This window comes from Paenibacillus elgii NBRC 100335 (assembly GCF_004000865.1).
Taxonomy (GTDB): domain Bacteria; phylum Bacillota; class Bacilli; order Paenibacillales; family NBRC-103111; genus Paenibacillus_G; species Paenibacillus_G elgii.
Genome location: NZ_BIMB01000045.1, coordinates 1 through 57,671, shown reverse-complemented (window position 1 = coordinate 57,671; position 57,671 = coordinate 1). Strand labels below are relative to the sequence as shown.

Here is a 57,671-nt window from a genome sequence, read left to right as displayed (position 1 = left end):
CCGGATCCGCAATCCAAAACTTGGGAGGAGATTCCATGACAGACATCCGAGAGTCCGATCTTCCGGGAATCGGACGAAAATTTCAACTGCACGCACGCGGAGGCGATAAATTGGTCGTGGTCGTCCACGACGACGGAAGAAGAGAGCTGTATCATTTTGATCCGGACGATCCGGATGAGACCGTCTCCACGGTAACGCTGGACGACGACGAGGCGAGAATGATGGCCGGGATTATCGGCGGGATGAGCTATCGGCCCAAATCGCTCGAAACGATGGAAGTGGCGCTGGACGCCCTGGTCGTGGAATGGTTCAAAATCGAGGCCGGCGCAGGCAGCGTCGGGCAGACGATCGGCGGGCTGAACGTCCGCAAACAAACGGGAGCGACGATTATCGCCGTCGCCGAGAAAAATCATACGCACTGCATCAATCCGGGCCCGGAGTACCGGCTGAACGCGGAATCGACGCTCGTCGTCGCCGGAGAACGCAAGCAACTGAAGGCGCTGAAGGAGCTCCTTCAGCAAGGGAGCCTGTAGCCTATGGAGCACATCGTTCTAGAGATCGGGCTGGCGATTTGTCTCATTGCCGCTGCGGGCTGGCTTTCCACGAAGCTGCGATTTTCCGTCGTTCCGTTTTATATTTTGATCGGGATGGCGGTCGGCCCCCATGCGCCAAAGTTCGGGGCATTCGATTTTCGCTTCATCGACAGCGCTCCGCTGATCGAATTTATGGGCCGTCTCGGGGTGCTGTTCCTGCTCTTTTATCTCGGGCTGGAATTTTCGGTCGGCCGGCTGATCAAGTCCGGGCGTTCCATCGCGGTCGGGGGCACGATCTATATCGCGATCAACTTCACGCTCGGGCTATTGTTCGGCTGGCTCTCCGGTTTTCCGCTGAACGAAACGCTGGTCATTGCCGGCATTACGACGATTTCCTCCAGCGCCATCGTCGCCAAAGTGCTCGTCGATCTGAAACGAACGGCCAATGCCGAGACGGAAATGATTCTGGGCATCATCATGTTCGAAGACGTGTTCCTAGCCGTCTATATCTCCATTCTGTCCGGACTGCTGCTAAGCGGAGCCACATCGGTAGGAGGCATTATCCTGTCCGCGCTGCTCTCGCTCGGCTTCATGCTCGTCTTCCTGATCGCCGGGCGCAAAGCGGTGCCTTGGCTGAACCGCTTCCTGAATATCCGGTCCAACGAAGTGTTTCTGCTGTTCGTCTTCGGATTGTTGACGGTCGTTGCGGGCTTCTCCGAAACGATTCATGTGGCGGAAGCGATCGGAGCGCTGCTCGTCGGACTGGTACTGGCCGAGACCGAGCACAGACACCGGATCGAGAAGCTGATCCTTCCGTTCCGGGATTTCTTCGGGGCGCTGTTCTTCTTCAGCTTCGGCCTGACCATCGATCCGCTCACGCTCGGCGGCGCCGTCTGGCTTTCCTTGGGAGCGGTGCTGCTGACGCTCGCCGGCAATTACGTCGCGGGGATGCTGGCCGGGCGAAGCGCCGGACTATCCCCGAAAGCATCATCCAATATCGGGCTGACGATCGTCTCCCGGGGAGAGTTCTCCATCATTATGGCCAATCTCGGCAAAGCCGGCGGACTGATGACCGTCCTGCAGCCGTTCGCCGCGCTGTATGTGTTAATTTTGGCGATTCTCGGGCCGCTGCTGACGAAGGAATCGAAGCTCGTGTACGGCCTGCTGAATCGTTGGTTTAAATTTGATAAAACGGCAGCTGCGCCGCCGGACCGCTCCAAGGCGCAGGAAAACCATCCAGCCTGACAACGCAAACAAGCCTGACGGAAGGGATCGCTCCCTTTTCGTCAGGCTTATTCATGTTAGCTCAGATCAACAAATTAAATAAGTTCGGGTCCTTATTAATCTCGCTGAACCGCAGCCCGCGCTGCTCCATCCGCTCGATCAGCGGACCGTAATCGTCCTTGTGCTTGAGCTCGATGCCGACAAGCGCTGGACCGTTTTCTTTGCTTGTTTTCTTCGTATACTCGAAGCGCGTAATGTCGTCGGTCGGTCCGAGCACGTATTCGAGAAACTCCCGCAAAGCGCCTGCGCGCTGCGGAAAGTTGACGATGAAGTAATGCTTCAGGCCCTCGTAGATGAGCGAACGCTCCTTGATTTCCTGCATCCGGTCGATGTCGTTGTTGCCGCCGCTGATGACGCACACGACATTTTTCCCGGCGATCTGCTCACGGTAAAACTCCAGCGCCGCCACCGACAGCGCTCCCGCCGGCTCGGCCACGATGGCGTTCTCGTTGTACAGCTCAAGAATCGTCGTACACACTTTGCCTTCCGGCACGACGATGATATCGTCGAGAGACTCGCGGCAGATGTCGTACGTCAGCTCGCCGACCCGCTTGACCGCCGTGCCGTCGACGAATTTGTCGATCTCGCCGAGCGTGACGATCTCGCCCGAATCGACCGATTGCCGCATCGAAGGCGCTCCGGTCGTCTCCACACCGATGACTCGGGTGGACGGGCTGACACCCTTAATATACGTGCTCATGCCGGCAATGAGTCCGCCGCCGCCGATCCCGGCGAATACGTAGTCGACCGGTCCTTGCATGTCGTTCATCAGCTCCAGGCCAACGGTGCCCTGGCCGGCAATGACCTTCGGGTGATCGAACGGGTGAACGAACGATAAGCCTTCGCGCTCCCCGTACTCCAGCGCTTCCCGCAGCGAATCGTCGAAAGTGTCCCCGGTCAGCACAACGTCGACGTATGGGCCGCCGAACAGCTTGACCTGCGATATTTTTTGCCGCGGCGTTGTCGTCGGCATGAAGATTTTGCCGGGAATTTGCAGCGCTTTGCAAGAGTAGGCCACGCCTTGGGCATGGTTACCGGCGCTGGCGCAGACGACGCCTTTGCTTAGCTTGTCCTCCGGCAGGCTGCGAATCATATTGTAGGCGCCGCGAATTTTGAACGAGCGGACCACCTGCAAGTCCTCCCGTTTCAAGAACACGTTGCAGCCGTATTTTTCGGATAAAATGAAATTTTTTTGCAAGGGGGTCTGATATACGACATCCTTCAGCAGATGGCTGGCGACGAGAATATCCTCTAGTTTGATATGCAGTGCGGTCATAATTGCTTTTCCTCCAACCCGGTGTACGCAAGTCTCGCGCCCGGCAGTACGGGCTTGCTCGCAATTTCTCCTAATTATACACCGTTCGGCGCATCTGTCCATCCCCTGTGCCCAATTGCCAGGATAGCCCTCCCCCAATGTTGCAGAGGTATGCAGGATCAGGTACGATGACGGTTATTTTCATATCTTCGGTTTTAACAAAAATATCGGCATCGATAAAAAAATATTAAAAAACGGACCTTCCCCCGGCATCCCCTGTGCCTGGAAGAAGGTCCGTTTTCCGTTGCAACTCTAACCTTTTTTACTCTTTATCTCTTATTTATCGAATGATGATGGTGTTTACGAGTTGGTTTTTGCCTCTCAGCTCCAAGGTACGTCCTGCAGTCAGCTGGCTGACGTCGCCGGAAATGTAAACCTCGGGAGCGATCGAGTAGACCGCCGTTTGCACGCCGCCGCTGTTCACGTTTTGGTTAATCGAAACGGTGGCGAGCCCACCCTTGGAGTTCAGCGTGTAGCTGTTCAGCGTTCCCGTGACCGTGAAGTCCGTTTGCTGCTGCGGATCGCCCGTCGTGTTCAGCACTTCAACGTAGATCGCTTTTCCACCGTAAGTGCGGATCAGCACCTGATCGCCTGTGCGCAGGTCGCCGGGAGTTACGCGGGAGCCGTTGCGGAATACGAATACGTTCGAATCCATCTCGACGTTCAGAGCCTCGTTGTTTTGCGATTTCACCGGCAGCAGGTTGTTGTTCAGCGCGCCGGTTACCGTGCCTTTCACCGATGCGTGATCAGGCAGCTGGCTGCCCGTACGATCCAGCAGCGCGGCAAGCTCGGCGCGGGATACCGACTTGCTCGGGCGGAACGTGTTGTCCTCGTACCCGTCGATCAAGTTTTTCTCGATCGCCACGGCGACGTAGCCTACGGAACCGGCAGGAATTTTGTCGGCATCGCGGAACGGAAGCTTGGCGTTCATTTTCGCTTTGGCTGCGTCCTGCAGCTTCATCGCTTTAACAAGCAGCGTTGTCGCCCACAGGCGGTCCGCTTCTTTCTCCGGCTGAATCATGTCGTCCGTCTCGGAGAACAAGTCGTTTTGCAGCGCGACGGAAACGTAGCCGGTCGCCCACGGATATTTTTGCTTCAGTTTGTCCGCATCCTTGAAGTTCAGGTTAGCCGCTTTCGCATCGGCCGACTCGGCTTGATCGCGCAGCCCCATCAAACGGACCGCAGCGGTAATCGCCTCGATGCGGGAGATCGTTTTGCGCGGCTGGAACGTGCCGTCGTCGTAACCTTCGAATACGCGCTTGGAAGCGAGAGAAGCGATGTAACGCTGCGCCCACTCTACGTCCTTGCCCTTCAGATCGTCGAACGTCAGCTTAATATTGATATTGACATCTTTGCCGTTATCCACTTTTTTCACGATGGTATCGCGGTTGTCGCGATCTTTGTCATGACCTTTGCCTTTGTTGTCGGCAAAAGCCGCCGTCGATCCGCCCATCACCATCGCCAGGGTCAATCCGGAAATCACGGTCTTCTTGAAAGCTTTGCTCATCATTCATTCTCCTTTGCCAAGTGGGTTTAACCGCAGTCAGGCTTCTGACGAACCCACGGACAGCACGGGGCCCCGCCGCTCGAATAGCGGAGGAAATCCGTCGCCCGTCGATTCTCAAGCAAGTGCGATTGATGATATGTGTATGAAAAGAGGATGTTTCAGAACCTTCGCGAAGAGTTCCTGACTTTCACTTACATCGTTCGCCCTCCCGAAATTGTTTCGGGGGGTCCCTTTAGATCGCCTGCCAAAAATGTTAAACTTAACAACATACCCCCGGGATGGTTCTTTACCGGACCTCGCCCGGCTTCACCATAATTAGAGATAAGGAGAGAGAAATGAAACTTAGCGGCAAAAAGCTGACGGTTGTTCTGGCCCTGGTGGCCTTGGTTGTCCTGGCTGGGGTCTATACGCTCCTACAGCGGAGCGCGCCGGACAAGCCGTCTCCGAACTCAACGGCAACCGCAGGGAAAGACGATTCGAACGGCGGCAAAAATACAACCGCCTCCAAGACGGACAACAAACTACCTGATATCCCGACAGAGCAGACGGATATCGTCGTGATCGGCAGCGAGCTGGAAGGCCTCTATTTGGCCCGCGCCGCGGCGGACGAAGGATTAAAGGTCAAAATATTGGACCCGCGCAGTGCGTTCGGCGGCCAAGTGCTTCAGGGAGAGATGCTGTTCCTGGACGAAACCCGCGACGATCAGCACCGGCTGCTAGTCCAAGGCCGGGCGAAGGAGCTGTTCGACGGCTTCCGCAACGGCAAAATCCGCAAGCTGAAGGAATTCGAGCAATATTTTGACAAGCTGAAAAAAGACATCCCCGTCGAGCAAGGGATCAAGATCGAGAGCATCGAGCAAAACCCCGGCCAATTCGGCGGGCAGGCGTTAAACGGCATCGTCTACACGACCAAGGACGGCCAGAAGAAGCGGATCGCCGCCTCCTATTGGGTGGAGAACACCGATTACGCCGCGATGGTCAGCAAGCTTCAGGCGACCCGGATGCCGGGCCTGGAGAAGTTCTACGGGCAAAATAACATCGAGTATATGAGCTCCGGCATGATGATGAAGTTCAAAAACGTCGATTGGGCGAAATTCCAGCAAAGCTTCAACAATATGCCGAAGGAAGAGCGCAGCTCCAAATTCGGCTGGGGCTCGGTGGACAACAGCTTCGCCATCAGCCTCTCGGGCATGACGGACAAGTACAAGCCGACGAACGACCGCGTGTTTCTGCGCGGACTGAATGCGGTGAGCCAGCGGGACGGCGAAGTGATCATCAACGCCTTCTTGATCTATACGGTCGATCCGTCGGACGACAAATCAGTCGCTGATGCGATGGAGCTCGGGAAGAAGGAGATTCCTCTGATCCTGAACCATTTCCGCAAAAGCTTGCCCGGCTGGGAGAAAGCGGAGCTGAACGGGTTCCCGAACTACCTGTACATCCGCGAATACAACCACTACGAGACGGATTACGTCTTGAAGCCTTCAGATATGCTCGGGGCGAAAATGTTCTGGGACAACGTGAGCATCGGCGGCTACCCGCTCGACCTGCAGGGCACCAGCGCCAACAAATGGGGCATCGAGATGGGCCGCCCGGACAAATACGGGATGCCGCTGCGCAGCTTCCTGCTCAAAAATTACGACAACGTCATTATGGCCGGCAAAAACGTCGGCGCCTCCGCCATCGCTTACGGCAGCGCGCGCATTCAGCCGAATACGAGCATGGCGGCCGAATCGATCGGCGTCATTTTGGGGCAAATTCAAGGCAAGAAGAAGCTTCGCGAGCTGAAGGAAGCCGACATGCCGCAGCTTCAGCAGTATCTGGCCTCGAAGTACAACATCAAGCTGACCGGCGTCACCGGCAACAACAAGCTGGCCGGCTGGTCGGCGGACGAAATCGCCAAGCTCGATACCGGCGAGATCGTATATGCGTCTTATGTCAAAACGCGCAAAAAATAACAAGCAAGCCCTCCTGCGCCGGAAGCGTCCGGTTGCGGGAGGGCTTTTTCGTATCTCCAACTTTTGACACATCAGGCAAAACGGAGTACAATGATTTAGTTCAAAGTTTGAATTATTCATAGACAAAATTATTGAGAGCTAAAACTCAAAGGGGGAGCCGTCATGCGGGAGCAAGGGCTTCATGCGTCCACAGAGATTGAAAAATGGACCCGGCTGGCGATGCGCCGATGGATCTCCGAAATGACAGGCCGGTTGAAGCAAGGACTGCCCATTCAGCAGTACTATTTGCTGGAGAGCCTTCGGGCAAACGGGACGATGCGGTGTTCGGAGCTGGCGGACACGCTGCAAATCACGCTGCCGGCCGTAACGAACCTCGCCAATAAGCTGGTCGCCGGCGGGTATGCGGAGCGGGCGCATAACGAAACGGACCGACGGGTCGTCATGGTGACCGTCACGCCGAAAGGTCTGGACGCTTTGAGCGAGTTGGACGAGAAAGCGGCGGAATTGGTCGAGTGGTTCTGGCAAGGGCTGGAGCCGGGCGAAACCGCCGAATTGACCCGGCTGCTCCGCAAAGCGGTCGAGTATAGAACGGTTGTGGATCAAGACTAGAGAACGGCTTCCGCCTACCGGAGAGCCCGACAGCAGGGAGAAAAGGAGAGAATAGCATGGCTTCGCTTGAAAGCACCGAGAAACCCGTGCCGTTTTGGCCGGTCATGATCGGTATTTTTTTCGGCTCGTTTCTGGCCATTCTGGGAACCAGTTCCATTAATGTCGCCATTCCGATCTTAATGCAGGATTTTCATACCGACTTAAATACGGTGCAGTGGACGCTAACCGGCTTTATGCTGGCGACCGGGGTCATTGCGCCGATCACCGGCTACCTGGGGGACCGGTTCAGCACCAAATATTTGTATGTCGCGGCCCTGATCGGGTTTACGCTGATGTCGGGGCTGTGCGCCGTAGCCTGGAATATTCATTCGTTGATCGTATTCCGCATTTTGCAAGGGGCCTTCAGCGGCATGGTTATGCCTGCCACCATGACGATCATTTATCAAGTCATCCCCAGGGAACGGCAAGCGTTCGCCATCAGCATGTGGAGTTTGTCGGCGATGCTGGCTCCGGCACTAGGTCCGTCGCTGGCCGGCTGGCTGATTCAAACGTTCGACTGGACCTGGCTGTTCTTGATCAACCTGCCGTTCGGACTCATCGCCATCGCGCTTGCGATGAAGCTGATTCCGTATTACCGGCTGACGACGCCGAAGCCGTTCGACCTGTTCGGCTTTCTGGCCGTCATTCTCAGCAGTTCGTCGCTGCTCATCGCATTCAGCGAAGCGCACGCTTGGGGCTGGGGATCTTGGCAGACCATATCCCTGCTGACCTTCGGAGCGTTGACGCTGATTGCCTTCGTTCTTTACGAGCTGCGAAAAGCCGGGCCGCTGTTGAATCTAAGAGTATTCGCGTATTCCCGGTATACCTACAGCTTGATTCTTAGCTGTATCATCACGATCAGCTTGTATTCCGGGACGTTCCTGACGCCGGTGTTTCTGCAAAATATCCAGCATGTCTCCGCCTTCGATACGGGCTTGATCCTACTCATCCCGTCGCTGGCGATGGCGATCTGCATGCCGCTTACCGGCAAGCTGTATTCGCGGGTGGGACCGATGCCGCTTATTCTGTTCGGGATCTTGCTGATCGGCGTCGGAACGCTGGCTATGGCCCATCTTAGCGTCGATGTGACGCATGGCTATATCATCCTGTGGATGACCGTCCGCAACCTCGGCATCGCCTTCTCGACCATGCCCGCTTCCAATGCCGGCATGGAGGTCATTCCGCGCGAGCTGTCCGGGCACGCTTCCTCGGTGAACAACTGGATCCGCCAAGGGTTCGGCTCGTTCTCCATCGGCCTGTTCACCTCGATGCTCGCCTCCCGCGTTGCCGCGCACAGCATGGAGCTCGGCAAGGCCGGCGGGCTGAACGGCCAACAACTGCAACAGCAGGCGTTCACGCTGAGCGTCAACGACGTATACCTGGTCGCTACGGTTATCGTGCTCATCGGCTTGCCGCTGGCCTTGACGCTGGGAAGACGGCGCGACCAAAAGCAACCGGAAGCTGCCCCGGGCACGGGCTTGCAGCAAAAAACGTCGTAAGCGAGCCAACGCAAACTGCTTTTGTACTTACCCCACCTAAAAAGGGACGGTTTCCTTCGACTAGAAAGGAAACCGTCCCTTAAAATGTTGTTGTTGAGAAAAGTGGTTCGGATAAAAATAGAGAAAATACGGAGGTGGGGTATCTACTGGAGGAGCGATAGCGTTCGCCTTTGTCTGCGGGAAATACCCGCTGTTAAGCGGCTTAAATCAAAATTTCCTGCAGACAACAGCCGACCGGAAGTAGATACCCCCCCTCTCGTACACCTCTATTACCTGATTCATCACTTTCACAACAAGCTCAGGGACGGTTTCCTTCAATTGGAAGGAAACTGTCCCTTTTGCTTTCATCTATAAGCGCAGCCCGAAAGTCACCCGTACCGTGGACCCTTCAAAGGCTACGTCCCGAATCGCCACATGCCTCGGCATATAATCGTTCAGATCAACCTGGATCGGCTGGAGGCTCAGCCATTCGCCCGGTACGGTAACGTCCCGGATGACGGTGCCGGTATGGACGGCCGTCAAATTCGGCTCCTTCCAGGCAAGGTCGAAGTTGAGCCGGGCGCCAACCTTCCAGCGGTCCTGAAGCAGCAGCGTCACGTCCGCCGCGAGCCGGTCCCCCTCAAGGTAAAACCTCGCTCCCGTCAGCTTGACGCCGGGACGCAGCTCGGCCCGGCGGGAAAGCGCCTTTTTCAGCAAATCGCCCAACTCCTGCTCTGTCAGCACCGCCTCTGGCTTGCGGTTGATTACCATAGCGCCAAGCTTTTCGCGCACCGGAAGATCATTATACGACAAGTCCAGCTCCGCTTGCGGCTGCGCGTACCATAATGCCCCCGCGACCAGCAGCGCGCCCAGAATTACGATCGTGACGATCCCTTTGAAGAGCGATCTCATCTGACTTCCCCCTTACAAGGAGCCGGTCCTAACCTGAGTCCAATGCCCTCTCCCGGAGTTTGGCAGGCGGAATCTGCGGCTCCTTCGTTACTTTTTCGGTTTACCCGACGGATCGCGCTTTTCCTTAAGCCAGCGCGGCGCTCCTTTGTTTTTGCGGTCCCGTTCCCGGTCCGCCTTGCGTTTATCCGGGGCGGCCGGGGCCGAAGGACGGCCCGTGCCGGTCTGTGCCGGCTTTACGCTCTTGCCTTCCGTACGGGGAAGCTTCGGAGCTCCCGCTTGGGCAATACGCGCTTCAGGTTTTTCACTTCCCGACGGGAATTCGTCAGGCACCCGGCGTTCCACGAGCTTCTTCGCGTCCCGGCGAATGGCCCGCTCCTGCTCCGGATCGACGACCTTCCCATGGAACATCGTCCTTTGCTTGATCTCGATACCAAGCGTTTTAGAAAACTTATCGATAATGAACTGCTCCCGCGGAGTAATGATCGACACGGCCGTGCCTTTACGGCCCATCCGTCCCGTCCGGCCTACGCGGTGCACGTAATGATCCGCATCGATCGGCGGGTCGAGGTTGATCACATGCGTCACCTGCGGCAGGTCAAGCCCCCTGGCAGCTACATCGGTCGCGAGCAGCAGCTGGAATTTGCCGGCGCGGAACGCTTGCATTGCCTTCGCACGCTCCTGCTTGAAGGAATCGCCGTACAAGCCTTCGACCGACAGGCCGACGTGTTGCAGCTTCGCCACCGCTTCTCCGATATCGTCGGTCTCATTGACGAACACGATCGCGGCCTTCGGGTTATACAGCCGGACAATCCGGCGCAGCGTATCGATTTTGTCCCGTTCCTGACATACGAAATACAAGTGTTCCAGCGTTTCCGAGGTGCGCTGCGCCGGGTTTACCCGAACGTAAACCGGCTCGCGCATCCAGCGGTCGATGACGTCCTGCAGCGGCGGCGGGAACGTCGCGGAAAAAAACAGCAGCTGCCGGTCGCGCAGCATGCCTTTGAACAGCGCCTCTACATCCTGCATGGACCCTAGTTCAAACACTTGATCGACCTCGTCGACGACGACTGTGCGGATTCCGTGCAGCTTCAGCTTGCGGAGCTTCACCAGCTCCTGCACGCGACCTGGCGTCCCCACCACGATCTGCGGCTTGAGCTTCAAACGGTCGATCTGGCGCTCGATGGAGGCGCCGCCGATGAGCTGCTGCACGCGGACGTCGCTATCCTTCACAAGCTGCTCCAGCGTCTGTACGATCTGCATGCCGAGCTCCCGTGTCGGCACCAGTACAAGAGCTTGTACCTCTCTTGCGCTCGTGTCTATTTTATGGAGCAGCGGCAGCGAATAAGCCAGCGTTTTCCCCGTACCGGTCTGTGATTGCGCAACGACATCTTTTCCTTCAAGCGCGATCGGTATTGCATCCGCCTGTATGTCCGACGGCTCCGTAATGCCGAGCTCCTGCAGCCGTTTGACATACTGCGGAGCGATATGTAAAGCTGCAAACCCCGTATTCATTCGATCATCCTCTCTTCCCTTTCGTTTCCTTAGTATAGCAGAATATGCGGGCGATTGCCCTACCCGACAGGAAGACAACCGTCTTACCGCTCCCGGCCTTCCGCCCGCTCCCGCTTGCTTGTGATCCATCCGAACACCGCATCGAGCGCACGTTCGTCGTCCTCCTTCGGAAAGCGGTGCCCGAGCCCGTCGTACAGCTCCATCGTGTACTCCTTCCCGGCCTGCTCCAGCGCCGCCCCCAGCTTGCGCGCCTGCTCAACGCTGACCTGCGCATCCGCCGTACCGTGTACGATCATGACGGGCACGCGGATCGCGTCAACCCAACAGACCGGCGACCGCCGTTCGTAGCATTCGGACTGCTTGCGCGGATGGCCGACGACCCGCTTCAGCATCCGTCGCAAATCGACCCGCTCTTCATACGTATCGAGCAGATCGCTCACGCCGCCCCAGACGACGACCGGACCGGCGCCTTCGCACTCTTTGGCCGCCAGCAGCGCCATCAGTGCGCCGCGCGAGAAGCCGATCAGCGGAATTGGTCCGGATTGCACCTCCGGCAGCGATTGCATGAGGGTAATGGCATGATGCACGTCAAAGCGGTCTTCCCCTCCGAAGTCCTCCCGTCCCTCGCCGCCCTCGTTACCCCGATAAAACGGCGCAAATACCGCGTACCCGCGCCGCGCCATCGAGAAAATGCGGCGTTTGCGCACCATTCCGACTTTACGGATACCTCCCCGGCAGTAAATTAAACCCGGAACGGGCATAGCCGAATCGGGCACGGCAAGATAACCTTTCACCTGAAGTCCTTGGCTAATATATGTTAACCGGTAGAGCGATATGCCCTTCGCCAAGCTGCGGAGAATTTCCCTCTGAACCAGCGTGCCGTCGGCTTGAACGCCGCCGGTTGACCCGCTTTGCGGAAGGTTTGTATCGGTAGGTATAGGCATGTTTCGGTTCACTCCATTTTTTGACACAAAGTCGTTCCGACGTTACACTAAGATGTATTATGACCGGAAAGGTGGATTTTCAAATGAATTCCCGTTTTGCCGCCGAATTCGAAGGGCTGGTCGAGAAATATGCCGAGCTGCTGACCGGCGACGCTTCCGCCGAGACGGTGGAAAAAATTAAAGTTTGGGCGATCTACAACCATATCCATAAAACGATGCCGGCTCTCGCCAGCCATTGGAATCAGCAGCATCCCGAGGGCAAAGCCGATGTCCGCAAGCTGTTCGAAGAGGTCCGCGACCGCAACCAGAAGTTTAAGGCCGCCAATCAACAGCAGGAAGCCGCGCCAGAGCCGGAAGCCTGATCGCTGCGGATCTATACTTCCTTTACCATACCCTGTACGAAGACCGAAAAGCAATGTACGCACTCGGTCTTTTTTTCTTAAGCACATTCTCAAGTCCGCTATAAGGCGAGTCAAAGAAGACCGCCGCCCCCTAAGGGTGCGCGGTCTTCTCGCAATGCGATCAGCTATTTCTTGTTAAGCAATTTGTAGGCGATGCCGTCGAACAGCCGCGGAAACAATTGATACAGCTTCACTCCGGCAGCCGCCATGAACGGCAGGTTCACCTCGGGCGTCCCCCGCTCGATCGCCTTCAGCACCACCTGAGCCACGCGCTCCGGCTTCAGCATAAACCATTGGATATTTTTTACGTAGTTGCCCGAAGGGTCGGCCCGCTCAAAAAACGGCGTATCGATCGGCCCGGGGTTGACGGCGGTCAGACGAACGCCGGTGCCGACAAGCTCCTGCCGCAGACAATTGGTCAAGCCGAGCACGGCATGCTTGGTGGCCGAGTAGCCACTCGACTTGGCCGAGCCGATCTTTCCGGCCATGGAGGCAATATTGACGATATGGCCGCTCCCCTGCTTCAGCATGGAAGGCAGCACCGCTTTCGTACAGCGGACCGTTCCCATATAATTGACGTCCATCATGCCTTCGAATTCGCTTAAAGACGCCGTCACGAACGAATCGAACACGCCGTAGCCTGCATTGTTGATCAGAATGTCGATCCGGCCGTATTCGGCGATCACCCGCTCCATCGTTGCCGTTACCTGCTCTGCCGAGGTGACGTCGAGCGGATATATCCCGTGCTTGCCCTGGATTTTAGCGGACGCCTCCGCCAGCTTTTGCTCCGATCGCGCCATCAGCACAGGAACGGCTCCGCGCTGCGCCAGCATCTGCGCCATCAGCGCGCCGATCCCGCTGGACGCCCCCGTAATTACCGCGATTTTGCCCTGAAAATCCATCCCCCGGTTCCCCCTGTCTTCTATCGAACAAAAAAAGCGAAGCACTCCCGGCGTTATCGGAACCGGAGAAGCGTTCGCTTACAGCTTACACGTTATGGACTTATCATTTCAACTGTAGGGCATGCCGCTCGGTTAAGCGATCAGCACTTGAATATCCAATTCCCCGATGCCTTCCATGATCAGCGGGATCGTCAGCGCCTTTTGCGCGTTGAAGCCAGCCGCATGCGCGGAATGAAGCATCTTGGGCGGCGTAATATCGACGCGGACTCCTTGGTTGAACAGCATCGTGCTCGCATTGCCGCTGATCATATTGCTGAGCTCGGAGATGGCGCTTTTGCCGATGTCGTTCATTTCGGTGATCGAGAATCCGCCCATCATGGCGGACACGACCTTAAGCGCGACTTCCTCGTGCAATCCGAAGACGATGTCCCCTTCCATTTGCCCGGTCATGCCGATTTGAATCCAAATGTATTTCTCAGCAAACTTCACGTCTTTGATGCCGAGCTGTCCGGTGGTCGGTCGTACATTGGCGACTTGTTCGATGACGATTCTGGCCGACTCCAAAAACGGGTTGATAAGCTCTGCCTTCATAAGATGACCGGTCTCCTTTTTTCGACAATATGCCGCAGATCCATAGGACTTTTTTGTTATTTCATTATACCTAAATTCATGATGCAAGTATAGAACTTTTGTCGCGTTTTGTGTGAAATATAACAAAAAGCACAGGATTGAAGCACCTTTTAAAGAAACGGTCTGATTCTTTATACACGCTACAAGTCGCTACGCCCGGGAACTTCGTCGGGGTTGGCTTTCTCCGGCAAGCAGGGCTCATACATCATGATGGCGTGGTTCTCGGCAACGAACTGTTCGTCCAGCCAGCGCCCCTCCGCATCGAACCGGTTGCGGCATATGACGTTATGGCGAACGTATCCGCCCCACCATTCCTGAGTAATCCAGTGCCTGGTTTCGGTAATCTCATAACGATGCGATGCCGGACTATCGGCCCGCCATTCTCCGACCAAGTCGGTATCCGTCAGCCAAATTCGAAGCTGGTAGCACGTCTCCGTGCGGTTCTCGATCTGCAGATCCAAGTAATTATAGAAGCAAGTCGCCCCCGTTCCGAAGGGCTGCTTTCGTCCCGCATCGGGAAAGACGTCATATCCGTGCCGATACCTCTCCGTCACAGTAAGCGGCGTATGCAGCGTCATCCAGTAAATCAGATTGGAAAGCTGACATAAACCGCCTCCCACCCCATTACGAACCGTGCCGTGATGCAGCACCATCCCGTCCACATAGCCTTGACGGCGGGTCGGTTTGCCGATCGTCTTCCAGTACGAGAACGTCTCGCCCGGCTGAAGGACCAGACCGTCCAGCCGCTGCGCAGCCAGTCTCAAGTTAATGATTTTGTTGTGTTGAAGCTGCATCTCCACATTCCGAAGCTGTCGAAGCAGCGGAGTACGGTGGGTAAAATGAACGTGCCGCAGCGGTTCGTCCCGGCGCAATCGCGCAAAGCGTTTATTCCCGAGCATCCAGCTCACGCGGCGGCGCAGCCGGTAATACGCAATGCCTGCCGCCGTCCGCCATCGGCTGCGGTACTTCGGCTTCGGCACCGACGATGGACCGAACATCCGTCCTCCCCCTCCCTACCTTCATTCTAGCAAAAACCCGATCAGCTTACTACGACGAATCGACACATGCGTCGAATTTTCGTCCAAGATGACAAAAGGCGGCCAAGCTCCCCGAACGGGTCTCTTCGCCGCCTGCATTATTGCTGCCATCCATAGCTGTCGTAAAATGCGCCCGCCAGCACGTTTTCGACCGCCTGGCGCACATGAGGAATCATATCTTCCGGAAGGCCGTCCAGCGGATACCATGCCATTTCGGAGCATTTGTCCGGTTCCCGGTTGTACGGCTCCCCCTCCCATTGCTTCACGGTCAGAAAAAAATCGATCCATTCGCCCGTATCCGAATTCCGGTGCATCACACTCGCCACTTCCAGATCGGCCGGGTCCACCCGGACGCCGCTTTCCTCCCATGCCTCGCGCGCTGCCGCCTGCTTCACTTCTTCGTTCCCGTCCATTTTACCGGCTACCAGACTCAGCTTGCCATCCTCGTAGCCGGTATTGGTCCGGCGAAGCAGTAGCAGCTTGTTCTCACGTACAAGGAGCAGATACACGGCGCTGTGTACCCGAAACCACTCTTTTTCGGTCGTACTCATATGCTGTCCTCCGCAGTCGTTTATCATAGGGATTGATCCTTAAAATCAAGCTTCTCCGTTCGTTCCAGAACCATTATACACCTCTATGGGCGGATTTCACATCCGCAGCCCCATCGCGTTGCCGGAGCTGTACCGCCGCAAGCCGCGGTGAAAGAACCATAGACCGGCCGCGGCCACGAGCCCCGTCATGCCCAGCGCCTGCAGCGTGAACGTAAGATCCGCTTCCCGCAGCAGTCCGATCGGCAAATAGCTGATGAATCCGGCGGGGATGACCGTGAACAAAACCAGCCGGCCCCAGCCGCTGAAAATGCCCGTCGGGTAAGTGGAGAAGGTGAGAATCGCGTTGAATAGCTGCTGGCCGATACCGTCGGCTTGCCCGATGTAGAAGGCGAACGACTGCGTCGTCACCACGAAGAACAAAAAAATCAGCATCGCGATGAGCAGCGCCAGCACGAATTTCAGCAGGCCAAGCGGCGAGCGGTCCCCGAACAGCCCATACAGCAGCAGGGCGAACAGTACGTCCCCGATCGCGGAGACGGACATCCGGCTGACGAGGATATGAAGCAGCACCGGCTTAGGCTGTGTCAGATACAGATCGAGCTGACCACCCGCAACCAGCGAGGCCAGCCGGTACGCATTGCCGAACAGCACGGCCGACAGACCGAAGCCGCCCGCGCTCACCGCCCACATCATCATCACGTCTTGCAGCTCCCAGCCGTTCACGACCGGAAACCGCTGAAAGTAAAGCCCCCAGAAAAAAATCCACACGGCATTGTTCACCATCATCATGCCCGCCGTCATCAGAAAGCTCAGCCGGAACTCCATGGCGCCGGTCAAGTTGAGCTTCCAACACGTCCATACGAATCGCAGCAGCGGCATCATTTTCGAATTCTGGCGCAATTCGTTCCCCTCCCTTCTTGGCGGCTCACCCGCCGTTGACGTTCAGCTTGCGGACGCCTTTCCGATAGATAAGCCAGACGACAAGCGCCAGCACGACCACCCATGCCCATTGGACCGCCAGCATCGGAACGAGATGAACTTCTTCCCAACGGACGGCGGTTTTGGCCGGAAAATACAGGACGGCCTGAAACGGCAGCCAGCGGCACACTTGCTGCAGCGCGGCGGGAAACAGCTCGAGCGGCATCAGCATGCCCCCGATCGTAAACAGCAGCTTATGGTACACAAACTCCAGTCCCCGCGTCTCCTCGACCCAGAACGAGCACAGCGACAGCGCCATATTGAGCATAAAGTTGACGGTCATCGCACCGAAGCTCATGACGAAAAATCCGAGCCAGCCCCAGCCGAACGACGGAGGACCGAAAAAGGCGAAGCCGAGCGCAAGGCCGACGGCGAGGTTCACAAGCAGCCGGACCGTTACTTCGCTTACATAAGCCATATAATGGTAGCCGATATAGCTGAACGGCCGCGTCAGCTTGTAGCCGACATCGCCGCTCTTCACTTCTTCCTCCACGCGGGTACACAGGCTGGGAAACGCCATCGTCAGCGCTTCGGCGAATAAAATATACCAAATGATCTGCTCGAAGCTGTAGCCGGCGATCAGCTGCGACCCTTCCCCACGGTACGTCGTCTGCCACAATTGAATGAAGATGTACATGATGATGATCAGGAAAATCGAGCGGATTAAAAAGTCCAGCACATAAGCAAAATGATTCCGCAAGCTGATTCGCCCGATCGCGCCGTATTTCAGCAGCTTCGGACTCAGATTCATACGCTCCCCTCCCGTTCGTAAATATGCGTAATGATGCTCTCCATCGGAGGATCTTCGATCGTGATGTCCGACACGCGGTACGCCGCGACGAGGCGGGAAAGCACCTCCTGGGCGGCGATCGCCGACGTATCAACGGAAAGCGCCAGCTCCCGGTCCGTTTGCGTCAACACTTCTACGCCGTCGTGCCGGAACGGAGGTCCCGGCTCCAGCAGCTTGAGCCGGATCATCTTACCGGTCAGCAGATCGCGCTTCATCGCCTCGACCGTATCGTCGAAGATCATCTGCCCGTGGTTGATGACAACGGCCCGCCGGCACAGCTGCTCGATATCTCCCGCGTCGTGAGAGGTCAGGAACACGGTCGTCCCTTCCTCCCGGTTCATGAACCGGATGAGCTCGCGTATACTTTGCTTCACCACCACATCCAGCCCGATCGTCGGCTCGTCGAGGAACAGGATTTGCGGCCGGTGCAGCATCGCCGCCGCAATCTCGCAGCGCATCCGTTCGCCCAGTGACAGCTTCCGTACCGGAGTATGCAAATACGGCTCCAGCTCGAAGCGGCGGACGAGATCGTCCCGCCGGGCGAGATAATCGCTGCGCTTCAATTCATAAATTCGGCTCATCAACTCGAACGAGTCGGCGGGCGGAAGGTGGTACCAGAGCTGCGATTTCTGCCCGAAGACGGAGCCGATCCGGTAGGCCAGCTTGCCGCGTTCCTTCCACGGACAGCAGCCGAGCACCTCCGCGTGTCCGCCGGACGGATGCAGAATGCCGGTCAGCATCTTGATCGTCGTCGATTTGCCGGCGCCGTTCGGTCCGAGAAACGCCAGCGTCTCCCCCTGCGGGACGGTCAGGTCGATGCCTTGCACCGCCGTCTTCTCGCTGTACTGCGGGCGCAGCAGCGAACGCACCCCGGCCTTGAAGCCCTCCTCCTTCCGTTTCACGGCGAACCGTTTCGTCAGCCCTTCGGCCCGTATCGCGTTCATGTTCCTCCTTCTCCTTTCCTCTGCTAAAGCAGAAAAGACCCCATGCCGTTTCGCCTTGTCAGGCGGAACTTGCACGAGGTCTTTTATCCCTACGGTGTAGCGCGGCTCTATGCGTAGCGCGCCGGCTCCGCTTGGTTCGCCCGGCCGCTTGGCCGTCGGATCCCTAGGAGCCCTTCCACGTTAATTGTTATATACTACCACGCGATGTAAGGAATGACAAGATGCTTTTTGATGTGCTTCATCAAGGAACTTCCATTGGCTTACGGCAAAAAACTTTTTATAAAAGGGAACCGCATGGGCTTGGACCGAGTCTACTGGTTGAGTCTCAAAAAAGAGAGGAGAATACTCAAATGAGTAAACACTTGAAAAAACGCAACAAACTGTTCATCCCTGTCATCGCCGCGAGCATGCTGTTCGGAGCTGTGCCGGCCATGGCTGCGGAACAACCGGGGAGCCCAAAACTTGCCATGGCAGCGGGCATCAGCAATACGTTGAGTGATGTTGATTCGAGCTACATTGCGGCTGCGGAGCAATTTCTGACAACGGTGTTCGGTTTAAAGGAAGTCAAGTTCGGTCAAAATCCTATTCCGCTGGGGGACAACCAATGGATGCTTTCATTCCAAAATCCCGGAGACACTGCAAACGATAGCGACGATTTGATGGCCAACAGGCCCAATACAATCACAATTAATAAAGACGGCAGCATCGAATATGCAACAATGGAGCTTGTTCCCGACGGAGCGAGACCTGCATCATTTGAGCTTGTAGAGAGCACATTAAGGCAGCTCGATAGCGAGGGCAAAACAAAGCTAAAGAACGTGCTGTTTTCTAAAAAGCAAGATGACTTAGACGATTATCTCCAATTCACTTCCGATTATAACCAAAAAACCGAGCCTTTCGGCGTCGTTGCCATTAACTCAAGCGACAACACAGTATACAAAGCCCAAGTTTCCACGCGATATCCGGCCGCCGATGCGGAGCAGAAGTATTTGACCGAGGCTGAACGAGTGTTGAAGGAGTCTTCAGGCAAGGATCATGTTGAAATCACTGGCTTTACCAATATTAAATCTTTGGTAAAGGATAAGGTGAAAGAGACATGGGGTTATTCGTACGAGAATGATTTTATAGCCTTTGAGGCAAATACGGGGAAAATCAAGAGTCTTTACATCGATTTGAAGGATGATTCCGCCGATGCTGCGCCGGATTTGGAATCAAAAGAGCGAGCGATCGCCATCGCCAATCCTTATATGATTAACTATTTCGGCATCGATCTTACCGGATATGAAGCCAAATATACAACGATTCTTTCAGGCCCGGGGCAAATCGGACTTTACAATTATACCTTCAGCCAAGAAGGAGAACCCGATGTCATAGTTTTATTTACGGGCCAAGGTGGAGTAAAAAGTATTTCTTTAAACTAGCTGCGCTATCAAAGCGAGGCCGACCTCTAATGCGGATTCACCGCCGGAGGCGGCCTCCCTTTTTTTATTTGCTGCCCGCTTCGAAGGATGCATCCTGCGCTGCGGCCAGGCCGATGATCGCTCCCCGGTTTGAGGCTAGATCACATAATCGAGCACTTGCTCGTATGGAAAATACGACTTCCCGGCAGGCGCCGGAGCATACAGATGGAAAGCTACTGCGCGTTGCGGGCCGGAATTGCGAAGCTGGTGAATCTGATTTTTCGGCGCGTAATAATGGCTTCCTTCCTTGATTTCAACCTCCCCCGACAAGCAGGGATACCCGTAGCCGTCCAACCGGAACATCCGGTTCGTAAGCGTGCCTTCGAGCAGCCGCGCGCAGCCGACGGAAGTCCCGTGATCGTGAATGTACGTTTCGGTTCCGGGAGGCAGATGGATCAGCACCGCTTCGGCGGCAGCGGTCCGGTATAGGCTCGTTCTCCCGTAAGGCAGGCTCTCAGGCTCCGCAATGTAGGGCGACAAGGCTTCAAGCGACAAATCCATGCCTCTCATGATCGCCTGAAGCTGCTTGGGCGAGGTGCTGCGCAAAGGCAGCGCGCTTAGAATCCGTTCGATGGTTTCGATCCGGTTCATGGGGGTTCCTCCCGTTCATAACATTCTTTTACCGCTTTAATAAGATCAGCTTATAATCCAATATATTCCTCCTTTGACCAAAAAGTTACCACTGCGTAAAAAGGGACACCGATTCTCCATTTTCGGCTTAAGAATGTTTTAAGATTTTGAATCGGTACTCGTTAAGATTTACCGGCTATACTAGGCTACAGTTCAACGTTAGGAATGGGGAGCGGTCCGCAAGCCGTTTGTCAAGGTTATCTCGGCGTGATATGCTTTTTTTGTCGTCGGCGCCGCCCGGAAAGCACGCCGACCCCACTCCGCAGCAACCGGGATTTATTGGAATGAAAAGGAGGTCGGCCCCATGGCGCAGCCTACAATATTACTCGTCGACGACGAGAAAGAAATTATCGATTTGCTCGAAATTTATTTAAAAAACGAAGGCTACCGTCTGCTGCGTGCAGGCAATGGCATCGAAGCGTTAAGCGTGCTGCAAAAGGAAGACGTCGATCTGATCGTGCTCGACATCATGATGCCGAAGATGGACGGCATTGAAGCTTGCCTGAAAATACGCGAACAAAAGCATATGCCGATTATTATGCTGTCCGCCAAAAGCCAGGACATGGACAAAATTCTCGGCCTGAGCACCGGCGCGGACGATTACGTCACCAAGCCGTTCAATCCGCTTGAGCTGGTCGCCCGGATCAAGTCGCAGCTACGCCGCTATACCCGGCTCAATGTTCAGCGGCCGAACAAGGAACATGAGCTGGAGATCGACGAGCTCACGATCAATACCGCGACGCATGAGGTTAAGCTGGACGGCCGGGATATTAAGCTGACGCCGCGCGAATTTGCGATCCTGGAACTGCTGGCCCGACACCGCGGTACGGTTTGGAGCATCGAGAAAATTTACGAGGCCGTATGGAAGGAAGCGTATTTCGATTCGGACAATACCGTGATGGTTCATATCCGGAAAATTCGCGAGAAAATCGAGGAAAATCCGCGGAAACCGAAGTTTATTAAAACGGTTTGGGGAGTGGGATATAAAGTTGAGTAAAAAAGAGAAGATCAAACCGCCGCGCAAGCCTATGCTTGACCGCTTCCCGTTCACCTGGTTCCCTTTTAATCTGCTGCGAGGCATGATCCTGTTCCTCCAAGACCTCTACAAAATGGCGCGGACCCACGTGCAGCGCAGCATCCGGCTGCAGCTGATGCTGACCTTCGCCTTCTGCCTCGGTGTGACGCTGGTATTCTACGGCATCAGCTCGGCTCTGTTCGGCGCCGTCAACAAGAGTACGGTCATTGATTACAGCCAAGGGATGGAAAGCATCGATAGCGAAGCCCGCTCGCTCGCGGACCGGTTCCTTACATCTTCGCGACATAGCAGCGGAAACGAGACAAGCGACGATTCTCCCGATGGTGATTCGAATGAAGCGGATCGGAGCGAACCCGCGCAACCGCAAGCGGTCGTGCCGCAGGGCTCCGCTGCAGGCGGGGGGATGCCGACGCCCAATGCCGGCACAGCCCTTCCCGGGACCAACGGCCAGGAGGCCGGCAGCGCATCCGGGGCCCCGGCGGCCAATCCGCAGGGTGCGCCGCAGCCCAATCAGCCGAACCAGCCGAATATCCGGCAGGGAGAGAACAAGCAGGAGGACGCCGAGCGGCGCAAAAATTTTGAAAATACGGTCAAACGGCTCGTTACCTACAACAAGCTCAAGATCGTCATTACGGATCTGGAAGGCAAAGTCGTCTTCCGCAGCGAAAATGCGCCGGAAACGTACGTCGACGTACACAGCGTCATCCGCAACGCGATGGAAACAAGGAACCGGGAATCCGATTCGCGTTCGGAGTTTTCCAGCTTTTACCCGGTGACCTATAACAATCAGAAGGCCTACTTAATCGTCAGCGGTATCCCTCAGCCGAACATCAGCTACCATAAAGGCGAGAACCCGCTTTCCATCTTGGCTTCGCTTGCTGTCTTCATCTTTCTGTTCTACTTTTTAACGCAGCGGAAAATGAGATATATCGAGGAGCTTGCGAGCGGACTGCGGATTATCGCCACGGGCAATTTGGACCACCGGGTCCTCGAGCGGTCTCAGGACGAGCTCGGATCGCTGGCGAGAGACATGAACTTCATGGTGACCGACTTGCAGCGGAGAATCGAAGAGGAACGACGCGCCGAGCAGCTCAAAAACGAGCTGATTACGAACGTTTCACACGATTTGCGCACGCCGCTGACGCTGATCATGGGGTATTTGCGGCTGCTGCACGATAGAAATTTCGAAACGCCCGAGCAAGCGGCCGGGTATGTCAGTATCGCTTACAGCAAATCGGAGAAGCTGAAAGGGCTGATCGACGATTTGTTCGAATTTACGAAGCTCTCCAATCATGACATTCCGCTGCACAAGAAAGGAGTCGTCATTAACGAGGTGCTGGAGCAGCTGCTGGAGGAGTACGTCACCCTCAGCGAGGAGCAGCAGCTTACGCTGATTCGAAGCTTGCCGCAGGAGCGGCTGATGGCACGCATCGACGTGGACAAAATGATCCGCGTGTTCGAAAACCTGCTCGGCAACGCGATCAAGTACAGCCCTAAGCCCGGCGTGATCACCTTCGGCATGATCCGCGAGAACGGGCACGCGATCATTCGTATCTCCAACAAAGCGGACGCTTTGACCCGTGACGAGCTGGAGCAGCTGTTCGATCGGTTTTACCGGGTCGATAAAGCCCGGACGTCCGAGACCGGAGGCTCGGGGCTTGGTCTTGCGATCGCAAGAAGCATCGTCGAATCGCACGAAGGCAGTATTTGGGCCGAGTCGGAGAACGGCGAAATCCATTTTTACGTGAAGCTGAAGCTGGCATCTTAGGATGCCGGCTTTTTGGCCGTTGCGCGAGGCGGAAAACAAGCAGCCGTTCGCCTCGGAAGGTCATTCGCGGTATAATTGGAGCGGACAACGCGAGAAACGAGGCGGCCCTTACGGCACGCATCGCACAAATGGAGGACGGATCATGAGACATGGATTTTTGCTGGATTTGGACGGAACGTTGTACCATGGAGACCGCCCGATCCCTTATGCGGCGGAATTTATCCGCTGGCTGCGGGAGAAAGGCTACCCGTTCTTATATGTAACCAACAATTCGTCAAGGACGCCGGAGCAAGTTGCGGCGCACCTCATCAAGACCGGGATCGAAGCCAAACCGGAGGAAGTGCTGACCTCCTCGCAAGCGGCCGTGATGTATTTGCAGGAAACCGGCGCCCGGAACGGACGCGTGCTGTACATCGGCGAGGAAGGACTGCGAACGGCGCTGAAGGACGGCGGCTTCGAACCCGTCACAGAGGACGCCCCGGTAGGAACGGTCGCTGCGGTCGTACAAGGCATCGACCGGGCGTTCCATTACGGCAAGCTGCTTGCGGCCGTCCGCTATATCCGCGGCGGAGCCCCGTACATCCTGACGAATCCCGATCACCTGCTGCCGTGGAACGGCGGGCTGATGCCGGGAGCCGGCTCCATCGCGGCTTCGATCGAACGGGCAAGCGAAACGCCTCCCATCGTCATCGGGAAGCCTTCGCCGATCATTATGCGCTACGCTGTCGCCAAGCTGGGGCTGACCCCTAGTGAGATTTGGACGGTCGGGGACAACCTGAACACCGATATCCGCGGCGGAGCCGACGCAGGCTGCCGGACGGCGCTTGTGCTGACCGGACTGGCCAACGCCGCGAATGTGGACGAGCAGATGGCCCGTACGGGCGTGCGTCCCGAGCGGATCTGCGCGCATCTGATGGAGCTGGCGGAAAGCCTCGGCTAATCGGTCGCGTGCTGCTTCCGAATTTCGCCGATCCGGCGAATGTGGACGTTCGCATGGCCGGCCATCATTTTCATCAGGCGGCCGGCCGTCTCCTCCTTGCCGGAGGCGATGACGCTGCGGGCCAGCGCTCCCGGCGTATGCTCGCATACGCTGAGCACATGCTCGCGCAGCAGCCGAAACAGCGCGACCTCGGCGCGAATCGGCCGCGAGGCGTAACGCATGCCCGCGGCCCATGCGTCCTGCGAGAAGCCGTTGCCGTGGTAGACGCGTCCGCGCTCCGGCCCGGCCAAAGCGAACTTGAGCTTGTGCAGCGCCGCAAGCTCCAGATCCACCACATGGAGCACCTGCTCGCGGATGCTCCATGTGCCGGGCGCCCGGGCCAGATCGAGCCCGGCCTCGCCAAGCCCCGCCAGCGCGGCCTCCAGCCGGTCCGGCCCCGCTGCGAACAAAGCGAGCGTTTCCTCGTCGCTCGGAAACAGCTCTTGCCAGTACGCCGCGCGGTAGCCCTCCGGCGTCGTGATCGTGACGGTCCGCCAGCAGCCCGGCTCCGTCTCATCCAACCAGCGCCCGCCGGCCTCCTCGGCGCGCTGCTGAAGCAGCTCCAGCGCCTCGCCGGGCGGCGCTGTCACATAAAACCGGCCGCCGGGCGACAGCTCCCGGCAGCCCGGTGCTTGCAGGCGGCGAAGCGCCTCCGCCGCCGCGCCTTCCGCGGCGAGCAGCACGGCATCGCCGCCCGGCTGACGCAGCAGCGCACAGCCCGCTGCCGCGAACAGCTCCAGGCGCTCCCAGCCGAGCGCCTGCTCGTAAAAGCGCAGCGCCGCCGTCATCTCCGGCACGCGCAGCAGCAGCTTCGCTTGATCCACACTGATCTCCATTCGCCTTCCCCCTTTGCAAAAGCTGTGACGGGTTTAGCCCTATTTTACCATATACCGGTTCAACGAACGCCGGAAACGAACAAACACCGCCCTTTGCGAAAGAGCGGTGTTTGGCTTGGTTAGAGATTATTTTATTTTCAATTCGTCTCAACCGGCGACAACGGTTTTGGAGCCGTCCTTGCGCGAAGAAACGTCGTAGTTTTCGAGCTCTTCGTCCGCTTCATTGTTGAACGCCTCGCGGTTGAATTCTTTCTCCGTTACGGCGACGACAAGGGAGCTGACGGTCGTACCCGTTGCGTTGATAGCCGTCCGGGCCATATCGAGAATCGCGTCGATGCCGAGCACCATCGCCATCCCTTCGATCGGCAGACCGACGCTGGCCAGCACGACCGTCGTCGAGATCGAAGCCGGTCCCGGCACCCCGGCCACACCGATGGAAGCGATCATCGCCGAGCCGACGATGAGCAGGTAATGCGTGATCGTCAGATCGATGCCGAATACTTTGGCGACGAAGATCGCCACAATCGCCGGATACAAGCCGCCGCAGCCGTTCATGTTGATGGTAGCGCCCAGCGGAGCGACAAAGCTGGCGATCCGGTCGGATACTTTAAGCCGCTTCGTAATAACCTCCAGATTGACCGGCAGCGTCGCATAGCTGCTCCGCGTCGTGAAAGCGACGGCCAGCACGGGATAAATCTTTTTCAGGAAGCGGATCGGATTGACCCGTGCCACGAACGTGACCAAGAAGCCGTAAGTCAGAACGAAATGCAGCAAGCAAGCAATGTAAACGGCGATCACTACTTTGCCCATCGGCAGCAGCGAAGCAAGGCCGTATTTCGCAGCCATCGCCGCCATCAGTCCGAACACGCCGTAAGGCGTCAAACGGATGATCAGCTTCGTCACGCGGAACATCACGACAGCGAACGATTGAATGACTTCCTTGATCGGCCGGACCGATTCCGGCTTGCGGTTGCCTTCGATTGTAATGGCGACCGCGACGAACATGGCAAATACGATAACCGGCACAACTTTCCCGGTAGCCATCTCGTTCACCGGGTTCGCCGGTACGAGATCCATGAATACTTTCAGGAACGACGGAATTTCTCTGGCGGCGAATTTGGCATCCTGCACATAAGGAATGCCTGCGCCCGGATCGATGATCACCGCAACGACGACACCGATGGCCGCCGCAATACCGGTCGTGATCAGGAACAAGGCGATCGTTTTCGTTCCGATCTTTCGAAGCATATTCGGATCGGATACGGACGTAATGCTGGAAATAATCGTTGCGATGACAAGCGGCATAACGATCATTTTGATCAGGTTGACGTAGATGGAGCCGATCGTTCCGAGATCTGTCGCCTCTTTACCGAACACCGCCCCGACGACCACGCCGAGCACCATGGCGATTAATACGCGCGTCCCGAAACCCACCTTTTTCTTGGCCGCGAAAAATAACAACAGCAGGACTACGACAGCGACAGCCCAGCTGGCAATGTAAAGGGAATTCACAATCATGCGCCTCCTTGAGAGTATATCCTAACAATCCCCACTCGTTTACTAGGTATTCTATGCCCATTTTCGGCGGCTGTCAATAAGTATTTTATTACTAAATCATTTGTTTCGCGGGCCATCCGGAGGTAAAACCGGCTATTCTCTTAAAGCGTCTCTTAATTTCGTCGATTCGTACCTCCGGTCCGCCGACTGCGCGAGCGCTTTGCGCAGCCGCTTGTTTTCGACCGCCAGCCTCTCGATCTCTCCGATCAGTTCGAGGGCGAAGGCTTGAACCGCCTCGCCGGATTCCCGGCTGACGGAGTCCGCCCTTTCTTTATATTCATTCAACTGCTCTTCTATGCTTTTCATCCGGTTCATCCTCTCCTAAAAACAAAATTATCGCAACGAACTCGGCCACAGGACGAGCGAAGCGCGGTCGGCTTCCGCTCCGAGCTGCCGCAGCGTACCCGCGGCAAGCGTGTCCAGCACCGGCTCCCCGTTCCACGTATCGATGACCACTTTGCGGACGCCCGGCTTCTTCAAAACCGATTGCAGCACGGCCCGAAGCGTCTGCAGCCGATCTTCCTCCGGCAGCCATGCCTCTTCCTGCACGTCGGCCAGCGCGTGCAGCGTGTGCATGCGCCTGCCGTTATTTTCGCACCACAACACCCAGCGGCCGCCGCGGAAGACGAGATCGTTGCCCGGCTTGCGGGCAAAAGCGACGCCCGGCGCGGCCGGCCATTTTACCGTCAATCCGAACGGATTGGCGGGATCGGCGGCCGGAAGCAGCACCGTTTCGCCGCCTCCCGCTTCCCAGACCGCCTCCCGGAGACGCCCTACCGTCTCCGGCGCCGCAAACTGCATCGCCGCAATATCTCGGACCCAGAAGCCGCGGGTCAGCATCCCCCACAGCTCCAGCTGCTTCAACGAGCCGTATACATCGTCCCAAGACCACGGCAGCAGCGTACCTGCAAGGTCCCGCGTAAGCAGCGCGCTGCCGTCCAGCGCTTGCTTTACCCAAGCGCCGAGCGAATCGCCTTCGCCCGGCTGCTCCTCCTTCAGCGTCTCCAGCGCATACCAGCGGCCAAGGCCGGATTGGAATTTGGCGGCGGTTTTGGCCGTGGTCTTCTTGCCGCTTCCGTTCATCCTAAGCGGCGCAAACTGGTCGTTGGAGACAAGCCCTTCCCAAGCCAGTTCGATCAAATCCGCCGTCAGCTCCGATGGGACGCTTCCTGTTTGGCGGCTGAGCGCGGACAGGAAGCTAGCGCCCTTGCGCCGGAGCAGCTCCAGCAGCGGCTCGTGCTTCGAGGCCGCTCCCCGCTTGAGCAGAGGGGCGTAAAGCTCCTTCGCTTCCGCCAGAAAGAAGGCGACCCGGCCTTCCTTCTCTCCCGCTTCCTTGCGCCCGATCCAGATTACCTCGCCCGCCGCGCACAGCCGGTCGAGCGTTTCTTTGCGGTAATCGGTCAAGCGCAAGGGAAACACCGACGCCTCCCATTCGGGCAGCGGCAAAAACCAGCCCTGCAGCTTGCCGATTACGTCCCGGAGCCCCTCTTCCCCGCTGAGGCGGCTGCCCGGAAGGACATGCTGCGCGGCCATCAAGAACCGGCAGTACCGGACCGGATCGACCGGGGCAGCCTGTTCGCGCAGCGCCCGTTCGGCTCTGCGGATACGGCGCGCCGCCGTTTCGCGGCTCACCCAACTCCGCGGCCCGGCTTCGCTTCCGCCAAGGGCCGGTTCAATCGTCCCGTCCTCGGCCCACTGGCTCATGAGGTCGTCGACAAGCGGCAAAGCCGCGCCGTACCGGGCGGCAAGCTCTTCTGCCGTAAACGACGCGCGGTACTCCATATAACGGGACAGCACAAACCGCGCGGCCAGCGGATCGTCTGCAATCCGCGCATACGTATCCGCTTCGTCGGAGCAGATCCAGCGCTTTTCTCCGCCGATGTCGATCAGGCGCACTCGGCCTTCCTCTTCCAATCGGCGGAGCAGCCTGCCGATTTCTTCCGCTTGCGGCGCGCCCGCAGGCTCTGCCGAACCCAGGCCGCTCCCGCCCTCCGCCTGCTGCCGCGCCTCGTCGGCACCGCTATCGGCGGCCAGCCTTGCCATCTCCGCGGCGGTCCGGTCGCCTCGCTGCTTCAGGAGGCGCAGCAGCGTCTCCGGCTGCTCCAGCGGAGCGGAAGCCGGCCACGGCTCCTCCTCCGCAGCGCCATGGTCCGGTTGCCCCGCCTCCAGCACCGCGCTCTCGCCGAACAGCCGCCCGGCCTGCGCCCGCTCCAAGCCTAGCAACTGCAATTGAATATCTTTGCCGACGGCGTCGGACTCGTAGATTTGAGCGCCCATGAACTCGGTCAGAAACGCTGCGGCCAGCGGCGAAGGAAATAGGCTCTCGCGCACGTTCACCTCGAGCGCTCCGGCCTCAATCTGCTCCAGCGCCTCGCGCACCCGCGGCATGTCCAGCTCCTCCTGCAGGCAAATGCGCATCGCCTCGCCGAGAAAAGGAAACCGCTCGGCGTACGGCAGCGATTCCCGCAGCAGCTCCTCGCTGCGCAGCCGCTTCTTCCACGCCGGCGTGCGCGTGAAGCTCCGCGACAGCAGCAGCGACGTCTCGGCCAGACGGCGGAACGCCGCTCCGAACTGCGGCGAAGACGGAACCGCTTCGCGCAGCAGCGCTTCGAGCCGGGCGGACGTCACGCCGCGAAGCATCGCCACGAAGCTTGCGGCCATTCCTTCGTCGGCGCCGGACAAGACGAAATGAATGCCGTTGTCCTTGGCATTCGCGAACAGCCGCACGGGAAACCGCTCCTCCCCATGCTGCCGAAGCGCCAGCAGCCACGTACGGTTGAACGTCCGGCCGAACGTGCTGTGCACGATGACATGCCACTGCTTCAGCTCGTCCCGGAACCGCTCGACGACGATGCGGCGGTGCGTCGGTACCGCCGACACGGCCTTCTGCGACCGGATCAGCGCGATCAGCTCGCCCGCAGCTCCGGCGTCCAGCCCGTAATCCCGGGTCAGCCAGTCCAGCGTACCGTGCGGCTCCTCCCGTTCGATCCGGCGCTCCAGCTCTTCCATGAACCGCCCGATATCCCGCGACAGCTCAAACGTGCGGCCCTGCCCTTCGCCCCGCCAGAACGGAATTTCGCTGAACCGGTTGCCCGCTTCGACGACGTACACCCGGTCATTTTTGATCGATTGAATTTTCCACGACGACGTTCCGAGCTGAAACACGTCGCCGACTCGGCTTTCGTGAATATACTCCTCGTCCAGCTCGCCGATGTGCACGCGGCTGTCCGCATGATGCACCGGGTAGGCGCTGCTCTGGGGAATCGTGCCAGCCCCCATAATGGCTGCCATACCCGTTACCCCTCGGCGGGACACTACGCCTGTGTCGCGGTTCCAATCCAAGAGAGGACGAACGAACGGGTAGTACCCGGACAACACCTGCAGTACATCCAATAGCCGCTCCCGCGGAAAATCCCGGTACCCGTAGCTGCCGGCCAGCACGCGGGATAGCTCGCAGATCGTCCAATCGCCTCCCGCCACCATCGCCGCAATTTGCTGGCACAAGATGTCCAGCGACTGCACCGGGATGCGGATTTCCTCGATGTCGCGCTCCAGCACGCGGCGGGACAGCACCGCGCATTCCGGCAGTTGGCCGCGGCTGCGCGCCAGAATGACGCCCCGGCTGACGCCGCCGACGCTGTGTCCGGCCCGGCCGATGCGCTGAATTCCCGCGGCGGCGCTCTTCGGCGAATCGATCTGCACCACCAGATCGATATGGCCGACGTCGATGCCCAGCTCCAGCGAAGACGTTGCCACGAGGCAGCGAAGCTCGCCCGCCTTGAGCGCGCGCTCCACCTCAAGCCGCTGCTCCCGGGAGACGCTGCCATGGTGCGAGCGGGCCATTTCGTAGCCGACATGGTCGTTCAGCCGCAGCGTCAGCCGCTCGCAAAGCCGCCGGTTGTTGGCGAAGATCAGCACGGATCGGCTTCCTTCCATCAGCTTCACGAGGCGTTCGGTGACCGGCCCCCAGACGGCTTCCTGCTTGTCCTGCGTAATGAAGGTTTGCTCCGGCATCGTGACGACAAGCTGAAGCGCTTTATGCATCCGGCTCTCCACAATGTTCACGGGCCGAGGCCGCATGGGAACGTTCGCGATCGTTTCATTACCGGCTTCTACGGTCATACCCGCACCAGTATCTTCCGATCCGGCGGCTGTTCCGGCTTGAGCGGCGTCAGCCCCGTCTCCCTCTGCCACAGGCTCCCAGCCTCCGAGAAAACGGGCAACCCGCTCGATCGGCTTCTGCGTTGCTGACACGCCGATGCGTTGCGGAGAACGTCCGCACCAGGCGACAAGCCGCTCAAGCGTCACCGACAAATGCAGTCCTCTGGCTCCCTCGGCCAGATCGTGAATCTCGTCTACAATGACATGGCGAACGTTCCGCAGCATGTCTCTGCCTTTCAGGGACGTCAGCAAAATATACAGCGACTCGGGTGTCGTCACGAGCACATCCGGCGGCTGCCTCAGCATCGACGCCCGCGTGCTTTGTGTCGTATCGCCCGTACGGACGCCGACGGTTAGTCCCGGCCACGGCAAGCCCGTCTCCGCCGCCATCTGCTCCAATTGATCGATGAAGCCGACAACGTGATGATGAATATCGTTGTTCAGCGCCTTGAGCGGCGTGACGTACAGCAGTTTTACTCCCCGAACCGGTCCGTTGGCGGCTTTCCCGGTCACGATCCGGTCCAAGCAGGGCAGCAGCGCCGCAAGCGTCTTGCCCGACCCTGTCGGCGCGGCGATCAAGGTATGAGCGCCCGATCCGATCGACTCCCACGCCCGCAGCTGCACCTCCGTCGGCTCCCCGAACGTCTGCCCGAACCAGGCGGCCAGCAGCGGATGAAAACCGATTGGCGATTCCGCATTCATGTTCGTTTCCCCTTCTTCCCCTAAGTTTCTCCCCAAATGTACGTTCGATATCGGTATCATACCAAAAAAACAAGCGCCGGCACATCCAAGCGAAATTCGGTCTCCTCCAGCGTCCGGGCTGCGCTCTTCCATTGACACATTTTCAACTCGGTGCTACGATTTTCGAATAAATTAAATCTAACCTATTAACACTTTAAATATCGGATTATTCGAACGAGGAGCTGAAAAGCATGGCTGATCCTATGGATCACGCGATCGAGCGGTTTGAAAAAGCGTTTTTTACAATGTTCCAAAAACTCGGACCGGGATTGGCATTGCCTGCCGATCTGAATTTGACGGGGCCGCAGATCATGATGCTGTATACGATCGTCCGGTGCGAGCCGTGCCAGGTCGGCCGGCTGGCCCAACGGATGGAAGTGACGCCGAGCGCCATTACCGTTATGATCGACCGTCTGGTGCAAAACGGGTTCGTGCACCGGAAGCACGACGAGAACGACAGACGAGTCGTTCTACTGGAAGCAACCGAGCAGGCGCGCGAGGCGCTGCTCCGTATCCGGGCGCTCCGCTCGGAAGTGATCAACACCTACTTGTCCTATCTGGAGCCGCACGAGCTGGAGCCGTTCCTGCAAAGCTTCGAGAAGATCGCCCATAAAATGTCCGAGTAAAACTATAGAAGGACCGCCCGGTGAGCCGCCCCCAATGGTTAGACACAGCCTAACATCATTGGAGGCAAGATCATCGGAGCGGTCCTCTTTATGATTTTTTCACTTAAAAATTCGGTATGAGTCTTATCAATTTATCCGGAGTGCCGTCGCCGTTCTTGTCGCCGTTGTTGCTTGTAATCAAGTAGAGTGAACGGTCCGGCGCTTCAATGATCTCGCGGATACGGCCATAGGTATTTTTATACAGGTAGCTCAGGTTGCCGATCACCGGTTGGCCGTTCTGCTCTTTTACCTGCATGCGAATGATCTGCTTGCCGGCGAGGTTGGACACGAGCAGATCACCTTTCCACGGTCCGTCGGAGACGAACGTGATGCCTGACGGGGCCCATCTTGCATTGCCGCTGTGAATAAGAGGTGGCGTGATTCCCGGTTTGTTCTGGTTGTCTCCTTCGTATTCTGGCCATCCGTAATTGGCTCCGGGCACGATCAGGTTGATTTCGTCCTTGGCGGCTTCGCCGTGCTCCGAGGAGAACAGACGGTTCGTTCCCGGCTGCCAGGCAAGTCCTTGCGGGTTGCGGTGGCCTCTCGTATACACCGGCGAGCTGGCGCCGAACGGGTTGTCGCTCGGAATCGTGCCGTCCAGATTCAAACGGAAAATTTTCCCGCCCAGGTAGGTTAGCGTATCGTCCGTTTTGCCGTAGTTGCCGTTGCTGAAGTACAGCTTGTTATCCGGGCCGACCTTGAGCCGTCCGCCGTTGTGATAGACCGCGCCGGGCAGCTTGTCGAGCAGCACTTTGTCGAGGGTAGCCGTGTTGTTTTTCTCGATCAGGCGGACCAAACGGTTTTTCACCGTATTATTGGAATCCTTGTAAGTATGGTACAAGTACATGTAATGGTTGGTCTCAAAATTCGGATCGAGCGCAATCCCCAACAGCCCGCCTTCGCTTTTTGGCTGATAGTAGAACGGCGCTCCGAGCGTAATGACCGGCGTGCTGCGCACTTGGCCGTTGACGACTACGCGGACGCGGCCGCTGTTGCGTTCGGTGAAGAAGATCCGTCCGTCCGGAGCAAACGCCAAAGCCCACGGAACTTCCAGATTATCTGCTACGACTTGCAGCGTATACGGGTCGGTAGAAGTTGATGAAGTCTTCACGGAAAGCGTATTGCTGGCGGCCGATACGTTGCCCGCCAAATCTCTCGCTTTTACGGTAAAGCTGTACGTCGTATTCGCCGTAAGCCCGCTGACGGTAAAGGTCGTGCCGGTCGTGCTGTCCGCTAATTTCCCGTCCTTGTATACGTCGTATTTGAACACGCCCACATTATCCGTCGACGCCGTCCAGGCCAAGGAAACGGAGGAGGAGGTTTTGGCCGGACTGCTCAGATTGGAGGGAGCCGTCGGGCTTTGCGTATCCGGCTGCGCCGCCGTCGTCACGCTAAGCGGTGTGCTGGGTTCCGATACGTGTCCAGCCGCATCTTTCGCTTTTACGGTAAAGCTGTACGTCGTGTTCGCCTTGAGACCCGTCACCTTAAAGGAGGTTTCCGTTGTTGTGCTGCCGGCAAGCTGGCCGTCCCGGTAAACATCGTATCCGGTGACGCCGATATCATCCACCGAGGCAAGCCACGACAGGCTTACGCTGGTGTCCGTTTTGCTATCCACCGCCACATTGGTCGGAGCCGTCGGCGGGTAGACGTCCCCTGACGCGTTGACGGTCACTTTGCTTATCGTCGCCGTACTGGCCGCATTCACGTCATGGCTGGTGACCGCCAGACCGAAGTATACATTCGCGCCCATGGCGACCGTTACGCTGCCGATGTCTCCCCAGTTCATGCCGTTGTTCGAGACAAAGCCTTTGATCACGTTGCCGGTCCGCTGCAGCTTCACCCAGGCAGGGCTTGAAGACGCTTGCTTGACTGATTCCGTCGATCCTCCAGCCGCGGTCCGGTACTGGAACGTGAAGCCGTTGGATGGGGAGAGGAGCAGGTCGGCATGCTTCGCGTCGGCATTCAGGTTCTCGCGGATCATGATTCCCGCTTTCGCCCAGCCGTCGGTATTCGTTTGGGAGGTGATCAGAGCAACGATCGTCCCGTCCCCGTTCCAAGGCCGATACACATAGCGGAATTGGTCCGACGTGCTCCAAATATCTTTGCCTGCGCCGGATACGGTGAACACATCTGTATTCGCATCGTACAGAGCGCTGCCGGCTACGGCCGGGGAACCGATGTCCTTCGACTGCCACGGAGCCGGAACTTCACCCGGTCCCGGAGCGTTCGTCGTGACCGATAGCGGCTGGCTGGCGGCCGATTGGTTGCCGGCGGCATCCTTGGCCTTGACCGTAAAGCTGTACGCCGTGCTTGCGGTCAGCCCCGTCACCGTGTACGACGTTTCGGTGACACCGGCCTGAACGAGTGTCCCGTCGCGGTAGATGTCGTAAGCGGTCACGCCGACGTTATCCGTTGAAGCGGTCCAGGTCAACGTCACGGTCGTGTCCGTCTTGCCGGCCGCGGTCACGTTCGTCGGCTCGGTCGGAGCCGTCGTATCGGCCTTGGTCGTTACGCTGAGCTGGCTGCTGGCGGCCGACGAGTTGCCGGCGGCATCCTTCGCCTTGACCGTAAAGCTGTACGCCGTGCCTGGCGTCAGTCCTACGACGGAATACGAAGTACTGAGCGGGCTTCCGATCAAGGTCCCGTCCTGGAACACATCGTAGCCCGTAACCCCGACATTGTCCGTCGAAGCGCTCCATGACAGATCGACGGTCGTCTCGGTTTGGCCCGGTGAAGTCAAGCCCGTCGGTACGGAAGGCGCCGTCGTATCCGATCCGCCAAGGCTTACGTTGGTAAAGGTGGCGGTGTTCAGCTTCGAAACGTTATGGCTCGAAACAGCTAAGCCGACATAAACGCTGCTTCCCATCGTTACGCTCGTCTGGCTTACTTCCGTCCAAATCGATCCGTCCGTGGAATAAGAGCCTTTGAACGTATTGCCGTCACGCTCAAGCTTTAACCACGACGGGCTCGTTGAATTCGCCTTCACGCTGGTTGTCGCCCCGCCCACATCGTTCCGGTACTGGAACGTATACATGCCGGACGGAACCGCGGCGATATCGACGTGCTTGGCGTTCGCATCGAGCGTCTCGCGGATCATCAGGCCCGCCTTCGCAAAGTCGTCGGTATTGCCTTGCCCCGTCACTTGCGCGATGATCGCGCCGCTGCCGGTTAACGGCTGATACACATAATGGAATTGGTCGGAGGTGCCCCAGATGTCCTTGCCCGCTCCCTTCACCGTATACACGCCCGTACCGGGGTTGAAGTCTGCGCTGCCCGCCAGAGCCGGGGAGCCGATATCCTTGTTCGACCACGGGCTGGGGACGGCTGCCAGCGTTCCGATGCTTCCGCTGCCGTAGACGGCAGAGGTAGTCGATGCCGGAACGTTCGAATTCCCCGTTTCTAGGCTGCCTTGCCGCGCCTCCTGCCCGAACCCTTGAGCGGGCACCAGGAGCTGGAGCGCGAGCAGCACGGAAATTCCTAATGCTTTTGCCGCTTTGACCTTCATCCTCAAATCATGCTCCCTTCCATGAATTTTGCAAAAATAAGGCATATAAGCCGCAGCCTCCGGTTTCCCCCACCTCCCTTCATAAGCACCATCGCCTGCTTTTTTACCCTATAACGAAAAAAGAGACGGCAACCTTAGTTTTCAGAAACTTGAACTGAACGGAAAGGTGTCGTCCCTTGGACCAATAACCATATATTAACATCATCATACCTTCAAAACTGCGATTTTTCCATTTCCTTTATTGATCTATTACTTGCCGGATATTGACAAATATTATTGATCGAAAAAAACGGGCCCTTTCGGGCCCGTCGAGTTTGTTGAGAAAGTGGTCAATTGAGATAATAGAGGTTACGAGGGGGCAGGGTATCCACTTCCGACCACTCTTGTCCTCAGGAAATTGGATTGGAAGCCGCTTGTTAGCGGACATTTCCCGAAGACAAAGGCGGCCGCTATCGCTTCTTCAGTGGATACCCCGCCTCCGTCTGCATCTCTATTTTTGTAAAAACCTATTTTCTCAACGCTCTGAACGGACCCTTTCGGGCCCGTCCTTCTTTTCAAAATTTATCCGGCCCCTACTCCTCTAGCGGCTTGCCGAATTCGTACAGTTTCCCTGCCGCGGCATCGGCAGCAAGCCGTTCCAGCCAGCGCAGCTCCGTAACGGCGTGCTCCCATCGACCTTTCATCATATGCAGCACGCTGCGGGGCACGGTAGGGATATGCTCCTCGTAGATGTCATGCAGCAAGGCTACGATGCGGCGCTGCTCTTCCATCTTTTGCGTAATGATGGCATGAATCTGCTGCGCATCCCCATGAAAGGCGAACACCAGCGCCGCGTATATCGGGTGGAAGACAGGGGCGCGGCTTTCAAACTGCTCCAGCAGCAGGCGATGAAACAGCTGCCTGCCTTCTTCCGTAATCCGGTAGACGGTGCGGTCGGGACGGCCGCTCTCCTTCACGATCTCCAGCGCCTCGATATATCCCTCTTTATTCAGCGTATCGATGGCGTAGTACAGCGAGCCTTCCTGCATTTTAATGTAATGGAGCATCGCCCGCTCCTTCATTTTATGCCGCAACTCGTAGGGGTGGCTGTCTCCTTCCATGAGCAGACCCAAAATGACAAGCTTCATGGACAACCGTATTCACCTGCCTTACATATGCTGCGGGGCATGAATGCCGGAGCCTTCATCTGAACTGCCGCCTTCTTTGCGGGGGCCTTTCGCCGGGATCTCCATTTTGGCTTTGCCCATCAGCAGAATAAAGATAAGCGCGAGCACAGCCATAACGATGGTCACTTGAAATACATAGGCGATGGAATCCGCAAGACCGACCATCATTTTCTCCAGCACCGGCCTCGGAACGTTTGCCTGAAATTCCGGCGACAGCAGCGCCCGCGGATCGGCCGGCGTCTTCGCACCCGCTCCTGCGGGCAACAGCTCGGCCAACCGGCTGCTCAGCGCGGATGCTTGCATCGCGCCCAACACCGTCAGTCCGACAGCAGAGCCGATCGAACGGAAAAAGCCGACCAGCGAGGTGACGGTGCCGCGAAACCGGAAGTCGACGTTATGCAGCGAAGAAATCGACGTCACCGGGAAGCCCGTACCGATGCCAAGCCCCATGAGAATCATATAAAGCGTAATTTGCCAACGGGGCGTATCGATGGACACCAGGCTGAGCAGCGAGGTTGCGATCAGCAGCAGCAGCACGGAGCCGAGCATGATGCCCCGGTACGACAGCTTTCCGATAAAACGCCCGCCGATCGCACTGCTGGCAACCACGCCAAGCATCATCGGTGTCAGTACTAGCCCGGCGCTCGTCGCGGATCCTTGGAATACCCCTTGAATGAACAGCGGGATGTACGTCGCCGCGGACATCATCAGCGCCCCGTAGAAGAAACAGACGCCCATACTGGCGGTAAACAACCGGTTGCCGAAGAGCGGAAGCGGCACGACTGGGGCAGCGGCGCGCATCTCGATTCGAATGAACAGCAGAAGGAAGACGATCGCGATAGCGAACAAGCCGATGATCTGCACCGAATCCCATGCGTACTCCTTGCCCCCGAGCTCCAATCCGAACATCAGGCTCAAGATCGAAACGGCAAAGACGATCGTCCCAAGCCAGTCGATTCTCTGATTCGGATTGTTCGGCAGCACCGGATGATAAAACAGCGAAATAAGAATCAACGATACGATACCGAGCGGCAGATTAATGTAGAAAATCCACGTCCAGTTCACGTGATCGGTGAAATAAGCGCCGGCCAGCGGCCCGAGCACGCTCGATATGCCGAAGACGGCACCGAACAGACCTTGCATCTTACCCCGCTTCTCCGGGGGAAAAATATCGAAGATAATAGCGAACGTAATCGGCATCAGCGCGCCGCCGCCGATCCCTTGGATAGCGCGGTAGACGATCAGCTGCGTCATCGTTGTCGAGGTGCCGCAAAGCGCCGAGCCGATCATGAACACGACAAGACCGAGCAGGAAAAACAGCTTCCGGCCGTACATATCACCGAGCTTGCCGAAGATCGGCATCGATACGACGTTGGCGATCAAGTACGCAGAAAATACCCATACGTACTTGTCGAGTCCTCCGAGCTTACCGATAATCGTCGGCATGGCGGTCGAAACGATCGTCTGATCGAGCGAAGCCAGCAGCAGCCCGAGCATCAACGCGGCGACCGTCCATGCGGTATTCGTTTTTTTCTGAACCATAAATTGCTCCTTACTTTACCTGAGTGTATTTTTAGCGCTAAACTAAATTATACTCAAATTTGAGTAGGTGACAAGAGCAAGTGTGATTTTTTTCTCCGGACGTAGTTTGCCCTAATCTTTCAAGTATCATATAATGGAGTAAGTCAAGAAATTGTATTTATACTTAATCAATAAATGATAAAATTTGCTTATTTTGAGAATGCTATTGAAAGCGTTCGCGCCCCGGTGAGGAGGAACGATGTGAATCTCAATCAGTTGGAAACGCTCATTACGATATCCAAGACCATGAGCTTTCGCAAAGCGGGCGAAATTCTGAATCTGACCCAGCCGGCCGTCTCGGCGCAAATTAAAAGTCTGGAAGACGAATTCAAAACGGTGCTAATCGACCGCAACCAGCCGGTTACGCTAACCGACAGCGGCCAAGTCTTTCTTGAACATGCGGAGATTATTTTACAGACGGTCGAAGATTTGAAGCAGCGGCTTTCGGATTTGAACCAAACGCCGCAAGGACATATTCATCTGGGAACGACAACTTCGATCGCGATCCAAATTTTGCCAAGGGTGCTGTCTTATTTTCAGAACCAGTTCCCTTTGATCAAAACGACCATCCATTCGATGACCACCTCGCAAATTATGCACAGCGTCGAGAACGGAACGATCGATATCGGCATCACCTACCTGTTCGACAAGCATCCCGCGCTCGAAAGCTCCGTGCTTTATTACGATACGTTCGAGCTGGTCGTCTCTCCCGATCATCCGCTTGCACGTTTCGCACATGTGCCGATCGAGCGGCTTCACGAGCTGCCGCTGATCATGCTGTCTCCGGAAACGGCCGGACGGAGGTTCGTGGATCAAATTTTGAAGCAGCTGTACATCACTCCGCAGGTCGTGATGGAGTTGTCCAGCAGCGAAGAAGTGAAACGGATGGTGGAGCTGAATCTCGGCGCGGCGATCATCTCGAAGCTGTCGATCCAAAGCGAGCTGCGCCTCGGGACGCTCAAGATGATCAAGGTGAACGAGCTCGAGATCAGCCACCCGGTCGGGGTGGTGTACAAGTCGGGCCGCTATCTGAGCTCGGCGCTGCATCAGTTTCTGCAGGATTTGAAGGGCATGCAGGAAACTCAATTCATAGGTTCGGAGTGAGGGAACGCCATGAAATTCGATTTGCATACGCATCACGAACGGTGCGGTCACGCGACCGGAACGATCCGCGATTATATTGAAGCCGGGATCAAGAACGGCCTGCAAGTCATCGGAATTTCCGATCACTCGCCGTACTTTGCAAGCAGCGTGGACCGGGAGCAGCCCGGCATCGCGATGGCGAAGAGCGAGTTTGCCCGTTACGTGGAGGAAGTGTTGAAGCTGAAGGAGGAGTACCGCGGACGTATCGATGTCCTGCTGGGCGTCGAGTCGGACTTCTTCCCCGAGGTGGCGGACGTATACCGTAAAGTGTACGAGCAATACCCGTTCGACTATATCATCGGGTCGGTGCATTTGTCAGGCGGCGTGAGCATCTTCAACCGGAAGCGGTGGAACGGACTGACGGACCGTCAGAAGGTGGAGCAAAAGGAGCTGTACTACGATCTGATCGAGCAGTCCGCACGCAGCGGCATGTTCCAGATTCTCGGCCACATCGACGCGATGCGCGGCTTCTACCCGGCCTTCTCCGATATTCAGACCGACGCGGTAGACCGCACGCTGCAAACCATCGCGAAGTACGACATTGCTATCGAGATTAATACCTCCGGCAAAACGAAGGATTGTGGCGGCTGGTACCCGATCGACGAGATTTTGGAACGGGCGCTTCATTTCGGCGTCCAGGTTTCGTTCGGCTCGGACGCGCACGTCCCTTCCCGGGTTGGCGACGACTGGGAAGAAGTGGCGGCAAGGCTGAAGGAAATCGGATTCCGCGAATGGGTGTACTACAAGGAAAAACAAAAGCAGGTCGTCCCTTTATAGAGCAAGGGCAAAAAAATATCCGGCAAATTCCCCGAGGGCCGAGGAATTTGAGCCGGATATTTGTGCTTTGACGGCCGCTGGCCGCTAGGCCGCGCTTATCTTGCAGTCCGCTTTAGTCCCGCGGTTCGCGGAGACTTCGCAAGCGCCCGGGAACGGGTCGTGCGTACGGACTTGGCAGGAAGCTGAAGGCTCTTGACCTTCGCTCCGCCTCCGAACAAACCGCCCAAGCCCCCGAAGCTGCTGAACAGCTTGAAGATCGGGCCGACCTGCTTTACGATGGTGAACACTTTCTGTACCTTGCCTATCGTGGAAATGATGCCGTCGAGACCTCCGATCGAATTAAAAAACGAGAGGAAGCCCCCGCCGCCACCTGCGCCTTTGGCCACCTCCGCCGTACCTACGGCTCCGCCGGGTACGCCGCTGACAGTGCGGCCAATACTGGAGAAGCCGCCCAAGCCTCCGCCGATGCCGAACGGGCTGAACAGCCCCTGCACCTGTGCCGTATTCATATGGGGAGCGGGATGTAACGGACGCAGCCGGCAGGCAGCGCCTCGCTTTGCCGATTTGACTGTACGGGCCGAGGCTCTTTTGGGAGCGGCATTACGCTTTTTATTGTTCATTTGTCGATCCCTTCCTTCGCTGAGAAATGAATCCGACTTGTCTTATACATCAGCGTATGTCGGTCCGCCCTACCGCGTATGGGTAGGTAGACCGGTCGAAGGAAAATGGGTGTATATCTAGGAAAAAACACATGTCCAATAGGAGGTATTCCGAGTATGACGATACGCCGCGCTACGGCTCATGACGCGATTCCGCTCAGTGAGCTGTCATTTCGCTCGAAAGCTTATTGGGGCTATGATCCGCAGTTTATGGAAGCCTGCCGCGAAGACCTGACGCTGCGCCCCGAGCATATCCGTTCGTCGGCCGTCTACCTGCTTGAGACGGACGGCGGTGAAATCGCCGGCTTTTACAGCCTGCGGCCCCCGGGTTCGGGCGGTTCGTCCGATTCGGTGGCGGAGCTGGACAGCCTGTTTATCTCCCCCGAATACATCGGCCGCGGGTACGGCCAACGGCTGTGGAGCCATATGCTCGCTACCGCCGACGAGCTTCGCCTCCCGCGCATCCGCATTCACAGCGATCCGCATGCGGAAGCTTTTTACATCAAAATGAGCGCCGTACGAATCGGCGAAATCGAATCCACCGTTTTCCCGGACCGAAAGCTCCCGCTGATGGAACTGGTCCTTACCACCCCTTGATATCGAACGAGACTTGCAAAGGAGGAAGCACCATGCTCCATGAGATGAACGATATCGCGGGCAAAAAAATCGTCATTATCGACGATGAACCGGACCTCGTCAACCTCCTCGATGCCGTGCTGCGCAAAGAAGGCTTCCGCCTGGTGTTCAAAGCGGCCACCGGTCTGGCCGGCATCGAGCTGTGCCGCAGCGAAAAACCGGATCTGATCGTCCTCGACGTCATGCTGCCGGATCTCGACGGCTTTACCGTCTGCCAGCAGCTGCGGCAATTCACGCTTGCGCCGATCTTTTTCCTGTCCGCCAAAAATGAAGACGTGGACAAGCTGCTTGGGCTAAGCCTCGGCGGCGACGACTATATTACAAAGCCGTTCAGCCCGAAGGAGGTTGCATACCGGATGAAGGCGTATTTCCGCCGCAACCGATACGCGGCCATGCAGGAGGAAAGCCGCAGCACCTACGAATTCGGCAGCGTGACAATCGACGAGAAGCAGGGCGAAGTACGCAAGCATGGCGTTCCCGTGACGCTCACTGCCAAGGAATACCAGCTGCTGCTGTTTTTGGCCCGGCACCCGGGACAGCTGTTCAGCAAAGCGCATTTGTACGAAACGGTATGGGGCGATTCGTATACAGGGTATGACAATACAGTGATGGTACATATGCGCCACCTGCGGGAAAAGCTGGAGGACAAGCCGTCGGAGCCGGAATATTTGCTGACCGTACGGGGACTCGGTTATAAGCTGCAGCGAAAGGACGGCCATCCGTGAAGCGGAAAGTCATTATCCAATTCCTGTTATCCATGTCGACGCTGGCGATCTTGATTGTGATCGTTAACTATACGGCGCTGTATTTTCTGGCGGGCGGCCCTGCCTTCGAGAACGGAAGAACGGCCGCTTTTGCCGAACGATTTACACATGACTTCGGGCAGCGCATCGCCTTGCAGGGCGGACGTCCGTACGTCACCCAGGAAGGTCTGAAGGAATTGGACCACCAGCGAGCGTGGATTCAAATTCTGGACGAATCCGGCGCGGAAGCGTTCGCCTATCATAAGCCGCCGCATGCTCTGACGCATTACTCACCCAGCGAAATCGCATTTTTTTATAAATATGCCGTCAAAGATTTTACCGTCTTTATCAGCCGTGTGGAAGATAACGGCTATCATTGGAGCTACATGATCGGCTTCCCGGCGGAAACGGTGGCGAAATATTTTTTGTACATCAGCCCGAAAAATGTGCAGACCTTTTTTCCGAACGGTCTCTACATCCTCGTCGGGGTGACGTTGGGCGGTACGCTGATCATCGGCTATTTGTTCGCCCGGAGACTTTCCAGACCGGTGCGAACCGTCATCGACGCGATCCGCGAGCTTGCGGACGGCCGTTATGAGCTTCGCCTCACGCCGAAAGGAATCTATAAGGATGTGTACCGCAGCCTGCTTCACCTCTCCTCTACCCTGTCGTCCCTTAGACAGCACCGGGATCGCGTGGACCGCATGCGGGAGGAATGGATCGCCGGCTTGTCCCACGATTTGAAAACGCCGCTTTCCTCCATTAAAGGCTACGGAGAAGTGCTTGCCGAGACAAGCTACGACCTCAGCCCCGACGAGCGGACCGGCTATGCGGCGACGATCGTTCGCAACGCCGTTTATATGGAGGCCTTGCTGGACGATTTGCGGCTGACGTCTCAGCTTAAGCACAACCTTCTGCCGATGGATAAGCGGGAGAGCGATGTCGTCCGGCTGCTGCAGGAAACCGTCATTTTGCTGCTTAACAGCCCGGAGGGCGAGGACCGGACGATATCGTTCGATGCGAATCCGCAGACGATCCTGCTGTCCTTTGACGCCAAGCTGCTGCAGCGCGCGTTTTTGAACCTGCTCTTCAATGCGCTTGTGCACAATCCCGCCGGAACGCAGGTGCAGGTCGCCGTCTCGGGTGACGAGAGCGGCGTACGCGTCGTTATTGCCGACAACGGCGTTGGCATCTCCAAGGAGGATATGGCCAAGCTGTTCGACCGGTACTATCGCGGCACGAATACGGCGGCAAGCCATCAAGGCTCGGGGCTCGGACTTGCGATCGCCCGGCAAATTATCGAAGCGCACGACGGAAAGGTCGAAGTGGAAAGCCGGCTTGGGCACGGGACGACGATCATCGTTCATTTTCCGCAAACTTAAGGCGGATTTAAGGTAAACTGAAACGAAGCTTAAATTCCATACGATACCATGCTCTTGTCGAATGAAAGGAGCATGGTTTTTTTATGAGCGAATTCATCTTGGAAACGAAACGGTTATCAAAACAATTCAAGTCGTTTGCCGCGGTCAAAGGGGTCGACTTGCAGGTAAGGCCCGGCGAAGTATACGGCTTCCTCGGTCCGAACGGCGCAGGCAAAACGACGACGATCCGCATGCTGCTCGGGCTGATTCGTCCGACGCAGGGCGAGGTTCGCGTTTTCGGGCAAGACTTGGCCCGGCACCGGCTCGATATTTTGCGCCGGGTCGGCTCGCTGGTCGAATCTCCGTCGTATTACGGCAATCTGAGCGCCTACGACAATTTGGAGATCACCCGCAAGCTTTTAGGCGCAAGGAAAACCGACATCGACAAAGTGCTGGAAACGGTAAGGCTGTCCGATTGGCGCAACAAAAAAGTTAAAACGTTCTCCCTCGGCATGAAGCAGCGGCTCGGTATCGCGCAGGCGCTGCTGGGCAATCCGATGCTGCTCGTGCTCGACGAGCCGACCAATGGCTTGGACCCCGCCGGCATTCTCGAAATCCGCGAGCTGATCGCCCGCCTGCCGGAGGAACGCGGCTTGTCGGTGCTTGTCTCCAGCCATATTTTGAACGAAATCGAGCTGATTGCCAGCCGTGTCGGCATTATCTATAAGGGCGAGCTGCTGTTCCAAGGCTCGCTTCAGGAGCTGCGGGAGCAGAACAAAACGATGCTGCGGATCGATGCCGCTCCGCTCGTGGAGGCGGGCAATTTCCTGCTGGCCCGGGGCCACCAAGTGGAAAAGCGTCACAACAGCCTGTACGTGGATATGTCGGCAACGAGCGCTGCCCGTCTGAACCGCGAGTTGGTTACGGCCGGCTTCGACGTCTCGCACGTCAGTGAAAATACACCGTCGCTGGAAGACATTTTCCTGACGATGACGAAGGGAGCGCAAAGCTTGTGAAGGCCTGGAGTGTCATTGCGGCGGAACTGTACAAGCAGAAAAAAGGCGTCCTGTGGAAGCTTGTCTTCGGCGGTCCGGCCCTCGTATCCGTACTGGTTTTCCTGAATATGTATCTGCGCTACGATTATTTGATGCAGCGGTATGCAGGGAAAACGTCGTGGGAAGCGATGCTGAACGAAGTGTTTTTTCTATGGGCCTTCTTCCTCCCGATCGGGGTTACACTGCTGGCGGCTATCGTCCATTTCCGCGAATATAGCGAGAATGCCTGGAAGCACCTGCTGAGCCTGCCGGTGCGGCGGGGACACGTGTATGCGGCCAAATGGCTCGTCATTGTGCTCGCGACCGTCTTGTCGGTGCTGGCGCTTATGGCCGGCCTGCGGCTGAGCGGGCTCGTCATCGGATTTCCCGAGCCGTTCCCCTTCGGCCTGTATGGACAGTACGCGCTGTACCTGATCTTTTCGTCGCTCGGCATCGCCAGCGTGCAGCATTGGCTCAGCTCCCGCTTCCGCAATACGATCATTCCGGTCGCTGTCGGCGTGTCGGGCACCGTAGGCGCGATCTTCCTCGCCCAGTCGGAGTGGATGCGCTATATCCCGTATGCGGCTCCGCTGTTCGCCATGCCGGGTCCGGACGGGGACGTCAGCGTCTCCATCGTGAGTGGGCTGCTTTTCGGAACTGCAGCGCTGCTCGCCGGCATGCTCGAATTCGGGAAAAGGGATATTTTGTAATCGCAAGCCAAGGAGGTACGCTGGAGATGAAGTCGTTATTCGCCGCCGAATGGCTAAAATTAAAGCATTCGCGCATTTTGTGGATCGTTATTCTGATGCCGATCCTGCTAACCGCTCAAGGCGTCGGCAATTTTACCCGCTACAGCGACATTTGGACCCGGGACAATTGGACCGTCATTATCGAGCAGTGTCTCATTTTTTACCCGCCGATGCTGCTGCCGTTTTTTATCGCTATTGTGATCGCGCTTATGATCCGCATCGAGCACAGCCATAACGGCTGGAAGCATCTGCTGGCGCTGCCGGTGAGACGCGGACACATCTACGCGGTCAAGTTCGGCCTCGCGCTGCTGCTGGTCGTCCTGAATATCGCCGTCTTCGGCGCAAGCATCGTCGCCGCTGGCCTGCTCGCCGGAGCGGACGGCCCGATCCCGCTGGACCGGATCGCGCTGCCGCTTCTGCGCCTGATCCCGGCTGTGCTGCCGATTATGGCGATTCAATTCTGGCTCAGCCTGCGATACCACCATATCGGCATCCCGCTAGGCATCGGGATCGGGCTGGCGGTCCCCTCGCTCCTTGTGGCCAATACGAAATATTGGATTGTCTATCCGTGGACCTACCCGACGATGGCCGCGCTCGCGAGCCAAAGCAGCACCTTTAGCAAAGGCCCGCTTCTGTACGGCGCGATAGCCCTTGTCTTTCTTCTGGTCACCGTTTTCGGCTTTACCGAGTTCAGACGGCGGGACATTCTGTGAGTCTCATATCCTTTAAGCGAAGGCTTCCCGTTTCCGGGTTCCTTCGCTTTTTATTTTTCGCGAGATCATTTTCATATCGGTGTGCTGTTTATGTGATATACTTAATGAACATAGGTACATCCAAAAATGCATGTAATATACATTTATATACTGAAAGGAAATGAGCGAATGAGCAAGAAAATAAACGGCGGCTGTAGCGTTCCCAATTTAGAAGGTTGCCCTGTCGAGTTTACACTGGATGTCATCGGAGGCAAATGGAAGGGTATCCTGCTCTACCATTTGATCAACGGAACGAAACGGTTCAACGAGTTCCGCCGCATCTGCCCGGCTATTACTCAACGAATGCTGACCCTGCAGCTTCGAGAGCTGGAAGAGGACGGCATCGTGCATCGCGAAGTATACCAGCAGGTTCCGCCCAAAGTGGAATATTCGCTCACCGAATTCGGCCGGACGCTGGAACCGATCATTTTGCAGATGAAGCAGTGGGGGGAAACGTACCGGGGCCGGAAGAACGATACGGCGGAAGCTGTGGCTGCGAAGCAAGAACGGTAGCTTCATCGGCGTGGTTATTATCCAAAAAGGAAGCCCTCCATGCGAAGGGCTTCCCTTTTTATTATTGCGCAGGACCATGAACCATGACCGCTAAGCCGGGGTAAGCGGCGGCAAGCTCGGATGCCCCCTCCTCGATCCGCTTCCGCTCAAAGCCCGCCCCGAACAGCTCGCGATTCGGCCGGAACGTGACGCTCGTACCTGTCGCCTCCGTCAAGCCGACCGTCAGCAGCTCCGTCTGCGGGATGCCCTGCTTGTAGTCTTGACGGTGCACCTTCCCTTCGCGCTTGATTTCAACCGACAACGATTCGGAAAGCGCATTGACCACCGCAATGCTAATCCCTTTCTCCGCACCGGGCGAAACGAACGGCGCATTGCCGCTCGACTCGGCAATGTCGGTCAGAACGCTCTGCACGTTCGAAAGGTTCGAAGAAGGTAGGAGGCGTACCGGAATTCCCCGGCCGTTATCCGCTACGGTCACGGTATAGTCGTCATGCACAAAAATATCGACTTCGCTGCAATAGCCGGCCCGATGCTCCAGCACGCTGTTTTCCAAAACGGCCCATAACAAAATGTGCGTATCGTAACCCCCTTGCTCCCGTCCCAAGTAAGCGCCCGCATTGCTTCGAACCTCCGTCATATCCATGTAATCGCTCGTGTCAATCAGATCCGTGAGCGCTGCCAGCAGCAGCAGCAGCGGTAACATCCGATGGGCGGGAAGCGTATATCCTCCTCCCGGCTCTTGAACGAGGAGATCGGCCCCAAGCAAAGCTTTCAGATGATGATAGAGTTGTCCGGTCGTCCCCATATTCAGCCGTTCCACCAAGGCGGCCCCGGATAACGGTTCGTTCACAACAGCCCGCAAAATATCCAACCGCTGCTTATGTCCGAGCGCAGACAACACTTTGGACGCTTTGTCCGTATTCAGACGGAGCAGATCGTCCATCCGCCGCTCTTGCGGCGTCCAGTGGAAGACACGCCCCCTTCCTTCATAGTGGCCGGAATAATAAACCGTCCCTTCCCCGGATTCGCCTGTATCGGTTGCTGAACCGACCAAGCCTCCTGAAGTCCGCCCGGAAGCCGGTCCGGGTGCCGGAATAGCCTTGGACGGCTGCTCCTCCAAACAGCGCCGAACCAGCCTTTCTAGCTCCGACATGCGGACGGCCAGCTTATCGATTTCCTGAAGAGCATCTCGTTTCATGGATTCACCTTCATTTTTTTAATTTTACGTAATTACGTAATTACATTATATCAATGAAAGAAAACCATGTAAATCCCTTTTTAAATAATGGTTATGTTAAACTTGTGTTAGTCTCCTCATGCCTGTTTTCTGTCAAAAATACGAATGTAACCCTTTGGCTAACGGCTTACTGGTTGAACCATCGGGCACAATACGAAAACACAATGTCTGCTGATCGCAAAATTGAAGAGGAGTGTTTCTTGATGTCAACTAGCAAAACGAATCCCAAGGTTGATGAATTTTTAAGCAAAGCCAAAACGTGGAAGGAAGAATATGAGAAGCTGAGAAATATTGTACTTGACTGTGAGTTGACCGAAGAATTTAAGTGGATGCATCCTTGTTACACGTTTGAGAATAAAAACATAGTTTTAATACATGGTTTTAAGGAATATTGTGCGCTTCTGTTTCAAAAAGGGGTCTTGTTAAAGGATGCCCATGGGATTCTAATCCAACAAACGGAGAATGTACAGGCGGCGCGCCAGATTCGGTTCACTAATGTTCAAGAAATAGTTGAAATGGAAGGCATCTTGAAAGCCTATATTCAGGAAGCCATTGAAGTTGAGAAAGCCGGTTTGGAAGTGAATTTTAAAAAGACTACAGAATTCATAGTTCCTGAAGAACTTCAAAATAAATTCGATGAATTCCCTGCCTTGAAAACTGCTTTCGAAGCATTGACGCCGGGACGGCAAAGAGCCTACATTCTTTATTTTTCCGAACCTAAACAATCCAAAACCCGAGAGTCAAGGGTTGAAAAATATATGCAGCACATTCTCAACGGCAAGGGCTTAAATGATGAATAGCCTACATCGTAAAAAGACCGGAGAACGTCATCCGTTCGTCCGGTCTGCTTACGCCTCGCCTTACTTCTTCTTCAAATCTTCGATCGAGTTGATCTCCATATATTTCGGGACGACCAAACCGATTTTGGTCCCTTTCAGGTTCGGGCCGAGGTCCTCGAATTTGCCTTTGAACTTCTCGTAATAGTCCTTATGCGTCGTCGGCAGCCAAGCGGCAACGATCGCGTCGACGTCTCCGCCGGCGACACCGGCCCACATCGGGCCCGCTTCCACCTGCAGCATATCCACCTTATAGCCGAGGCGCGATTCGAGCACCTGCTTGACGACGTTCGTGCTGGCGATCTCCGAATCCCAAGCGACGTAAGCGAGCTTCAGCTTCCGGCCTTCGGCCTTCGGCACGTCCTTCACCCAACCGTCCACCTTGGCGGCATTCTCTTTGACCCAATCGGCCGCGGCAACTTCCGGCTTCTTGCCGTCCATGACCGCCCCCATCACTTTCTCCATATCGGCCGCGGTCCATTCGAACTTATCGAGTACCGCATAGGCGGACGGCTCCGCCGTTTTAAGCCCCATTCTTGCAATCGTATGAATCTCTTCGTCCGCCCCGTAAACGCCCTTCGGGTCCTGCAAATATTTGAGATCGTATTTGGCGAACATCCAGTGCGGCGTCCATCCGGTAATAATGATCGGCTTCTTCGCTTTATACGCCCTGTCCAGCGCCGCAGTCATCGCCGTGCTGGAGCCTTCCACAAGCTTCCAGTCGGTTAAGCCGTAATCTTTAAGCGCCTGGCTCGTTGCCTTCATAATGCCCGCGCCGGGGTCGATGCCGATAATTTCATATTTCACCTGATCCCCTACAAACGCCGAGGTGTCGGAGCTCTTGGCCCCGCACCCAACGGCAAGCAGAGCGACCCCGAGCAAACATAACGTCATCCACAGCAGATTCCGGTTTCGTTTTTTCAATGCTTCTTCTCTCCTTTGGGTTTCATCTTAATCGCATGCTGCGTCAGCCGGTCGAGCACAATCGCCAGAATGACGACGGCGAGCCCCGCTTCGAAGCCTTCGCCCGTCTTAAGCTGGGTAACGGCGCGATACACGTCCGCCCCGAGCCCCTGAGCGCCGATCATCGAAGCGATGACGACCATCGACAGCGAGAGCATGATCGTCTGGTTGACACCGGCCATCAGCGTAGGCAGCGCCAGCGGGAGCTGGACCTTCCACAGCTTCTGTCCGGGCGTCGTCCCGAAAGCGTCGGCCGCCTCGATCAGGTCGAACGGCACCTGACGGATGCCGAGGTTCGTCAGCCGGATCGTCGGAGGCACCGCAAAAATAACGGAAGCGATGACGCCCGGCACAACGCCCAGGCCGAAAAAGGTAACCGCCGGGATCAAATAAACGAAGGCCGGCATCGTCTGCATGAAATCGAGCAGCGGCGTTAACGTGTTTTGCACCGTCTTATTTCTCGCGGACCAGATGCCGAGAGGCAGGCCGACGATGACCGAGAGGAAAGCCGAGGTCATCACGAGCGCCAGCGTATCCATCGTATGGTCCCAGAACCCGAGGTTGGCGATCAGCAGCATGCCGAGCAGGGTAAAAATGCCAAGCATCAGCCCTGCCGCACGATAAGCCAGAAAAGCAACCAATACGATAAGCACCAGCGCAGGCGGAAAATGAAACAGCAGCGAAAACAAATTGACCGTTCCTTCGATTAAGGAAGAAATGAAACCGAACAGCCATTCGAAGGTGGAGCCGAGCCAATCGACGAGCCCTTCGACCCATTCGGCAATCGGAAGCTTAGGACCCATCCGTGGTCACCGCCTCTCGAACCCGGTCGTGGTTGCCGGCCAATGCCCCGAGCACCGCACCGCGAATAATGACGCCGAGCAGCCGCCCGTTCTCGGACGTAACAGCCACCGGCACCCGGCTTGTGCTGACGGTATCGAACAGATCGCTCAGCAGCGTATTCGGCGATACCGTCGGCACCTCGGAAATAATGATCGCATCCAGCGTCAAATGCTCCCGGATCGCCCGGGCCGCGTCTTCGGCCGTCAATACGCCGATCAGCCTCTTGGCGCTGTCAACGACGAACAAGTTGGAAATGCCGTTCTCCCGCATCAGCTCCAGCGCTACGCGCGGTCCCCCGCGGTCGTACGCGATCGTCTCCGGCCGGCGCATGACATGCGAAGCGTTCAATACCCGGGACAGATCGACATCTTCGATAAATTTCTCCACATATTCGTTGGCCGGGGTGATCATAATCTCCTCTGGCGTGCCGATCTGGACGATGGAGCCGTCTTTCATCAGCGCGATCCGATCCCCGATCCTCAGCGCTTCGTTCAAATCGTGCGTGATGAAAACGATCGTCTTCTTCAGCTTTTCCTGCAGCTCGCGCAGCTCTTCCTGCATGTCCTTGCGGATCAGCGGGTCAAGGGCGCTGAACGCTTCGTCCATCAAGAGGACCTGCGGCGAGTTGGCGAGCGCCCGGGCCAGGCCGACGCGCTGCTGCATGCCGCCGCTCAACTGGTCCGGATATTGATCCGCCCATTCCTCCAGTCCGACCAGCGCAAGCGCTTCCCGCGCTTTTTCCCTGCGGATTTTGACCGGTACCTTCTGTACCTCCAGCCCGAACTCGACATTTTGCACAACCGTCTTATGCGGGAACAGCGCGAACTTTTGAAACACCATGCTCATCGCCGTCCGGCGGAATTCGCGCAGCCGCTCCTCGTTCATCTCTACGATATTTTCACCGCGGAACAGGATGCTTCCGTCCGTCGGTTCAATCAGCCGGTTCAGCAGCCGGATCAAGGTCGATTTGCCGCTGCCGGACAGCCCCATAATGACGAAAATTTCTCCTTCTTTAACCGTAAAGCTCGCGCGGTTCACGCCCACGGTCTGTTTCGTCTCCGCAAAGATACGCTTCTTGCTCCAGCCTTGGTTAAGAAGCTCGAGCGCCTTCTCCGGATGCTGACCGAAAATTTTGGTCAAATGCTTTACTTCGATCAAAGCCGTATCCCCCCATTCTTTCAATGCTCTTAAGTTTACAGGTGTGCAGGGCGATGGGTCAAAAGCGAAATAAGTTTGTTTCGTACGTACAGAAAAAACTTTACAAACGTATCGTACAGAATACTCCCATTTCCTCCGAATTCCTTTCTTGCTAGTAGCTTTACTTTCAAATGCATGTTCAATACAATACAATGAGAATATTTATTTTAGGCAAAGCATTCTGCCGCGGAATGGCTACGAGCGGCGGCAGCATCCGCAGGAGGCATAATTAATTATGAACAACTGGGTTGGGATGACGGAGGAACAAGCTGGCATCGTTCAAAAAGCCCGTAAACGCGTAATCGAATCCATCGGAAAAAATATGGATTTATATGGCGTCACCCTTTCCACCGGCCATTTGTATGGCATGATGTTTTTTCAGGATAAGCCTATGACGCTTGATGAAATGGGCGAAGAGATGGGCATGAGCAAGACGAGCATGAGCACGGGCGTACGCACGCTGACGGACCTGAAGATGGTGCATAAAGTATGGGAAAAAGGAACGCGGAAAGATTTGTACGAGGTCGAGCCGGACTGGTACCAGACGTTCGCGGATTTTTTCGTCATTAAATGGCAAAAGTCCATCGAGATGAACGTGCAGGCGCTGCGCAAATCTGCGGCTGAGCTGAAGCGGCTTACAGAGAGCGATCCGGACAACGAAGCGCTGCAAAACATCGTCGCCACCGACACGAGCAAGCTGGAGGAAGCGATCCGCTACTATTTGTGGCTCGGACGCTTGATCGATACGTTCGAATCCGGGGAAATTTTCAAGCTGGTACCGAAGGAGGAGCCGCAAACGGACTCCCACTAATACGCCGTATAGGATGATAGGCCGTGCCGAGGACGATTCGGTACGGCTTTTTCGTGTCCGCAGAAATGCCCTCTCTGTCCCGATACGATTCGTCATTTTCCGGGAAATAATCTCCTGAATCGCAAGCGAATAAGGAATACGGAAACATTATCCAACAAAACCCTAAAGATTTTGGCCGAATATGCCGATATATGTACCATTGTCTGACCAGACGAATACAAACGGAACAGGAGTGAAAAAGCTTGCGCTTTAGAATGCAAAAAGTGTTCTTGTTGTTGCTTACAGTCGTCTTGAGCACATGCAGTTTTGGCGTCATGAGCGCATCGGCCGCGGATGTCATCACGAAGCTCGTTTTGAACAAAAATGAACTTTCGCTGGACATGGGCAGCACCGCCAACCTGACAGCCACTGCAATTTACGACAACGGAAAGACGGAAACGGTAACGATCAAAACCGAATGGAATTCCGAAGACCCGAACATCGCCTCGGTGTACGCCGGTGTCATTACGGCCAAAGCGGAAGGCGATGTGATCATTACAGCCAAATATATGACGGAGCAAGTTCCCGTCAAAGTAAAAGTGACCAAACGGGTCAAATCGCTCATCAAAGACAAGCAAAAGATCGATCTGCGTAAAGGCCAAGCGGAGCAGATTACGCTGAAAGCTTATTACGATGACGGCACGTCGGAAGATGTGACCGCGAAAGCGGAATGGACCATCGATAACGGCACCATCGCCACCCTCTTCAACGGAAAGGTGACCGCCCAAGGCTCCGGCTCCGGCACCATTACGGCGAAGTTCGGCAATCAATCCTTATCGATTCCGCTGACCGTCGAAGTGGTCAAACGCGTCGATGCCGACAAATCCCGGGTTTCGCTGCTGCTGAACCAATCGGACACGATCCGGCTTCTCGCCACCTATCCTGACGGAACGACGGAAGATGTGACGGAAAGCGCCGACTGGACGTCCGATAACGCGGATGTCGCCGACGCGCTCAAAGGCAAAATTACCGGCTACGGTCCGGGACAGGCGAACATTACCGCCACCTACGGAACGAAGACGGCCAAGATTAAAGTGGACGTCGACAACGCCATCAAGCTCGACCTGAGCAAGCAGAATCTTCTAATGAAGAAAAGCACGACCGAGCAGTTGAAATTGACCGCCACCTATCCAAACGGAAATACGGAAGATATTACTGATCGCGCAGAGTGGTCGTCCTCCGACGATACGATCGTTTATGTCGTCAAAGGTAAAATCAGCGCCAACAAAACGGGCGAAGTGACCGTCACCGCCAAATACGGCGAGAAATCCGTAACCGCCGTCGTTGACGTAGACGTGCCGCGCCGCCTGGAGCTGAACAAAGACACGATTACTTTGAACTCGGGCAAATCGGAGCAGCTCACGCTCGACGCCACCTACGCCGACGGCAGCAGCGAAGATGTGACCAGCCAAGCGAAGTGGTCCTCCGACAAGGAAACGATCGCCAGCGTCATTAACGGCAAAGTCACCGCCGTGAAAGCGGGCGAAGCGACAATTACAGCCCAATACGGTGAAAAAACCGTAACTGCCAAAGTACTGGTCGATATTCCTAACGTACTCGTACCAAGCAAGAAAAAAGTGAATTTCCAGATCGGAGATTCGGAGCAAATTACGCTGAAAGCCGTTTATCCGGACGGCGTCAATGAAGACGGTCTGGAGAAAAAAGCCGAATGGACGTCCTCGAACGACCAAATCGCCGAAGTGCGCGGGGGGATGATTACGGGGATCGGCACAGGTACCGCCACGATCACCGCGAAGTTCGGCAACCGTTCGACGACCATCCAAGTGTCTGTCGGCGTATTGAAAACGTTGACTGCCGACGCAACGAGCCTTGTTCTGAAAAAAGGCGACACCCGGACGATCAAATTGGACGCGATGTATACGGACGGCAAGACAAACAACGTAGCGCAGGATGCGGAATGGACGAGCTCCAATCCGGCAGTCGCTTCGGTCAGCGAAGGCACGATCAAAGCGCTCGCTTCGGGCGAAACGACGATCACCGCAAAAGTCGACACGAAGACGGTGACGATTACCGTGCAAGTCGATATGGCCAGCACGCTGAAAGCCAGCCCAGCTTCCATTCAGATGGACTTGGGCGAATCCCGCACCATCAAGCTGACTTCCACCGATGCGAACGGCAAAGCGGAGGATGTGGAGGGCACGGCCGAATGGACCTCGGTGAGCCCGACGATCGCGCAGGTTGAGAAAGGGGTCGTGACCGCCTTAGCCCGCGGTAAAACGACCATCACGGCCAAATTCGGCGGAAAAACCGTAACGATCCCGGTCGAGATCGGTTCCGTGACGGATCTGGTACCGAACAAGCGCTATATCCCGATGAAAACGGGAGGCACGTTCCAGGTTCAGCTAACGGCTACGATGGCGGACGGCACAACAAAAGACGTCACGTCCCAAGCTCAGTGGAAATCCTCCAACTACAAATTGCTTGAGGTGGAGAACGGTCTGGTGAAGGCGATCGCCTCCGGCAGCGCTTCGATCTCCGCCAACTTTAATGGTAAAAACATCGCAATCCCGGTGGACATCGACCGTCTCAAATATTTGAAGACGGATGTCGTCAGCTTGAATATGAAGTCAGGCGAAACGCTGAATGTCAAAGCGACAGCGACGTTTATGGACGGTTCGGATGAAGACGTGACCGTATCCGGACTTTGGAGCTCCACGAACATTCGGGTAGCCGACGTAAAAGATGGAGTAATTAAAGCGACCGGAAAAGGACGCGCCACCATCACCGTTGGTTATGCGAGCAAGAAAACAACCATTCTTGTGAATGTAAACTAACCGATATAAAAACAACGTTCGGAGCCTCCGTACAGGGGAACCGGACGTTGTTTTTTGTTGTACGAAAAATTAGTTATATTGATTTGAGAGCCTTGGAGTCCCGGTTCCGCTATGCTATGGTAAAAGCAATACACGCTGAAAGGGTGACCGAAAGCCAATGATCCACTAATCCTATGCCAAAAAGAAACGATCGTAATCATTTTACGAGCTTTCTGGATAGGATTCGTGCGGGCTTTTTTATATATACAAATGAAGAACATGGCTTTGCTTTGCCGACGAAGCCGTGTACTTTGATTTGTGTTCGCATGTGCGCCTCCTATCCGGAAAAAGGATAAGGAGGCTTTTTTATTTTCCAACTCGGCCATACGTTTGCTTTCTAACCCCGGTTGCTTAAAAATCCCCGGCTTCGGTACGGGCACCCTAAGGAGATCTCTATGTCACAAATCCAACCTAAAAAAATATTGCCCTTATTGATGATTAATATGTTCATCGTGATGCTCGGCGTCGGCTTGGTTACGCCCATTTTGCCGGCGCTCATTACCGATTTTGGCGCAAGCGGCCAGACGATCGGCTTCCTGGTAGCCGCGTATGGCATCACGCAATTTGTATTGTCTCCCATAACGGGAAAGCTGTCCGATCAATACGGAAGAAAATCACTCATTGTTGCGGGAGTCGCCGTATTCGCGTTAGCCAAAATCATTTTCGCGATCGGCAGCGAGCTGTGGATGCTGTACTGTTCGCGGCTTCTGGAAGGCGTGGCGGCGGCCTTGCTGGTCCCTCCGATGATGGCGTATGTCGCCGATATGACAACGACGGAGGAACGAGCCCAAGGAAACGGGCTGCTGGGCGCAGCCATGTCCTTGGGCTTTGTCATCGGTCCCGGGCTTTTCGATTATAGGTCTGCCGGAGCCTTTATCGAAGGATGACATGATCGCTGCGCGGGCCAAGGGAGCTCCAAAGCTATCGATCCTCAGACCGTACGCCGACTCGCTGAAATCCAACTATGCGGCCCTGTATATGATCGTTTTTGTGATGACGTTCGGGCTGGCCAATTTCGAATCCGTGTTCGGCTTGTACGTCACGAACCGGTTTCAGTTCACGCCCCAAGCAATCTCCGTCATTTTGACGGCGGGTGCCGTCATTGGGGTCGGGATGCAGGCATTGCTGGTCGCCAGAGTGATCAAAGCGTTCGGTGAACAGCGGGTCATCCAAGCGTCTCTTCTGTTCACCTCTTTCGCTTTTGCGGTACTACTGCTGGTTCGAGACTTTTGGACGATTTTTCTGGTGACGTCCTGCATCTTCTTCGCCATGTCCTTGCTGCGCCCCGCCCTGAATACCCGGATATCCAAAATGGCGGGAAACGAACAGGGCGCAGCAGCCGGGATGAACAACGCGTACATCAGTCTAGGCAATATTCTCGGACCTTCTTTGGCTGGGCTGCTATTCGATGTGAATGTGGTATGGCCTTTTCTTGCCGGCTGCTTCATTCTGCTGGTTACTTTTCTCATGACCTTGCGGTTGAAATAGTTTGTACAAGGCTCCGGTCAAAAAAAATACTATTCCCCCATCTTCTCCTTGGAGGAATAGCTTTAAGTTTACCCTTCGGACGCTTCCAGCGGCGCCGGCAGCTTGCCTTGGGCGGCTAGCTCGCCTGCTAACACGCGGGCCAGTGCCTTCATCGCGAACGGCGTATTCTCGTAGCATGCGAGGTAGATTTGTACCTCATCTGGCAAGACGCTGATATCGAACGGATTGCGCGCCGCAGCGACGGCCAGCTTCGCCTTCGGCAGCGCCGCGAGCGCTTTGGCAAGCTCCACCTGCCCGGGCGAGAACGAGGCGTTATAGGTCACCAGCACGATCTGCTCCGCGTCACGGGCAAGCTCAACCACGCGTGCCTGCTCCGCCGCCGATGGCTGCACGCCGATCCGCTCTTCGCGCACTTGGTAATTCAGCTGCGCCAGCCAATAGCCTGCCGTCTCGCGGCGGGCAAGCACCTCGTCGACCTCGGTGCCGACTTGCACCTCCGGCCAGATAACGAGCACCGGCTTCGCCGGGTCGAGCGGCAGCTCGGCTTCGCCTCGCAGCAGCGTCACGCTGCGCTCGGCAATGCGCTCCGCTAGCCGCTGCGACGCCTCGGTCGCCAGGCTCGTGCCCGGTGCCAGAGCCGCGGCCGC

General features: G+C 56.5%; 49 protein-coding genes and 1 pseudogene. 24 read left to right on the top strand and 26 right to left on the bottom strand.

The window, feature by feature from the left end; genetic code table 11:
* The first annotated feature begins 35 nt into the window (after positions 1-35).
* Entirely contained in the window at positions 36-533 is a 498-nt protein-coding gene (locus PEL01S_RS26040; protein ID WP_063186433.1) for a cation:proton antiporter regulatory subunit, read from the top strand.
* Positions 534-536: 3 nt separating this feature from the next.
* Complete coding sequence (locus PEL01S_RS26035) at positions 537-1,778, top strand: cation:proton antiporter (RefSeq protein WP_063186435.1); 1,242 nt, start codon at positions 537-539, stop codon at positions 1,776-1,778.
* A gap of 61 nt (positions 1,779-1,839) precedes the next feature.
* Here PEL01S_RS26035 and ilvA read toward each other — a convergent pair whose 3' ends face one another.
* Together ilvA and PEL01S_RS26025 are read right to left on the bottom strand one after the other, a co-directional pair.
* A complete protein-coding gene (gene ilvA / locus PEL01S_RS26030; protein ID WP_063186437.1) occupies positions 1,840-3,093 on the bottom strand; it encodes a threonine ammonia-lyase IlvA in 1,254 nt (417 codons plus the stop codon).
* Positions 3,094-3,412: 319 nt separating this feature from the next.
* Positions 3,413-4,639, bottom strand: coding sequence for an S-layer homology domain-containing protein (locus tag PEL01S_RS26025; RefSeq protein ID WP_127462323.1), 1,227 nt, complete (start codon positions 4,637-4,639; stop codon positions 3,413-3,415).
* Positions 4,640-4,974: 335 nt separating this feature from the next.
* Between PEL01S_RS26025 and PEL01S_RS26020 the strand changes: the two genes are divergently transcribed.
* The 3 genes from PEL01S_RS26020 (at position 4,975) to PEL01S_RS26010 (ending at position 8,744) form a co-directional block, all read left to right on the top strand.
* On the top strand, positions 4,975-6,597 hold the full coding sequence (locus PEL01S_RS26020) for an FAD-dependent oxidoreductase (protein WP_127462322.1): 1,623 nt from the start codon (positions 4,975-4,977) through the stop codon (positions 6,595-6,597).
* Positions 6,598-6,759: 162 nt separating this feature from the next.
* Positions 6,760-7,206: a MarR family winged helix-turn-helix transcriptional regulator gene (locus tag PEL01S_RS26015; protein ID WP_127462321.1), complete on the top strand. Its 447-nt coding sequence runs from the start codon at positions 6,760-6,762 to the stop codon at positions 7,204-7,206.
* Positions 7,207-7,262: 56 nt separating this feature from the next.
* Positions 7,263-8,744, top strand: coding sequence for a DHA2 family efflux MFS transporter permease subunit (locus PEL01S_RS26010; RefSeq protein ID WP_127462320.1), 1,482 nt, complete (start codon positions 7,263-7,265; stop codon positions 8,742-8,744).
* 348 nt (positions 8,745-9,092) lie between these two features.
* Here PEL01S_RS26010 and PEL01S_RS26005 read toward each other — a convergent pair whose 3' ends face one another.
* From PEL01S_RS26005 to PEL01S_RS25995, 3 genes are all read right to left on the bottom strand, one after another.
* Entirely contained in the window at positions 9,093-9,635 is a 543-nt protein-coding gene (locus tag PEL01S_RS26005; RefSeq protein ID WP_127462319.1) for a hypothetical protein, read from the bottom strand.
* Positions 9,636-9,722: 87 nt separating this feature from the next.
* Entirely contained in the window at positions 9,723-11,147 is a 1,425-nt protein-coding gene (locus PEL01S_RS26000; protein WP_127462318.1) for a DEAD/DEAH box helicase, read from the bottom strand.
* A gap of 83 nt (positions 11,148-11,230) precedes the next feature.
* Positions 11,231-12,091, bottom strand: coding sequence for an alpha/beta hydrolase family protein (locus PEL01S_RS25995; protein WP_204343377.1), 861 nt, complete (start codon positions 12,089-12,091; stop codon positions 11,231-11,233).
* Between the two features lie 83 nt (positions 12,092-12,174).
* On the opposite strand from PEL01S_RS25995, the gene PEL01S_RS25990 reads away from it, so the two are divergent.
* Positions 12,175-12,453, top strand: coding sequence for a DUF2573 family protein (locus PEL01S_RS25990; protein ID WP_036678970.1), 279 nt, complete (start codon positions 12,175-12,177; stop codon positions 12,451-12,453).
* A 164-nt stretch (positions 12,454-12,617) separates the two neighbouring features.
* On the opposite strand, the gene PEL01S_RS25985 is transcribed toward PEL01S_RS25990, so the two are convergent.
* The 7 genes from PEL01S_RS25985 to PEL01S_RS25955 form a co-directional block, all read right to left on the bottom strand.
* Entirely contained in the window at positions 12,618-13,394 is a 777-nt protein-coding gene (locus PEL01S_RS25985) for an SDR family NAD(P)-dependent oxidoreductase (protein ID WP_127462316.1), read from the bottom strand.
* Between the two features lie 132 nt (positions 13,395-13,526).
* Positions 13,527-13,985, bottom strand: a complete 459-nt coding sequence (locus PEL01S_RS25980) for a chemotaxis protein CheX (protein ID WP_010497894.1) — start codon at positions 13,983-13,985, stop codon at positions 13,527-13,529.
* Positions 13,986-14,164: 179 nt separating this feature from the next.
* Positions 14,165-15,022, bottom strand: coding sequence for a VanW family protein (locus PEL01S_RS25975; RefSeq protein WP_127462314.1), 858 nt, complete (start codon positions 15,020-15,022; stop codon positions 14,165-14,167).
* Between the two features lie 137 nt (positions 15,023-15,159).
* A complete protein-coding gene (locus PEL01S_RS25970) occupies positions 15,160-15,612 on the bottom strand; it encodes an NUDIX hydrolase (RefSeq protein WP_127462312.1) in 453 nt (150 codons plus the stop codon).
* Positions 15,613-15,708: 96 nt separating this feature from the next.
* Complete coding sequence (locus tag PEL01S_RS25965; RefSeq protein WP_127462328.1) at positions 15,709-16,494, bottom strand: ABC transporter permease; 786 nt, start codon at positions 16,492-16,494, stop codon at positions 15,709-15,711.
* A 43-nt stretch (positions 16,495-16,537) separates the two neighbouring features.
* Positions 16,538-17,341, bottom strand: a complete 804-nt coding sequence (locus PEL01S_RS25960) for an ABC transporter permease (RefSeq protein ID WP_174807008.1) — start codon at positions 17,339-17,341, stop codon at positions 16,538-16,540.
* Positions 17,338-18,324, bottom strand: a complete 987-nt coding sequence (locus PEL01S_RS25955) for an ABC transporter ATP-binding protein (RefSeq protein ID WP_063186459.1) — start codon at positions 18,322-18,324, stop codon at positions 17,338-17,340. Before PEL01S_RS25955 ends, PEL01S_RS25960 begins: the two co-directional genes overlap by 4 nt.
* 350 nt (positions 18,325-18,674) lie before the next feature.
* Between PEL01S_RS25955 and PEL01S_RS25950 the strand changes: the two genes are divergently transcribed.
* Positions 18,675-19,745 (top strand): hypothetical protein, encoded by a 1,071-nt coding sequence (locus tag PEL01S_RS25950; RefSeq protein WP_063186460.1) that lies wholly within the window; start codon positions 18,675-18,677, stop codon positions 19,743-19,745.
* A gap of 135 nt (positions 19,746-19,880) precedes the next feature.
* Here PEL01S_RS25950 and PEL01S_RS25945 read toward each other — a convergent pair whose 3' ends face one another.
* On the bottom strand, positions 19,881-20,375 hold the full coding sequence (locus PEL01S_RS25945; RefSeq protein ID WP_127462311.1) for a cysteine dioxygenase: 495 nt from the start codon (positions 20,373-20,375) through the stop codon (positions 19,881-19,883).
* 343 nt (positions 20,376-20,718) lie between these two features.
* On the opposite strand from PEL01S_RS25945, the gene PEL01S_RS25940 reads away from it, so the two are divergent.
* From PEL01S_RS25940 to PEL01S_RS25930, 3 genes are all read left to right on the top strand, one after another.
* A complete protein-coding gene (locus tag PEL01S_RS25940) occupies positions 20,719-21,411 on the top strand; it encodes a response regulator transcription factor (RefSeq protein ID WP_063186462.1) in 693 nt (230 codons plus the stop codon).
* Positions 21,404-23,218, top strand: coding sequence for a sensor histidine kinase (locus PEL01S_RS25935; RefSeq protein WP_127462309.1), 1,815 nt, complete (start codon positions 21,404-21,406; stop codon positions 23,216-23,218). The genes PEL01S_RS25940 and PEL01S_RS25935 overlap by 8 nt, the downstream gene beginning before the upstream one ends.
* 142 nt (positions 23,219-23,360) lie before the next feature.
* Positions 23,361-24,158 carry an HAD-IIA family hydrolase gene (locus PEL01S_RS25930; protein WP_127462307.1) on the top strand — a complete coding sequence of 266 codons (798 nt, stop codon included), beginning with the start codon at positions 23,361-23,363 and terminating at the stop codon, positions 24,156-24,158.
* On the opposite strand, the gene PEL01S_RS25925 is transcribed toward PEL01S_RS25930, so the two are convergent.
* The 4 genes from PEL01S_RS25925 to PEL01S_RS25910 all read right to left on the bottom strand — a co-directional run bounded on the left by PEL01S_RS25925 (position 24,155) and on the right by PEL01S_RS25910 (position 31,453).
* Entirely contained in the window at positions 24,155-25,033 is an 879-nt protein-coding gene (locus tag PEL01S_RS25925) for a VOC family protein (RefSeq protein ID WP_239551013.1), read from the bottom strand. The two genes, PEL01S_RS25930 and PEL01S_RS25925, sit on opposite strands and share 4 nt — an antisense overlap.
* Before the next feature lie 147 nt (positions 25,034-25,180).
* Positions 25,181-26,551, bottom strand: a complete 1,371-nt coding sequence (locus tag PEL01S_RS25920) for a dicarboxylate/amino acid:cation symporter (RefSeq protein WP_127462305.1) — start codon at positions 26,549-26,551, stop codon at positions 25,181-25,183.
* Between the two features lie 132 nt (positions 26,552-26,683).
* On the bottom strand, positions 26,684-26,896 hold the full coding sequence (locus PEL01S_RS25915; protein WP_108530979.1) for a hypothetical protein: 213 nt from the start codon (positions 26,894-26,896) through the stop codon (positions 26,684-26,686).
* A 27-nt stretch (positions 26,897-26,923) separates the two neighbouring features.
* Positions 26,924-31,453 (bottom strand): DEAD/DEAH box helicase, encoded by a 4,530-nt coding sequence (locus tag PEL01S_RS25910; RefSeq protein WP_127462303.1) that lies wholly within the window; start codon positions 31,451-31,453, stop codon positions 26,924-26,926.
* A 230-nt stretch (positions 31,454-31,683) separates the two neighbouring features.
* On the opposite strand from PEL01S_RS25910, the gene PEL01S_RS25905 reads away from it, so the two are divergent.
* Entirely contained in the window at positions 31,684-32,118 is a 435-nt protein-coding gene (locus tag PEL01S_RS25905; protein WP_010497876.1) for a MarR family winged helix-turn-helix transcriptional regulator, read from the top strand.
* Between the two features lie 103 nt (positions 32,119-32,221).
* Here PEL01S_RS25905 and PEL01S_RS34960 read toward each other — a convergent pair whose 3' ends face one another.
* The 3 genes from PEL01S_RS34960 to PEL01S_RS25890 form a co-directional block, all read right to left on the bottom strand.
* On the bottom strand, positions 32,222-35,662 hold the full coding sequence (locus PEL01S_RS34960) for a PQQ-dependent sugar dehydrogenase (RefSeq protein ID WP_163767506.1): 3,441 nt from the start codon (positions 35,660-35,662) through the stop codon (positions 32,222-32,224).
* Between the two features lie 572 nt (positions 35,663-36,234).
* The gene (locus PEL01S_RS25895) at positions 36,235-36,789 is read right to left on the bottom strand and encodes a PadR family transcriptional regulator (protein WP_231884874.1); all 555 of its coding nucleotides are present in this window, start codon (positions 36,787-36,789) and stop codon (positions 36,235-36,237) included.
* Between the two features lie 21 nt (positions 36,790-36,810).
* Complete coding sequence (locus PEL01S_RS25890) at positions 36,811-38,370, bottom strand: MDR family MFS transporter (RefSeq protein ID WP_127462299.1); 1,560 nt, start codon at positions 38,368-38,370, stop codon at positions 36,811-36,813.
* A gap of 240 nt (positions 38,371-38,610) precedes the next feature.
* Here PEL01S_RS25890 and PEL01S_RS25885 point away from each other — a divergent pair, with 240 nt between their 5' ends.
* Together PEL01S_RS25885 and PEL01S_RS25880 are read left to right on the top strand one after the other, a co-directional pair.
* Positions 38,611-39,513: a LysR family transcriptional regulator gene (locus tag PEL01S_RS25885; RefSeq protein ID WP_029191694.1), complete on the top strand. Its 903-nt coding sequence runs from the start codon at positions 38,611-38,613 to the stop codon at positions 39,511-39,513.
* A gap of 9 nt (positions 39,514-39,522) precedes the next feature.
* Positions 39,523-40,329, top strand: a complete 807-nt coding sequence (locus PEL01S_RS25880) for a histidinol-phosphatase (RefSeq protein WP_108530984.1) — start codon at positions 39,523-39,525, stop codon at positions 40,327-40,329.
* A 95-nt stretch (positions 40,330-40,424) separates the two neighbouring features.
* Here PEL01S_RS25880 and PEL01S_RS25875 read toward each other — a convergent pair whose 3' ends face one another.
* On the bottom strand, positions 40,425-40,949 hold the full coding sequence (locus PEL01S_RS25875; RefSeq protein ID WP_127462297.1) for a hypothetical protein: 525 nt from the start codon (positions 40,947-40,949) through the stop codon (positions 40,425-40,427).
* A gap of 156 nt (positions 40,950-41,105) precedes the next feature.
* Here PEL01S_RS25875 and PEL01S_RS25870 point away from each other — a divergent pair, with 156 nt between their 5' ends.
* The 7 genes from PEL01S_RS25870 to PEL01S_RS25840 all read left to right on the top strand — a co-directional run bounded on the left by PEL01S_RS25870 (position 41,106) and on the right by PEL01S_RS25840 (position 46,776).
* Positions 41,106-41,585, top strand: a complete 480-nt coding sequence (locus tag PEL01S_RS25870) for a GNAT family N-acetyltransferase (RefSeq protein WP_127462296.1) — start codon at positions 41,106-41,108, stop codon at positions 41,583-41,585.
* A 32-nt stretch (positions 41,586-41,617) separates the two neighbouring features.
* On the top strand, positions 41,618-42,349 hold the full coding sequence (locus PEL01S_RS25865) for a response regulator transcription factor (protein WP_063186478.1): 732 nt from the start codon (positions 41,618-41,620) through the stop codon (positions 42,347-42,349).
* On the top strand, positions 42,346-43,749 hold the full coding sequence (locus tag PEL01S_RS25860) for a HAMP domain-containing sensor histidine kinase (protein WP_127462294.1): 1,404 nt from the start codon (positions 42,346-42,348) through the stop codon (positions 43,747-43,749). The genes PEL01S_RS25865 and PEL01S_RS25860 overlap by 4 nt, the downstream gene beginning before the upstream one ends.
* A gap of 83 nt (positions 43,750-43,832) precedes the next feature.
* Positions 43,833-44,744, top strand: a complete 912-nt coding sequence (locus PEL01S_RS25855) for an ABC transporter ATP-binding protein (RefSeq protein WP_063186480.1) — start codon at positions 43,833-43,835, stop codon at positions 44,742-44,744.
* Positions 44,741-45,472, top strand: coding sequence for an ABC transporter permease (locus tag PEL01S_RS25850; protein WP_063186482.1), 732 nt, complete (start codon positions 44,741-44,743; stop codon positions 45,470-45,472). Before PEL01S_RS25855 ends, PEL01S_RS25850 begins: the two co-directional genes overlap by 4 nt.
* 26 nt (positions 45,473-45,498) lie before the next feature.
* Positions 45,499-46,224 carry an ABC transporter permease gene (locus PEL01S_RS25845; RefSeq protein WP_063186484.1) on the top strand — a complete coding sequence of 242 codons (726 nt, stop codon included), beginning with the start codon at positions 45,499-45,501 and terminating at the stop codon, positions 46,222-46,224.
* Between the two features lie 168 nt (positions 46,225-46,392).
* Positions 46,393-46,776 (top strand): winged helix-turn-helix transcriptional regulator, encoded by a 384-nt coding sequence (locus tag PEL01S_RS25840; protein WP_127462292.1) that lies wholly within the window; start codon positions 46,393-46,395, stop codon positions 46,774-46,776.
* A 61-nt stretch (positions 46,777-46,837) separates the two neighbouring features.
* Here the strand turns inward: PEL01S_RS25840 and PEL01S_RS25835 are convergent, their stop codons facing one another.
* Positions 46,838-47,974 carry an ATP-binding protein gene (locus PEL01S_RS25835; RefSeq protein ID WP_127462290.1) on the bottom strand — a complete coding sequence of 379 codons (1,137 nt, stop codon included), beginning with the start codon at positions 47,972-47,974 and terminating at the stop codon, positions 46,838-46,840.
* A gap of 242 nt (positions 47,975-48,216) precedes the next feature.
* Between PEL01S_RS25835 and PEL01S_RS25830 the strand changes: the two genes are divergently transcribed.
* The gene (locus PEL01S_RS25830) at positions 48,217-48,813 is read left to right on the top strand and encodes a YdeI/OmpD-associated family protein (protein ID WP_127462288.1); all 597 of its coding nucleotides are present in this window, start codon (positions 48,217-48,219) and stop codon (positions 48,811-48,813) included.
* A gap of 60 nt (positions 48,814-48,873) precedes the next feature.
* On the opposite strand, the gene PEL01S_RS25825 is transcribed toward PEL01S_RS25830, so the two are convergent.
* The 3 genes from PEL01S_RS25825 to PEL01S_RS25815 are packed head-to-tail and all read right to left on the bottom strand — an operon-like array spanning position 48,874 to position 51,813.
* The gene (locus tag PEL01S_RS25825) at positions 48,874-49,743 is read right to left on the bottom strand and encodes a glycine betaine ABC transporter substrate-binding protein (RefSeq protein WP_127462325.1); all 870 of its coding nucleotides are present in this window, start codon (positions 49,741-49,743) and stop codon (positions 48,874-48,876) included.
* 26 nt (positions 49,744-49,769) lie between these two features.
* Positions 49,770-50,615, bottom strand: a complete 846-nt coding sequence (locus PEL01S_RS25820; RefSeq protein ID WP_063186491.1) for an ABC transporter permease — start codon at positions 50,613-50,615, stop codon at positions 49,770-49,772.
* Positions 50,605-51,813: a quaternary amine ABC transporter ATP-binding protein gene (locus tag PEL01S_RS25815; RefSeq protein WP_174807007.1), complete on the bottom strand. Its 1,209-nt coding sequence runs from the start codon at positions 51,811-51,813 to the stop codon at positions 50,605-50,607. Before PEL01S_RS25815 ends, PEL01S_RS25820 begins: the two co-directional genes overlap by 11 nt.
* 274 nt (positions 51,814-52,087) lie before the next feature.
* Here PEL01S_RS25815 and PEL01S_RS25810 point away from each other — a divergent pair, with 274 nt between their 5' ends.
* The 3 genes and pseudogenes from PEL01S_RS25810 to PEL01S_RS25800 all read left to right on the top strand — a co-directional run bounded on the left by PEL01S_RS25810 (position 52,088) and on the right by PEL01S_RS25800 (position 57,024).
* Positions 52,088-52,663: a GbsR/MarR family transcriptional regulator gene (locus PEL01S_RS25810; RefSeq protein WP_108530995.1), complete on the top strand. Its 576-nt coding sequence runs from the start codon at positions 52,088-52,090 to the stop codon at positions 52,661-52,663.
* Positions 52,664-52,905: 242 nt separating this feature from the next.
* On the top strand, positions 52,906-55,497 hold the full coding sequence (locus PEL01S_RS25805) for an Ig-like domain-containing protein (RefSeq protein WP_231884906.1): 2,592 nt from the start codon (positions 52,906-52,908) through the stop codon (positions 55,495-55,497).
* 434 nt (positions 55,498-55,931) lie between these two features.
* A pseudogene (locus tag PEL01S_RS25800) lies at positions 55,932-57,024 on the top strand (MFS transporter).
* Positions 57,025-57,092: 68 nt separating this feature from the next.
* On the opposite strand, the gene PEL01S_RS25795 reads toward PEL01S_RS25800, so the two are convergent.
* Positions 57,093-57,590 carry a hypothetical protein gene (locus PEL01S_RS25795; RefSeq protein WP_127462284.1) on the bottom strand — a complete coding sequence of 166 codons (498 nt, stop codon included), beginning with the start codon at positions 57,588-57,590 and terminating at the stop codon, positions 57,093-57,095.
* Positions 57,591-57,671 lie beyond the last annotated feature (81 nt).

What these genes read in the sequence shown, in the direction of transcription:
- PEL01S_RS25810 (WP_108530995.1), top strand. Translation starts at nt 52,088, where the DNA reads ATGAACAACTGGGTTGGGATGACGGAGGAACAAGCTGGCATCGTTCAA.
- PEL01S_RS34960 (WP_163767506.1), bottom strand. Translation starts at nt 35,662, where the DNA reads ATGAAGGTCAAAGCGGCAAAAGCATTAGGAATTTCCGTGCTGCTCGCG.
- PEL01S_RS25880 (WP_108530984.1), top strand. Translation starts at nt 39,523, where the DNA reads ATGAAATTCGATTTGCATACGCATCACGAACGGTGCGGTCACGCGACC.
- PEL01S_RS25865 (WP_063186478.1), top strand. Translation starts at nt 41,618, where the DNA reads ATGCTCCATGAGATGAACGATATCGCGGGCAAAAAAATCGTCATTATC.
- PEL01S_RS25945 (WP_127462311.1), bottom strand. Translation starts at nt 20,375, where the DNA reads ATGAACCGGATCGAAACCATCGAACGGATTCTAAGCGCGCTGCCTTTG.
- PEL01S_RS25825 (WP_127462325.1), bottom strand. Translation starts at nt 49,743, where the DNA reads ATGACGTTATGTTTGCTCGGGGTCGCTCTGCTTGCCGTTGGGTGCGGG.
- PEL01S_RS25940 (WP_063186462.1), top strand. Translation starts at nt 20,719, where the DNA reads ATGGCGCAGCCTACAATATTACTCGTCGACGACGAGAAAGAAATTATC.
- PEL01S_RS25875 (WP_127462297.1), bottom strand. Translation starts at nt 40,949, where the DNA reads ATGAACAATAAAAAGCGTAATGCCGCTCCCAAAAGAGCCTCGGCCCGT.
- PEL01S_RS25970 (WP_127462312.1), bottom strand. Translation starts at nt 15,612, where the DNA reads ATGAGTACGACCGAAAAAGAGTGGTTTCGGGTACACAGCGCCGTGTAT.
- PEL01S_RS25980 (WP_010497894.1), bottom strand. Translation starts at nt 13,985, where the DNA reads ATGAAGGCAGAGCTTATCAACCCGTTTTTGGAGTCGGCCAGAATCGTC.
- PEL01S_RS26020 (WP_127462322.1), top strand. Translation starts at nt 4,975, where the DNA reads ATGAAACTTAGCGGCAAAAAGCTGACGGTTGTTCTGGCCCTGGTGGCC.
- PEL01S_RS25930 (WP_127462307.1), top strand. Translation starts at nt 23,361, where the DNA reads ATGAGACATGGATTTTTGCTGGATTTGGACGGAACGTTGTACCATGGA.
- PEL01S_RS25915 (WP_108530979.1), bottom strand. Translation starts at nt 26,896, where the DNA reads ATGAAAAGCATAGAAGAGCAGTTGAATGAATATAAAGAAAGGGCGGAC.
- PEL01S_RS25890 (WP_127462299.1), bottom strand. Translation starts at nt 38,370, where the DNA reads ATGGTTCAGAAAAAAACGAATACCGCATGGACGGTCGCCGCGTTGATG.
- PEL01S_RS25870 (WP_127462296.1), top strand. Translation starts at nt 41,106, where the DNA reads ATGACGATACGCCGCGCTACGGCTCATGACGCGATTCCGCTCAGTGAG.
- PEL01S_RS25990 (WP_036678970.1), top strand. Translation starts at nt 12,175, where the DNA reads ATGAATTCCCGTTTTGCCGCCGAATTCGAAGGGCTGGTCGAGAAATAT.
- PEL01S_RS25985 (WP_127462316.1), bottom strand. Translation starts at nt 13,394, where the DNA reads ATGGATTTTCAGGGCAAAATCGCGGTAATTACGGGGGCGTCCAGCGGG.
- PEL01S_RS25820 (WP_063186491.1), bottom strand. Translation starts at nt 50,615, where the DNA reads ATGGGTCCTAAGCTTCCGATTGCCGAATGGGTCGAAGGGCTCGTCGAT.
- PEL01S_RS26035 (WP_063186435.1), top strand. Translation starts at nt 537, where the DNA reads ATGGAGCACATCGTTCTAGAGATCGGGCTGGCGATTTGTCTCATTGCC.
- PEL01S_RS26005 (WP_127462319.1), bottom strand. Translation starts at nt 9,635, where the DNA reads ATGAGATCGCTCTTCAAAGGGATCGTCACGATCGTAATTCTGGGCGCG.
- PEL01S_RS25925 (WP_239551013.1), bottom strand. Translation starts at nt 25,033, where the DNA reads ATGGAGATCAGTGTGGATCAAGCGAAGCTGCTGCTGCGCGTGCCGGAG.
- PEL01S_RS25920 (WP_127462305.1), bottom strand. Translation starts at nt 26,551, where the DNA reads ATGATTGTGAATTCCCTTTACATTGCCAGCTGGGCTGTCGCTGTCGTA.
- PEL01S_RS25905 (WP_010497876.1), top strand. Translation starts at nt 31,684, where the DNA reads ATGGCTGATCCTATGGATCACGCGATCGAGCGGTTTGAAAAAGCGTTT.
- PEL01S_RS25895 (WP_231884874.1), bottom strand. Translation starts at nt 36,789, where the DNA reads ATGAAGCTTGTCATTTTGGGTCTGCTCATGGAAGGAGACAGCCACCCC.
- PEL01S_RS25950 (WP_063186460.1), top strand. Translation starts at nt 18,675, where the DNA reads ATGAGTAAACACTTGAAAAAACGCAACAAACTGTTCATCCCTGTCATC.
- PEL01S_RS26000 (WP_127462318.1), bottom strand. Translation starts at nt 11,147, where the DNA reads ATGAATACGGGGTTTGCAGCTTTACATATCGCTCCGCAGTATGTCAAA.
- PEL01S_RS25830 (WP_127462288.1), top strand. Translation starts at nt 48,217, where the DNA reads ATGTCAACTAGCAAAACGAATCCCAAGGTTGATGAATTTTTAAGCAAA.
- PEL01S_RS26010 (WP_127462320.1), top strand. Translation starts at nt 7,263, where the DNA reads ATGGCTTCGCTTGAAAGCACCGAGAAACCCGTGCCGTTTTGGCCGGTC.
- PEL01S_RS25960 (WP_174807008.1), bottom strand. Translation starts at nt 17,341, where the DNA reads ATGAATCTGAGTCCGAAGCTGCTGAAATACGGCGCGATCGGGCGAATC.
- PEL01S_RS25840 (WP_127462292.1), top strand. Translation starts at nt 46,393, where the DNA reads ATGAGCAAGAAAATAAACGGCGGCTGTAGCGTTCCCAATTTAGAAGGT.
- PEL01S_RS25975 (WP_127462314.1), bottom strand. Translation starts at nt 15,022, where the DNA reads ATGTTCGGTCCATCGTCGGTGCCGAAGCCGAAGTACCGCAGCCGATGG.
- PEL01S_RS26040 (WP_063186433.1), top strand. Translation starts at nt 36, where the DNA reads ATGACAGACATCCGAGAGTCCGATCTTCCGGGAATCGGACGAAAATTT.
- PEL01S_RS25855 (WP_063186480.1), top strand. Translation starts at nt 43,833, where the DNA reads ATGAGCGAATTCATCTTGGAAACGAAACGGTTATCAAAACAATTCAAG.
- PEL01S_RS25995 (WP_204343377.1), bottom strand. Translation starts at nt 12,091, where the DNA reads ATGCCTATACCTACCGATACAAACCTTCCGCAAAGCGGGTCAACCGGC.
- ilvA (WP_063186437.1), bottom strand. Translation starts at nt 3,093, where the DNA reads ATGACCGCACTGCATATCAAACTAGAGGATATTCTCGTCGCCAGCCAT.
- PEL01S_RS25845 (WP_063186484.1), top strand. Translation starts at nt 45,499, where the DNA reads ATGAAGTCGTTATTCGCCGCCGAATGGCTAAAATTAAAGCATTCGCGC.
- PEL01S_RS26015 (WP_127462321.1), top strand. Translation starts at nt 6,760, where the DNA reads ATGCGGGAGCAAGGGCTTCATGCGTCCACAGAGATTGAAAAATGGACC.
- PEL01S_RS25955 (WP_063186459.1), bottom strand. Translation starts at nt 18,324, where the DNA reads ATGAACGCGATACGGGCCGAAGGGCTGACGAAACGGTTCGCCGTGAAA.
- PEL01S_RS25835 (WP_127462290.1), bottom strand. Translation starts at nt 47,974, where the DNA reads ATGAAACGAGATGCTCTTCAGGAAATCGATAAGCTGGCCGTCCGCATG.
- PEL01S_RS25965 (WP_127462328.1), bottom strand. Translation starts at nt 16,494, where the DNA reads ATGATGCCGCTGCTGCGATTCGTATGGACGTGTTGGAAGCTCAACTTG.
- PEL01S_RS25910 (WP_127462303.1), bottom strand. Translation starts at nt 31,453, where the DNA reads ATGAATGCGGAATCGCCAATCGGTTTTCATCCGCTGCTGGCCGCCTGG.
- PEL01S_RS26025 (WP_127462323.1), bottom strand. Translation starts at nt 4,639, where the DNA reads ATGAGCAAAGCTTTCAAGAAGACCGTGATTTCCGGATTGACCCTGGCG.